General features: G+C 68.9%; 56 protein-coding genes (1 of these 56 only partly in view). 24 read left to right on the top strand and 32 right to left on the bottom strand.

The window, feature by feature from the left end; genetic code table 11:
• On the bottom strand, positions 1-88 hold the start of the coding sequence (gene dalD, locus BT264_RS25310; RefSeq protein ID WP_072442826.1) for a D-arabinitol 4-dehydrogenase. The gene continues 1,307 nt to the left of window position 1, outside the view; the window shows 88 of its 1,395 coding nt (coding positions 1-88); it begins with the start codon at positions 86-88; its stop codon lies off the left edge, out of view.
• Between the two features lie 193 nt (positions 89-281).
• Positions 282-1,193: a LysR family transcriptional regulator gene (locus tag BT264_RS25305; RefSeq protein WP_072442828.1), complete on the bottom strand. Its 912-nt coding sequence runs from the start codon at positions 1,191-1,193 to the stop codon at positions 282-284.
• A gap of 97 nt (positions 1,194-1,290) precedes the next feature.
• On the opposite strand from BT264_RS25305, the gene mdlC reads away from it, so the two are divergent.
• The 4 genes from mdlC (at position 1,291) to BT264_RS25285 (ending at position 6,994) form a co-directional block, all read left to right on the top strand.
• Positions 1,291-2,898: a benzoylformate decarboxylase gene (gene mdlC, locus BT264_RS25300; RefSeq protein WP_072442830.1), complete on the top strand. Its 1,608-nt coding sequence runs from the start codon at positions 1,291-1,293 to the stop codon at positions 2,896-2,898.
• Between the two features lie 29 nt (positions 2,899-2,927).
• On the top strand, positions 2,928-4,379 hold the full coding sequence (locus BT264_RS25295; protein ID WP_072442832.1) for an aldehyde dehydrogenase: 1,452 nt from the start codon (positions 2,928-2,930) through the stop codon (positions 4,377-4,379).
• A 14-nt stretch (positions 4,380-4,393) separates the two neighbouring features.
• On the top strand, positions 4,394-5,338 hold the full coding sequence (locus tag BT264_RS25290) for a ketopantoate reductase family protein (RefSeq protein ID WP_072442833.1): 945 nt from the start codon (positions 4,394-4,396) through the stop codon (positions 5,336-5,338).
• A 258-nt stretch (positions 5,339-5,596) separates the two neighbouring features.
• The gene (locus tag BT264_RS25285) at positions 5,597-6,994 is read left to right on the top strand and encodes an MFS transporter (RefSeq protein WP_072442904.1); all 1,398 of its coding nucleotides are present in this window, start codon (positions 5,597-5,599) and stop codon (positions 6,992-6,994) included.
• Between the two features lie 30 nt (positions 6,995-7,024).
• Here BT264_RS25285 and kynA read toward each other — a convergent pair whose 3' ends face one another.
• The 3 genes from kynA to kynB all read right to left on the bottom strand — a co-directional run bounded on the left by kynA (position 7,025) and on the right by kynB (position 9,982).
• Complete coding sequence (kynA, locus tag BT264_RS25280; protein WP_072442835.1) at positions 7,025-7,969, bottom strand: tryptophan 2,3-dioxygenase; 945 nt, start codon at positions 7,967-7,969, stop codon at positions 7,025-7,027.
• A gap of 92 nt (positions 7,970-8,061) precedes the next feature.
• A complete protein-coding gene (gene kynU, locus BT264_RS25275; RefSeq protein WP_072442837.1) occupies positions 8,062-9,315 on the bottom strand; it encodes a kynureninase in 1,254 nt (417 codons plus the stop codon).
• 25 nt (positions 9,316-9,340) lie between these two features.
• Positions 9,341-9,982: an arylformamidase gene (kynB, locus tag BT264_RS25270; RefSeq protein ID WP_072442839.1), complete on the bottom strand. Its 642-nt coding sequence runs from the start codon at positions 9,980-9,982 to the stop codon at positions 9,341-9,343.
• Between the two features lie 130 nt (positions 9,983-10,112).
• Here kynB and BT264_RS25265 point away from each other — a divergent pair, with 130 nt between their 5' ends.
• Positions 10,113-10,613, top strand: a complete 501-nt coding sequence (locus BT264_RS25265; protein WP_006477992.1) for an Lrp/AsnC family transcriptional regulator — start codon at positions 10,113-10,115, stop codon at positions 10,611-10,613.
• On the opposite strand, the gene BT264_RS25260 is transcribed toward BT264_RS25265, so the two are convergent.
• The 4 genes from BT264_RS25260 to BT264_RS39335 form a co-directional block, all read right to left on the bottom strand.
• On the bottom strand, positions 10,600-11,109 hold the full coding sequence (locus BT264_RS25260; protein ID WP_034178871.1) for a flavin reductase family protein: 510 nt from the start codon (positions 11,107-11,109) through the stop codon (positions 10,600-10,602). The genes BT264_RS25265 and BT264_RS25260 overlap by 14 nt on opposite strands.
• Before the next feature lie 319 nt (positions 11,110-11,428).
• Complete coding sequence (locus tag BT264_RS25255) at positions 11,429-12,094, bottom strand: hypothetical protein (protein WP_072442840.1); 666 nt, start codon at positions 12,092-12,094, stop codon at positions 11,429-11,431.
• A complete protein-coding gene (locus BT264_RS25250; protein ID WP_072442841.1) occupies positions 12,091-13,497 on the bottom strand; it encodes a selenium-binding protein SBP56-related protein in 1,407 nt (468 codons plus the stop codon). The genes BT264_RS25255 and BT264_RS25250 overlap by 4 nt, the downstream gene beginning before the upstream one ends.
• A 393-nt stretch (positions 13,498-13,890) precedes the next feature.
• Complete coding sequence (locus tag BT264_RS39335; protein ID WP_177318414.1) at positions 13,891-14,061, bottom strand: hypothetical protein; 171 nt, start codon at positions 14,059-14,061, stop codon at positions 13,891-13,893.
• Positions 14,062-14,076: 15 nt separating this feature from the next.
• Between BT264_RS39335 and msrA the strand changes: the two genes are divergently transcribed.
• Positions 14,077-14,637, top strand: coding sequence for a peptide-methionine (S)-S-oxide reductase MsrA (gene msrA, locus BT264_RS25240; RefSeq protein WP_072442842.1), 561 nt, complete (start codon positions 14,077-14,079; stop codon positions 14,635-14,637).
• A gap of 24 nt (positions 14,638-14,661) precedes the next feature.
• On the opposite strand, the gene BT264_RS25235 is transcribed toward msrA, so the two are convergent.
• From BT264_RS25235 to pdxH, 3 genes are all read right to left on the bottom strand, one after another.
• Complete coding sequence (locus BT264_RS25235) at positions 14,662-15,960, bottom strand: DUF72 domain-containing protein (RefSeq protein ID WP_072442843.1); 1,299 nt, start codon at positions 15,958-15,960, stop codon at positions 14,662-14,664.
• A 23-nt stretch (positions 15,961-15,983) separates the two neighbouring features.
• Positions 15,984-17,204 (bottom strand): SAM-dependent methyltransferase, encoded by a 1,221-nt coding sequence (locus BT264_RS25230; protein ID WP_072442844.1) that lies wholly within the window; start codon positions 17,202-17,204, stop codon positions 15,984-15,986.
• A 120-nt stretch (positions 17,205-17,324) separates the two neighbouring features.
• Positions 17,325-17,969, bottom strand: a complete 645-nt coding sequence (gene pdxH, locus BT264_RS25225; RefSeq protein ID WP_072442845.1) for a pyridoxamine 5'-phosphate oxidase — start codon at positions 17,967-17,969, stop codon at positions 17,325-17,327.
• Between the two features lie 128 nt (positions 17,970-18,097).
• On the opposite strand from pdxH, the gene tcdA reads away from it, so the two are divergent.
• Positions 18,098-18,955 (top strand): tRNA cyclic N6-threonylcarbamoyladenosine(37) synthase TcdA, encoded by an 858-nt coding sequence (gene tcdA, locus BT264_RS25220; RefSeq protein WP_072442846.1) that lies wholly within the window; start codon positions 18,098-18,100, stop codon positions 18,953-18,955.
• 98 nt (positions 18,956-19,053) lie between these two features.
• Here the strand turns inward: tcdA and trxA are convergent, their stop codons facing one another.
• Together trxA and BT264_RS25210 are read right to left on the bottom strand one after the other, a co-directional pair.
• The gene (gene trxA, locus BT264_RS25215; protein ID WP_072442847.1) at positions 19,054-19,902 is read right to left on the bottom strand and encodes a thioredoxin; all 849 of its coding nucleotides are present in this window, start codon (positions 19,900-19,902) and stop codon (positions 19,054-19,056) included.
• Between the two features lie 52 nt (positions 19,903-19,954).
• Positions 19,955-20,836, bottom strand: coding sequence for a pirin family protein (locus BT264_RS25210; protein ID WP_072442906.1), 882 nt, complete (start codon positions 20,834-20,836; stop codon positions 19,955-19,957).
• A 153-nt stretch (positions 20,837-20,989) separates the two neighbouring features.
• Between BT264_RS25210 and BT264_RS25205 the strand changes: the two genes are divergently transcribed.
• Positions 20,990-21,868 carry an EamA family transporter gene (locus tag BT264_RS25205; protein WP_177318416.1) on the top strand — a complete coding sequence of 293 codons (879 nt, stop codon included), beginning with the start codon at positions 20,990-20,992 and terminating at the stop codon, positions 21,866-21,868.
• A gap of 54 nt (positions 21,869-21,922) precedes the next feature.
• On the opposite strand, the gene BT264_RS25200 is transcribed toward BT264_RS25205, so the two are convergent.
• A complete protein-coding gene (locus BT264_RS25200) occupies positions 21,923-23,449 on the bottom strand; it encodes an N-acetylmuramoyl-L-alanine amidase (protein WP_072442851.1) in 1,527 nt (508 codons plus the stop codon).
• On the bottom strand, positions 23,431-23,982 hold the full coding sequence (gene tsaE, locus BT264_RS25195; RefSeq protein WP_072442853.1) for a tRNA (adenosine(37)-N6)-threonylcarbamoyltransferase complex ATPase subunit type 1 TsaE: 552 nt from the start codon (positions 23,980-23,982) through the stop codon (positions 23,431-23,433). The genes BT264_RS25200 and tsaE overlap by 19 nt, the downstream gene beginning before the upstream one ends.
• Before the next feature lie 17 nt (positions 23,983-23,999).
• Between tsaE and queG the strand changes: the two genes are divergently transcribed.
• From queG to xerD, 3 genes are all read left to right on the top strand, one after another.
• The gene (gene queG / locus BT264_RS25190) at positions 24,000-25,235 is read left to right on the top strand and encodes a tRNA epoxyqueuosine(34) reductase QueG (RefSeq protein WP_072442855.1); all 1,236 of its coding nucleotides are present in this window, start codon (positions 24,000-24,002) and stop codon (positions 25,233-25,235) included.
• A 64-nt stretch (positions 25,236-25,299) separates the two neighbouring features.
• Positions 25,300-25,770, top strand: a complete 471-nt coding sequence (locus tag BT264_RS25185) for a methylated-DNA--[protein]-cysteine S-methyltransferase (RefSeq protein WP_072442857.1) — start codon at positions 25,300-25,302, stop codon at positions 25,768-25,770.
• Positions 25,767-26,717: a site-specific tyrosine recombinase XerD gene (gene xerD, locus BT264_RS25180; RefSeq protein ID WP_072442859.1), complete on the top strand. Its 951-nt coding sequence runs from the start codon at positions 25,767-25,769 to the stop codon at positions 26,715-26,717. The genes BT264_RS25185 and xerD overlap by 4 nt, the downstream gene beginning before the upstream one ends.
• A 59-nt stretch (positions 26,718-26,776) precedes the next feature.
• On the opposite strand, the gene BT264_RS25175 is transcribed toward xerD, so the two are convergent.
• The gene (locus tag BT264_RS25175; protein WP_072442861.1) at positions 26,777-28,339 is read right to left on the bottom strand and encodes a class I adenylate-forming enzyme family protein; all 1,563 of its coding nucleotides are present in this window, start codon (positions 28,337-28,339) and stop codon (positions 26,777-26,779) included.
• 238 nt (positions 28,340-28,577) lie between these two features.
• Between BT264_RS25175 and ybaK the strand changes: the two genes are divergently transcribed.
• Together ybaK and plsY are read left to right on the top strand one after the other, a co-directional pair.
• Positions 28,578-29,069, top strand: a complete 492-nt coding sequence (gene ybaK, locus BT264_RS25170; RefSeq protein ID WP_072442863.1) for a Cys-tRNA(Pro) deacylase — start codon at positions 28,578-28,580, stop codon at positions 29,067-29,069.
• 110 nt (positions 29,070-29,179) lie between these two features.
• Positions 29,180-29,818 carry a glycerol-3-phosphate 1-O-acyltransferase PlsY gene (gene plsY / locus BT264_RS25165; RefSeq protein ID WP_034178855.1) on the top strand — a complete coding sequence of 213 codons (639 nt, stop codon included), beginning with the start codon at positions 29,180-29,182 and terminating at the stop codon, positions 29,816-29,818.
• Between the two features lie 77 nt (positions 29,819-29,895).
• Here plsY and BT264_RS25160 read toward each other — a convergent pair whose 3' ends face one another.
• Positions 29,896-30,381 (bottom strand): YajQ family cyclic di-GMP-binding protein, encoded by a 486-nt coding sequence (locus BT264_RS25160; protein WP_011885818.1) that lies wholly within the window; start codon positions 30,379-30,381, stop codon positions 29,896-29,898.
• Positions 30,382-30,518: 137 nt separating this feature from the next.
• Here BT264_RS25160 and murB point away from each other — a divergent pair, with 137 nt between their 5' ends.
• Positions 30,519-31,568, top strand: a complete 1,050-nt coding sequence (murB, locus tag BT264_RS25155) for a UDP-N-acetylmuramate dehydrogenase (protein WP_072442865.1) — start codon at positions 30,519-30,521, stop codon at positions 31,566-31,568.
• A 92-nt stretch (positions 31,569-31,660) separates the two neighbouring features.
• Here the strand turns inward: murB and argF are convergent, their stop codons facing one another.
• Positions 31,661-32,590: an ornithine carbamoyltransferase gene (argF, locus tag BT264_RS25150; protein ID WP_072442867.1), complete on the bottom strand. Its 930-nt coding sequence runs from the start codon at positions 32,588-32,590 to the stop codon at positions 31,661-31,663.
• 412 nt (positions 32,591-33,002) lie between these two features.
• Here argF and BT264_RS25140 point away from each other — a divergent pair, with 412 nt between their 5' ends.
• Positions 33,003-33,323, top strand: coding sequence for a DUF3579 domain-containing protein (locus tag BT264_RS25140; RefSeq protein ID WP_072442869.1), 321 nt, complete (start codon positions 33,003-33,005; stop codon positions 33,321-33,323).
• 178 nt (positions 33,324-33,501) lie between these two features.
• Here BT264_RS25140 and rpsT read toward each other — a convergent pair whose 3' ends face one another.
• Positions 33,502-33,774 carry a 30S ribosomal protein S20 gene (rpsT, locus tag BT264_RS25135; RefSeq protein WP_006482211.1) on the bottom strand — a complete coding sequence of 91 codons (273 nt, stop codon included), beginning with the start codon at positions 33,772-33,774 and terminating at the stop codon, positions 33,502-33,504.
• A gap of 304 nt (positions 33,775-34,078) precedes the next feature.
• Between rpsT and murJ the strand changes: the two genes are divergently transcribed.
• Both murJ and BT264_RS25125 read left to right on the top strand, forming a co-directional pair.
• Positions 34,079-35,629 carry a murein biosynthesis integral membrane protein MurJ gene (gene murJ / locus BT264_RS25130; RefSeq protein WP_072442870.1) on the top strand — a complete coding sequence of 517 codons (1,551 nt, stop codon included), beginning with the start codon at positions 34,079-34,081 and terminating at the stop codon, positions 35,627-35,629.
• Between the two features lie 8 nt (positions 35,630-35,637).
• Positions 35,638-36,480: a SirB1 family protein gene (locus tag BT264_RS25125; protein WP_072442872.1), complete on the top strand. Its 843-nt coding sequence runs from the start codon at positions 35,638-35,640 to the stop codon at positions 36,478-36,480.
• A 67-nt stretch (positions 36,481-36,547) separates the two neighbouring features.
• On the opposite strand, the gene BT264_RS25120 is transcribed toward BT264_RS25125, so the two are convergent.
• From BT264_RS25120 to lpxK, 5 genes are all read right to left on the bottom strand, one after another.
• Positions 36,548-37,306, bottom strand: a complete 759-nt coding sequence (locus tag BT264_RS25120; RefSeq protein ID WP_072442874.1) for a 3-hydroxyacyl-CoA dehydrogenase — start codon at positions 37,304-37,306, stop codon at positions 36,548-36,550.
• Positions 37,307-37,649: 343 nt separating this feature from the next.
• Positions 37,650-38,312 carry an adenylate kinase gene (gene adk, locus BT264_RS25115; protein WP_034178848.1) on the bottom strand — a complete coding sequence of 221 codons (663 nt, stop codon included), beginning with the start codon at positions 38,310-38,312 and terminating at the stop codon, positions 37,650-37,652.
• Positions 38,313-38,520: 208 nt separating this feature from the next.
• The gene (kdsB, locus tag BT264_RS25110) at positions 38,521-39,312 is read right to left on the bottom strand and encodes a 3-deoxy-manno-octulosonate cytidylyltransferase (RefSeq protein WP_072442876.1); all 792 of its coding nucleotides are present in this window, start codon (positions 39,310-39,312) and stop codon (positions 38,521-38,523) included.
• Positions 39,313-39,436: 124 nt separating this feature from the next.
• Positions 39,437-39,631, bottom strand: coding sequence for a Trm112 family protein (locus tag BT264_RS25105; RefSeq protein WP_010090898.1), 195 nt, complete (start codon positions 39,629-39,631; stop codon positions 39,437-39,439).
• Positions 39,612-40,640, bottom strand: a complete 1,029-nt coding sequence (gene lpxK / locus BT264_RS25100) for a tetraacyldisaccharide 4'-kinase (protein WP_072442877.1) — start codon at positions 40,638-40,640, stop codon at positions 39,612-39,614. The genes BT264_RS25105 and lpxK overlap by 20 nt, the downstream gene beginning before the upstream one ends.
• A 450-nt stretch (positions 40,641-41,090) precedes the next feature.
• Here lpxK and xseA point away from each other — a divergent pair, with 450 nt between their 5' ends.
• Positions 41,091-42,473 carry an exodeoxyribonuclease VII large subunit gene (gene xseA, locus BT264_RS25095; protein ID WP_072442879.1) on the top strand — a complete coding sequence of 461 codons (1,383 nt, stop codon included), beginning with the start codon at positions 41,091-41,093 and terminating at the stop codon, positions 42,471-42,473.
• A gap of 226 nt (positions 42,474-42,699) precedes the next feature.
• A complete protein-coding gene (gene sodB / locus BT264_RS25090; RefSeq protein ID WP_011352986.1) occupies positions 42,700-43,278 on the top strand; it encodes a superoxide dismutase [Fe] in 579 nt (192 codons plus the stop codon).
• Between the two features lie 108 nt (positions 43,279-43,386).
• On the opposite strand, the gene chrA is transcribed toward sodB, so the two are convergent.
• Together chrA and BT264_RS25080 are read right to left on the bottom strand one after the other, a co-directional pair.
• Positions 43,387-44,598, bottom strand: coding sequence for a chromate efflux transporter (gene chrA, locus BT264_RS25085; RefSeq protein ID WP_072442880.1), 1,212 nt, complete (start codon positions 44,596-44,598; stop codon positions 43,387-43,389).
• An 87-nt stretch (positions 44,599-44,685) separates the two neighbouring features.
• Positions 44,686-45,393: a Crp/Fnr family transcriptional regulator gene (locus BT264_RS25080; protein WP_072442882.1), complete on the bottom strand. Its 708-nt coding sequence runs from the start codon at positions 45,391-45,393 to the stop codon at positions 44,686-44,688.
• Positions 45,394-45,474: 81 nt separating this feature from the next.
• On the opposite strand from BT264_RS25080, the gene BT264_RS25075 reads away from it, so the two are divergent.
• Positions 45,475-45,999, top strand: a complete 525-nt coding sequence (locus BT264_RS25075) for an Mpo1 family 2-hydroxy fatty acid dioxygenase (protein WP_072442884.1) — start codon at positions 45,475-45,477, stop codon at positions 45,997-45,999.
• Between the two features lie 141 nt (positions 46,000-46,140).
• Complete coding sequence (locus BT264_RS25070) at positions 46,141-46,746, top strand: class I SAM-dependent methyltransferase (RefSeq protein ID WP_072442885.1); 606 nt, start codon at positions 46,141-46,143, stop codon at positions 46,744-46,746.
• 19 nt (positions 46,747-46,765) lie between these two features.
• On the opposite strand, the gene BT264_RS25065 is transcribed toward BT264_RS25070, so the two are convergent.
• Complete coding sequence (locus BT264_RS25065) at positions 46,766-48,040, bottom strand: EAL domain-containing protein (RefSeq protein ID WP_072442887.1); 1,275 nt, start codon at positions 48,038-48,040, stop codon at positions 46,766-46,768.
• 199 nt (positions 48,041-48,239) lie between these two features.
• The gene (mdtD, locus tag BT264_RS25060; protein ID WP_072442908.1) at positions 48,240-49,676 is read right to left on the bottom strand and encodes a multidrug transporter subunit MdtD; all 1,437 of its coding nucleotides are present in this window, start codon (positions 49,674-49,676) and stop codon (positions 48,240-48,242) included.
• A 212-nt stretch (positions 49,677-49,888) separates the two neighbouring features.
• Here mdtD and BT264_RS25050 point away from each other — a divergent pair, with 212 nt between their 5' ends.
• Positions 49,889-50,212, top strand: a complete 324-nt coding sequence (locus tag BT264_RS25050; RefSeq protein WP_072442888.1) for a DUF2917 domain-containing protein — start codon at positions 49,889-49,891, stop codon at positions 50,210-50,212.
• On the opposite strand, the gene BT264_RS25045 is transcribed toward BT264_RS25050, so the two are convergent.
• Positions 50,185-51,417, bottom strand: coding sequence for a citrate/2-methylcitrate synthase (locus BT264_RS25045; RefSeq protein ID WP_072442889.1), 1,233 nt, complete (start codon positions 51,415-51,417; stop codon positions 50,185-50,187). The genes BT264_RS25050 and BT264_RS25045 overlap by 28 nt on opposite strands.
• 148 nt (positions 51,418-51,565) lie before the next feature.
• Here BT264_RS25045 and BT264_RS25040 point away from each other — a divergent pair, with 148 nt between their 5' ends.
• The gene (locus BT264_RS25040) at positions 51,566-52,957 is read left to right on the top strand and encodes a CoA transferase (RefSeq protein WP_072442891.1); all 1,392 of its coding nucleotides are present in this window, start codon (positions 51,566-51,568) and stop codon (positions 52,955-52,957) included.
• Positions 52,958-52,978: 21 nt separating this feature from the next.
• On the opposite strand, the gene BT264_RS25035 is transcribed toward BT264_RS25040, so the two are convergent.
• Positions 52,979-53,725, bottom strand: coding sequence for a GntR family transcriptional regulator (locus BT264_RS25035; RefSeq protein WP_072442893.1), 747 nt, complete (start codon positions 53,723-53,725; stop codon positions 52,979-52,981).
• A gap of 166 nt (positions 53,726-53,891) precedes the next feature.
• Between BT264_RS25035 and BT264_RS25030 the strand changes: the two genes are divergently transcribed.
• Complete coding sequence (locus BT264_RS25030) at positions 53,892-54,737, top strand: aldo/keto reductase (RefSeq protein ID WP_072442895.1); 846 nt, start codon at positions 53,892-53,894, stop codon at positions 54,735-54,737.
• A gap of 27 nt (positions 54,738-54,764) precedes the next feature.
• Here BT264_RS25030 and BT264_RS38560 read toward each other — a convergent pair.
• Positions 54,765-54,968: hypothetical protein (locus BT264_RS38560; protein WP_177318415.1), on the bottom strand; the 204-nt coding region annotated here is incomplete at its 5' end.

Here is a 54,968-nt window from a genome sequence, read left to right as displayed (position 1 = left end):
GCAGATACCACGCCTGGTGCGCGCGGTGAAACGAGCCCGCGCCGATGTGCAGCAGCACGGGCGCGCGGGCGGTGGGCGATTCGCTCATCCGGTGTCTCCTGTTCGTGCCAGTCTTTCCTGTCGACTAGATCATTTGCTCTTCATGTGAGCGAATGATCGTATTCGGGCGAGCGAAAGTCAAGGCGGGGAGACGGCATTTCGATGGTGCGCTGCGGCGGCGCGCGGGTGGCGCGGGAACGGAGGCGAAGGGGCGCGAACAGGCGGCCGGTAGGGAACGGGTGTCAGCGCCCTTCGCGCGTGAGCGCGACGAGTTCGTCGAGCAGCTTGCCGGCCGGACCCGGCAGGATCCCGTGGCGACGCCGGAACGCGGTGAGCGTGCGTACTGCGACGACCTCCTGCACCGGCAGCGTGTCGATCGTGCCGGCCGCCTGCTCGGCGCCGTACATCGGCTCGGCCATCCAGCTCAGGAAACCGGCATGCGCGACGAGGCTCTTCAGCGTCGTGACCGAGCGCGTTTCGACCGCGATGTCGGGCAGCGCGAGCCCGTGTGCGTCGAAGGTCGCGCGCATGTGGTCGAACGGTGCGGTGCCGCGCGGCGGAATCGCCCAGCGCGCGTGCAGCGTGTCGACGAGCGTCGGCGCGCGGCCGAGCGCGCGCAGCGGATGGTGCGGCGCCGCAACGATATGGCTGCGATCTTCCCAGCGGCACTCCGGAATCGCGACGATCTCGTCGGTGTCGGGCCCGTGCGCGGACAGCGCGAGATCGATCTCGTGCTTGTTCAATCCGTCGGCGAGGCGGTCCCACACGCCTTCGAGAATCTCGACGCGCAGGTTCGGCCAGCGGTCGAGCACGCGGCCGACCGCGACCGGCAGCACGAGGCTCGCGATGCTGCCCACCGTGCCGACCTTGATCGTGCCCTTCGCGAACCCGCGCATCGCGTCGAGTTCCTCGCGAGCATGCTCGGCCTCGTGCTGCAGCAGCGTCGCATGCGGCAGCAGCGCGTCGCCGAACGCGGTGAGCTGCACGCCCTTCGAATGGCGCTCGAACAACGGCGCGCCGACCTGGTCCTCGAGCCGCTTCAGGATCCGGCTCAGCGCCGGCTGCGTGACATGCAGCGCATCGGCCGCGCGGCCGAGGCTGCCGCAGGCGACGATCGTCGTGAAGGCGCGCAATTGTCGGAGATCGAAAGTCATGCCGGAATGTAATGGCTTATCGCAAAAAATACAGTATCCGAGAATGGCTTGCGCTTCGATACTGTGGAAACCGCCAAGCCATCGAGGAGCGCCGAGCATGTCCGGCCATTTGCCCCCATCCGCCGCATCGATCACCGTTCGCGATGCGGTTATCGACCTGCTTCGCCAGTTCGGCATCGACCGCGTGTTCGGCAATCCCGGTTCGACCGAACTGCCGATGTTCCGCGACTTCCCGGCCGATTTCCGCTACGTGCTCGGCTTGCACGAGGCCGTCGTGGTCGGGATGGCCGATGGCCATGCGCAGGCCACCGGCAATGCGGCGGTCGTCAACCTGCATTCGGCGGCGGGTGTCGGCAACGCGATGGGCAATCTCTTTACCGCGTTCAGGAACCGTACGCCCATGGTCGTCACCGCGGGCCAGCAGGCGCGCGCGATCTTGCCGTTCGATCCGTTCCTCGGCGCGACGCAGGCCGCCGAGCTGCCGAAGCCGTACGTGAAATGGAGCATCGAGCCCGCGCGTGCGCAGGACGTGCCGGCCGCGATCGCGCGTGCTTACCGCATCGCGATGCAGGAGCCGCGCGGGCCCGTGTTCGTGTCGATCCCGGTCGACGACTGGGACCAGCCGGCCGAGCTGCTGCCGCGGCGCGACGTGAGCAGCGTCGTGCGGCCCGATCCCGACGCGCTCGCGCGGCTCGGCGACGCGCTCGACGCCGCGCGGCGCCCCGCGTTCGTGGTCGGCGCGGCCGTCGATCGTGCCGGTGCGTGGGACGACGTCGTGCGGCTGGCCGAGCGGCACCGTGCGCGCGTGTACGTCGCGCCGATGTCGGGGCGCTGCAGCTTCCCCGAGGATCATCCGCTGTTCGCCGGCTTCCTGCCCGCGATCCGCGAGAAGATCGTCGCGCGGCTCGACGGGCACGATCTCGTGTTCGCGTTCGGCGCGCCCGCGTTCACCTATCACATCGAGGGCTTCGGCCCGCACGTGCCGACGGGTGCGGCGCTCGTGCAGCTCGTCGACGATCCGGGCGTTGCCGCGTGGACGCCGTCGGGCGACGCGGTCGTCGGCAACCTGCGGCTCGCGGCGCGCGACCTGCTGGCACGGCCGGCGCCGCCCGAGCGGCCGATGCCCGCGCCGCGCCCGCCGCGCGCACGCGTCGACGCACCGGCCGCCGGCGAGCGCATGTCGGCCGCGTTCGCGCTGCAGACGCTCGCCGACGTGCGCGACGCACAGGACATCGTCGTCGAGGAAGCGCCGAGCGCGCGGCCCGTGATGCAGGAACACCTGCCGTTCACGCGCAGCGGCACGTTCTACACGATGGACAGCGGCGGGCTCGGCTACGGGATGCCGGCGGCCGTCGGCGTCGCGCTCGCGCAGCCGGGCCGGCGCGTGATCGGGCTGATCGGCGACGGGTCGAGCCTGTATTCGATCCAGGCACTGTGGAGCGCCGCGCAGCTGAAATTGCCGATTACGTTCGTGATCCTGAACAACCGGCGCTACGCGGCGCTGCAGGATTTCGCGCCGGTATTCGGCTTTGGCCCCGGCGATCCCGTGCAGGGCACCGATCTGCCCGACCTGGATTTCGTCGCGCTCGCCGAAGGGATGGGCTGCCGCGGCGTGCGCGTCGCCGATGCGGCGCGCCTGCGCGACACGCTGACCGACGCGCTGCATGCCGCGACGCCGGTCGTCGTCGAAGTCGAGATTGCCTGACGCGCGACGCGCGTCTTTCCGGAGACTCCATGCAAACCGTATCGATGCTGATCGGCGGCGAACGCCGCCACTCATCCAGCGGCGCGACCTTCGTGCGCCGCAACCCGCTCGACGGCGAAATCGCGTCCGAGGCGCCCGCGTGCACCGTCGACGATGCGCGTGCGGCGGCCGACGCGGCCGCGCGCGCCTTTCCCGAATGGGCCGCGCGCGGCCCCGGCGCGCGCCGCGCGCTGCTGCTGAAGGCGGCCGCCGCGCTCGAAGCGAAGCATGAACAGTTCGTCGCCGCGATGGCGGCCGAGACGGGCGCATCCGCGCTGTGGGCCTGCTTCAACGTGCACCTTGCCGCGAGCGGGCTAGTCGAGGCCGCATCGCTGACCACACAGGTCGGCGGCGAACTGATTCCGTCCGACGTGCCCGGGTCGCTCGCGATGGGCGTGCGGCAACCGGCCGGCGTGGTGCTCGGCATCGCGCCGTGGAACGCGCCGGTGATCCTCGCGACGCGCGCGCTCGCGCTGCCGCTCGCGTGCGGCAACACGGTCGTGCTGAAGGGCTCGGAGCTGTGTCCCGTCACGCACGGGCTGATCGTCGAGGCGCTGCAGGAGGCTGGATTGCCGCCGGGCGTCGTCAACTTCGTGACGAATGCGCCCGACGATGCGGGCGCCGTCGTCGACGCATTGATCGCGCATCCGGCCGTGCGCCGCGTGAATTTCACCGGCTCGACGCGCGTCGGCAGGATCGTCGCCGAAGCATGCGCGCGCCACCTGAAGCCGTCGGTGCTGGAGCTTGGCGGCAAGGCGCCGTTCGTCGTGCTCGACGATGCCGATCTCGACGCGGCGGTCGCGGCCGCCGCGTTCGGCGCGTTCGCGAATTCCGGGCAGATCTGCATGTCGACCGAGCGGATCGTCGTCGACGCGTCGATCGCCGATGCGTTCGTTGCGAAGCTTGCCGACAAGGCCGCGTCGCTGCCGCTCGGCGACCCGCGCAACGGCCCCGTCGTGCTCGGCTCGCTGATCGACATGAAGGCCGTCGAGCGCTGCAACGCGCTGATCGACGATGCACTCGCGCTCGGCGCGACACTGCTGTGCGGCGGCAAGGCCGACAGCACGCTGTTCCCGGCGACGCTGCTCGATCGCGTGACGCCGGCGATGCGCATCTATGCGGAAGAATCGTTCGGCCCCGTGAAGGGCATCGTGCGCGTCGACGGCGAGGCTGCGGCAATCCGCTGCGCGAACGACAACGCGTTCGGGCTGTCGTCGGCCGTGTTCAGCCGCGACGTCGCGCGTGCGCTGCGCGTCGCGGCACGCATCGAATCGGGCATCTGCCACGTGAACGGCCCGACCGTGCACGACGAGGCGCAGATGCCGTTCGGCGGCGTGAAGGACAGCGGCTTCGGCCATTTTGGCGGCAAGGCCGGCATCGCGGCGTTCACGGATCTGCGCTGGATCACCGTGCAGACCGCGCCGCGCCACTATCCGTTCTGACGAGGCCACCGACGATGAGAATCGCAATTCTGGGCGCGGGCGCGATGGGCTCGCTGTTCGGCGGTCTACTGGCCGAAAGCGGCGAGGCCGTCACGCTGATCGACGTGAACGACGCGCATCTCGATGCGATCCGTCGCGACGGGCTGCGCATCGACGACGATCGCGGCGAACGCCGCATCCGCGCATTGCAGGCCGTGCGGCCGGAAGCCGCGAATGCGGACGCGGCCGCATCGCCCGATGCATCGTTCGACCTGCTGATCGTTTTCACGAAATCGCTGCATACGCGCGCGGCGCTCGACGGCGTGCGCGCGCTGCTGACGTCGCATACGCACGTGCTGACATTGCAGAACGGGCTCGGCAACGTCGAGACGCTGAATGCGTTCGTGCCGCTCGATCGAATCCTGGTCGGCGTGACGACGTGGCCGGCCGATGCCGCGGGGCCCGCGCACGTTCGCTCGCACGGCGCGGGCGCGATCCGCATGATGACGGCCGACGGCCACGCACACCCGTTCGCGACGGCCGTGGCCGATGCGCTGTCGCGCGCGGGGCTCGCATGCACGCTCGACGCCGACGTGTGGGCCGCGATCTGGGAGAAGGTCGCGTTCAACGCTGCGCTCAACACGCTGTGCGCGGTGACCGGTTGCACGGTCGACCAGCTCGGCAACCATCACGACGGGCCGCGGCTCGCGCTCGCGATCGCAGCCGAGACGGCCGCCGTCGCCCTCGCGAACGGAATCGCCGTCGACGGTGAACGCATCGCGCGCAACGTCGAACACGCGATCAGCGAGCATCGCGGCCATCGCCCGTCGATGCTGCAGGACGTGCTCGCGGGCCGCCGCACGGAAATCGACGCGATCAACGGCAAGGTCGTCGCGGCCGCGCGCGACGCGGGCGTCGCGGTGCCGCATACCGAGACGCTGCTCGCGCTAGTCCGGCTGATCGACGCACGGGTGAACTGAACATCGGGCCGGCGGCGCGGCTTGCGCCGCACGACGATACGAGCCGTCGCGCGCAGGCGATGGCGCCGGATCGAGAAGGGTTGAAAAGACACCGGCGCCGACGTATTGACGCCGGCCGACCGCGCAGTACGAGATCCGGGCACGCGTCGACGCGCCAGCCCGGACAACAGGAGACGCCATGAAAGCCATCGAATGCCGTTGTCTTGCCGCGCGCCGTTCGCGCACGTTGCCACCGACGCGCGGCGCACGGGAGGTCGCATGAGCACGCGCGACGGATTGCCGCCGCCGTCGGTCGACATCGGCACGACGCTCGACGACGGGCCGTTCACGACGATGCAGCGCTGCGTGGTGCTGCTCGCCGCGCTCGCGATCGTGCTCGACGGCTTCGACGGCCAGTTGATCGGTTTCGCGATTCCGGTGCTGATCCGCGAATGGGGTATCACGCGCGGCGCGTTCGCGCCGGCCGTCGCGGCCGGGCTGATCGGGATGGGCATCGGCAGCGCGTGCGCGGGGATCGTCGCGGACCGCTTCGGCCGCCGCCAGGCCGTGATCGGCAGCGTGTTCCTGTTCGGCGTCGCGACCTGCGCGATCGGCTTCGCGCCCGACGTCGCGGCGATCGCGATGCTGCGCTTCTGCGCGGGGCTCGGGATCGGCGGCGCGCTGCCGACCGCCACGACGATGACGGCCGAATACACGCCCGCGCGGCGCCGCACGATGATGGTGACCGCGACGATCGTCTGCGTGCCGCTCGGCGGGATGCTGGCCGGCCTGTTCGCGCACGAGGTGCTGCCGCGCTACGGCTGGCGCGGGCTGTTCTTTGCAGGCGGCGCGCTGCCGCTTGTGCTCGGCTTCGTGCTCGTGCGCGCGCTGCCCGAATCGCCGCGCTATCTCGCGCGGCGTCCCGCGCGCTGGCCGGAACTCGGCGCGCTGCTCGCGCGGATGCAGCGGCCGGTCGCGCCGGACACCGTGTTCACCGATACGAAAGACGCACGCGCACCCGGTGGCCGCGGCGGCTTCGGCGCGCTGTTCGCGAGCGGCCAGGCGCGCGACACGATCGCGCTGTGGTGCGCGTTCTTCATGTGTCTGCTTGCTGTCTACGCGGCGTTCAGCTGGCTGCCGACGATGCTGGCCGCGAGCGGGCTGAGCGTGTCGGTCGCGGGCGCGGGGCTCACCGCGTACAACCTCGGCGGCGTGATCGGCGCGCTGCTGTGCGCATGGGCGATCGCGCATGCCGGGTCGCGCTGGCCGCTCGCGCTGTGCAGCATCGGCGGCGCGGCGAGCGCAGTGTGGCTGATGGGAGTCGATGCGAGCCGCCACACGAACTGGCTGATCGTCGGGCTCGGCCTGCACGGGCTGTTCGTCAACGCGGTGCAGTCGACGATGTATGCGCTTTGTGCGTACATCTACCCGACGGCGGTGCGCGCGACGGGCACCGCGAGCGCGCTCGCGTTCGGCCGGCTCGGCGCGATCCTCAGCGCGTTCGCGGGCGCGATCGTGATCACGGCGGGCGGTGCGGGTGCGTACCTGACGATGCTGGCCGCGGCGATGGGCGTCGTGTGCATCGCGCTGCTCGCGGTGCGGCGGCACATTCCGCGGCTGTCGCGCGCGCAGTCGGTGCCGCGCGACGGGGAGGAACTGGCCCACACGTCGTCGTGACGTGCGGGCGCATCGCGTGCATCGTGTGCGTTAGAGCGTGGTGCGCACGTGCCAGAGCTCGGGGAACAGCACGACGTCGAGCATCTTGCGCAGATACGGCGCGCCGCTGGTGCCGCCCGTGCCCTGCTTGAAGCCGATGATGCGCTCGACCGTCGTCACGTGACGGAAGCGCCACTGGCGGAACGCGTCCTCGAGATCGACCAGTTCCTCGGCCATCTCGTACAGCTCCCAGTGCTGCTGCGGGTGTCGGTACACCTCGAGCCACGCGGTTTCGACCGTCTCGTCGTGACGCGTCGGCTGCGTCCAGTCGCGCTCGAGTCGCTCCGGTGCGATCGGGAACCCGCGCCGCGCGAGCAGGCGCACGACCTCGTCGTAGAACGACGGCGCTTCGAGCGTCGCGCGCACCTGTTCGAGGATGTCGGGCCGATGCGCATGCGGCTGCAGCATCTGCACGTTCTTGTTGCCGAGCAGGAATTCGAGCTGACGATACTGGTAGGACTGGAAGCCCGACGACTGCCCGAGATACGGCCGCATCGCCGAATACTCGGACGGCGTCATCGTCGACAGCACGTTCCACGCCTGCACGAGCTGCTCGAGGATGCGCGACACGCGCGCGAGCATCTTGAATGCGGGCGGCAACGCATCGGAGCGCACCGCGTCGAGTGCGCCGCGCAGCTCGAACAGCGCGAGCTTCATCCACAGCTCGCTCGTCTGATGCTGGATGATGAACAGCATCTCGTTGTGGTCGGGCGACAGTGGGTGCTGCGCGTCGAGGATCGAATTCAGCGACAGGTAGTCGCCGTAGCTCATCGACTTCGAGAAATCGAGCTGCGCGTTGTGCCAGCCGGCTTGGCCCGAGGCATCGCCCGGCACGTGCGGCGCTTCGTGTGCCGCTTGCGCCGAATGTACCGGTTGCGCGGCGCGTGCGCCCGAGAACGGGCAGCCCGCCGGCGCTTCGTCGCCGGGCGGCTGCATATGACCAGAATTCACGACTTTCTCCAGGGTTGAATGACGGGGGCGCGGCGCGTTATCCGCACGTCACTGCGGCGCGCGCCGGGCAAAACCGGTCAGGTCACCGCGCCGCGTTCGGCGAACTCGGGCGCCTTCCACGCGTCGGTGGCCAGGATGTCGCGCAGCGTCTCGACGGCATCCCACACGTCGGCGAAGCGCACATAGAGCGGCGTGAAGCCGAAGCGCAGCACGTACGGCTCGCGGTAGTCGCCGATCACGCCGCGCGCGATCAGCGCCTGCATCACTTCATAGCCGTGCGGATGCTCGAAGCTCGCCTGCGAGCCGCGCTGGTGATGCGAGCGCGGCGTGACGAGCTTCAGCGACAGGCCCGCGCAGCGCGCTTCGACGAGCGCGATGAACGCATCGGTCAGCGCGAGCGACTTGCGGCGGATCGCCTGCATGTCGGTCTGCAGGAACACGTCGAGCCCGCATTCGACCATCGACATCGACACGATCGGCTGCGTGCCGCACAGGAAGCGCGCGATGCCCGGATCGGGCGCGAAGCCCGGCTGCATCGCGAACGGCGCGCGGTGGCCCCACCAGCCGGACAGCGGCTGCGAGAAGTGCGCGTGATGGCGCTGCGGCACCCACACGAACGCGGGCGAACCGGGGCCGCCGTTCAGGTACTTGTACGTGCAGCCGACCGCGCCGTCCGCGCGCGCGCCGTTCAGGTCGACCGGCACCGCGCCGGCCGAGTGCGCGAGATCCCACAGCATCAGCGCGCCCGCGTCGTGCACGAGCTGCGTGACGGCCGGCATGTCGTGCATGTAGCCGGTGCGGTAGTTCACGTGCGTGACCATCGCGACGGCCGTGTCCGCGCCGAGCGCGTCGGGCAGGTCGGCCGGATCGTCGATCAGGCGCAGCTCGTAGCCGCCGCCGAGCTGCTCGATCAGCCCCTGCGCGATATACAGGTCGGTCGGGAAGTTCGAGCGTTCCGACACGATCACGCGGCGCTCGGGCGCGCGCTCGGCCTGATGACGCAGCATCGCCGACAGCAGCTTGAACAGGTTGATCGAGATGGTGTCGGTCACGACCGTTTCGCCGGGCGCGCCGCCGATCAGCGTCGCGAGCTTGTCGCCGAGACGGCGCGGCAGCGCGAACCAGCCGGCCGTGTTCCAGCTGCGGATCAGCCCTTCGCCCCATTCGGCGCCGATCACCTGCTGCGCGCGGGCGGCCGACGCGCGCGGCTGCGCGCCGAGCGAGTTGCCGTCGAGGTAGATCACGCCGTCGGGCAGCGCGAACTGGTCGCGCAGCGGGGCGAGCGGGTCGTCGCGGTCGAGCGCGAGCGCGTCTTCACGGGTCTTGATCATGATGTGGGGTCGTAGGTCGGGGTAATCAGGAAGCATGCGCGGGCAGCGCGCGCAGCACCGCGCGCACAGGGCTCGCGTCGAGCGTCGCGAACTTCAGCGGCAGTGCGATCAGCTCGTAGTCGCCGGGCGGCACGTCGTCGAGCACGATGCCTTCGAGGATCGCCATCCGGTGCGCACGCACGCGGTGATGCGCATCCATCGTCTTCGATTCCTGCGGGTCGAGCGACGGTGTATCGATGCCGATCAGCTTCACGCCATGTGCGGCGAGCAGGTCGATCGTTTCAGGCGCGACTGCGCAGAAGCCGGGGTCCCATTGCGTGACCGGCGCTTGCGCACAGGTGCGCAGCAGCACGCGCGGCGGCACGCCGTCGAGCGCGGTCGCGATATCGGCCGGCTGCACGACGGGCGATGCGCCGATGCAATGGATCACGCGGCACGGGCCGAGATAGGTGTCGAGCGGCACGGCGCCGATCGGCGCGCCGTCGGCGTCGTAGTGCAGCGGCGCGTCGCAGTGCGCGCCCGTATGCGGCGACAGCGTCAGGCGCGCGACGTTGACCGGCGAGCCGGCCTCCATTCGCCACACGCGTTCGACGGAAACCGGCGTATCGCCCGGCCACACGGGGGTGGCGGGGCTGACAGGCGGCGAGATGTCCCAGAGTGTGTCCATGGCATGACGAATCGGTGAGTCGATGCTTCGAATGATAGGTGGACGCTCGCAGAAAGTGCTTGCGAAATAAACATGGACAATCCGCCGGATTGGCAGATAATTCGACTGAGAGGGAAAACGGGGACCAAAAATGCACGCGATCACGCTCGATGCCACCGACTGCCGGATTCTGGCGGTACTGCAGGAGGAGGGCAGAATCAGCAATCTCGATCTGGCGGAACGGATTTCGCTTTCGCCGTCCGCCTGCCTGCGCCGCATGCGCCTGCTCGAGGAGCAGGGCGTGATCGAGCACTATCGCGCGTGCCTGAGCCGCGAGAAGCTCGGCTTCGAGCTCGAGGCGTTCGTGCAGGTATCGATGCGCAACGAGGAGAATCAATGGCACGAGCGCTTCGCGGAAGCGCTGCGCGAATGGCCGGAGGTGGTCGGCGCGTTCGTCGTGACGGGCGAGAGCCACTATCTGCTGCGCGTGCTCGCGCACAACCTCAAGCACTATTCGGATTTCGTGCTGAACCGGCTCTACAAGGCGCCCGGCGTGATGGACATCCGTTCGAACATCGTGCTGCAGACGTTGAAGGACGAAGCCGGCGCGCCGGTCGGGCTGGCGCGCACGGGTGCGATCAAAGCGGTGTAAGGCCGTGGAAGCCGCCGCCGTGGAACACGAGCGGCGGTGTCTCGTCCGACGCGGCGCGCACGCCGCAGCGTTCCACTTCGCCGACGAAGATCACGTGGTCGCCTTCGTCATAGCGGCTGCGGTTGTGGCATTCGAACCACGCAAGCGCGCCGTCGAGCACGGGCATCCCCGAATTGCCGGCCACATGCGCGATCCCTTCGAAGCGGTCGCCCTTGTAGGTCGAGAAGCGCTTGCACAGGTCGAGCTGCGACGCCGCAAGCACGTTCACCACGTAATGACTGTTGCCGCGGAATACGGGCGTCGACGCCGATTTGTGCGCGAGGCTCCACAGCACGAGCGGCGGATCGAGCGATACCGAGTTGAACGAGCTGGCGGTGATGCCGATCAGTTGCCCGGACGGCGCGCGCGTCGTGATCACCGTCACGCCCGTCGCGAACTGGCCGAGCGCCTGGCGGAAGGCGGCCGCGTCGAAATCCGGCGGATTGGCGCGGCTCATCGGGCGGCCATCCGGAACGAAACGGGCGGGCGCGGCGCGACGCAGGTGTGACGGGCGCGGCGGACGAAAGGCGACAAGGCGGTCGGTTGGGAAGTGGTGCGCATGGCCCGATTTTAGCGGAATCGGGGCCGCCGGGCCCGGCCGGACGGCGCATCGCGGGGATAGGGTGACGTAGCGAACACTGCGGCGCGCTGCCGGGATCACGATGGCGCGCGGTCGGCATGGCCGTTCTGTCGCGTTTTTGTGCGGTGCCGCCGGCCTGTCCACCTGCCGATCCGCCGATCCACCCCATCCGCCACGCGCACTATCGATGCCCGTGCTATCGCGTCGCCGCCAGCCCGAGCGACAGCGCGCCCGTCACGATCAGGCTCGACGCCCACACCGCATCGAGATTGAACCAGCTCCGCGACACGAACTTCAGCCCGAGATAGCGGTACACGAGCCACGCGAGCCCGCCGCCGGCGGCGATCATCGCGGCCGCATGCACGGCCGCGACGACGAGCGCCATCCCGAGATGCGCATCGACGAGCGTGGCCGCCGCGCGGTGGCCGGCGTCCATGTCGAGCCCGCAAAGCCCGAGGTAGATCGGCACCAGCATCAGCCCCGCGCCGTGCGCGATCGCGACCGCGAACGACCACAGGCCGAGCCGCGCCGGCGGGATCCGCGCGAGCGCACGCGGATGCCGGCGCCGGATCAGCAGCACGGCGCCGAAGCCGATCACGAGCGCGCTCGCGCCGATCCGGATCGCCGACTGCCACGCGAGCAGCGCGGCGAGCAGCCCGAATGGCAGCATCACCGCGAATACCGCGAGCGCATGGCCGAGCGCGAGATAGCCGAGCGCCGCGACGAGCGCGCCGCCGCGGCGCGTCATCAGCGCGTTCGACACCGCGAGCGGCCAGCCCATCGCGGGATTGAGCCCGTGATACACGCCGCTCGCGAGCACGGCCGCCCACAGCGCGAACTGCGCGTGAAGTCCGGTGTTCAACGCTTGACCGACGGGTAGCAGAACGAGTCGGTCGAGCAGTCGCCGCCTTCGAGCCGGATCTGGTGCGCGCGATAGCCGTCGGGGAACTCGACCCAGTAATCGTCGGCGAGCGTCAGCCCGCCGTCCGGCCCTGCGTGCGCGAGCACCTGCGCGGCCGGCACGCCGTCCGGGTAGAACTGGTCGTCCCACGTCGAATAGAGCGAGTTGGTCCAGTACACGCGCCGGCCGTCGCGGCTGATCTCCACCATCTGCGGGCCGCCCGCGAACGCGCGGCCGTTCGTGTGCGGCGCGCGGCGCACGATGCCGCCGATCCGCACCGCCCCCGCGAGCACCGGGTTATGCGGATCCGACACGTCGTACTGGCGCATCTCGCCGGTGCCCCAGCACGATACGTAGAGGAAGCGGTCGTCGAGCGACAGGTCGATGTCGGTCACGAGCGGCGGCACCGCGCCGAACGCTTTCAGCAGCGGCGGCAGTTCGTCGGCCGCGGCCGGCTCGGCCGGGATCGTCGCGGTCTTCTTCACATGGAACTTGCCGTCCTCGCGCCACCAGGTCCAGATCGAGCCTTCGAGGTTCGTCGTATCGACCACCACGCCGACGAATCCGTATTCGCGCACCGGGTCGTGCGCGGGCCGCACTTCGAGCGCCATCTGGTGCTGCGCGCCGAGATCGATCGTCTGCACGTTGCGCCGCGCGCGCAGGTCCCAGAAATGCAGCCGGTGCCCGTATTTGTTCGCGAGCAGATCCTCGGGCACGATGCCGTTCTCGAATTGCGGCGGCAGCGCCCATTCGCTCGACACCATGTAGTCGCGCGGCAGGTTCCACCAGAAATCGTAGTGCTTGTCCTGCGGGCCGCGATCGATCTCCCAGCGGCCGAGCACGTCGAAGGTTTCGCAATCCATGATGAAGATGCCGGGCGCGCCGTCGGTGCCGTCCTTGCCCGCGCCGCCGAGCGTGCTCACGTAGATGCCCTCGGGGCCGCAGTGAACGGTGTGCGGCCGCGAATAACCGGTCTTCGCGAAGATCTCGTCGGGCTCGATGATCTTGTGGATGCGCGCCTGCGTCGGGTGCGGCTTCGTGTCGATCACGTAGATGCGCGACGAGCGCAGGCCGGGGATGATCAGGAAGCGGCGCTCGAGGAACGCATGGCCGGTCAGCGGCGACAGCGCCGACGAGCACGCATTCCAGCCGAAGTGGTGAAACTCGTCGCCGGTGTTCGGCATCGTCACCGTGTGCACGATCTTTCCGTAGGTCGGCGAGCCGGGCTTCACGTCGATCACGGCGAGCGCGTCGGGTCTGGAAAAATCGGGGCTCAGCAACAACGTATAGGCAAACTCTTCCGCCGGCGCCTGCATCGCAAGCTCGGGCGAAGCGTGAAACGTCGGGTCAGGCCGCATGCTCATGGTGATGCCCTCTCGGTGGTATCGGACTACTGACGCACGGCCGTGCGCTGCGGACGTACGGGTCGAGGTGGCCGCACGGCGCGCATCTCGCCGGCGGGCGCGATCGGCAGGCGGATGCACGCGTCGGCGACACGCGCGGCGCCGTGCATCAGATCGTGAAAGCGGGTGAAGACGATGAACCGGATCGCGACGCCCTGAGTGACACGGGCGCACGATATCGCGAAGGTGAAGTTGAAGCGTCGGCTCGCGACGTGGCGGCGACCGGGCCCGCGACGCGGACGATGTCTGTCAAGACGTGCATATCGATGTTCCGGCAGATGATGGGTGCATCAGGGTCGGGCGTGCATCGGACGCTTTGCGTGGCCGGACGGTTTGCGCCGCGGTCACGCGTGCCTAAGTGTAGTCGAGAAACGTGCGGTCGGTCGCGCGCGGCACCTGTGCGATCTGCCAGGTTCGCGCGCGAGTGAGATACTTGCCGAAGTGCCGCTGCGTCGCGTACCACGGATGCGCAGCGGCGAGATGCAACGGTGGCGCCGGCACCTGCGTGCCGGCTGCTGTCATCAACGAGGGTCTGATTTCATGGGGAACGAAATGCTTGGAACCGCGACGTTGGGAGGCGGGTGTTTCTGGTGCACGGAGGCCGTGTTTCTCGACGTCGATGGCGTGACGGCCGTCCAGTCGGGCTACGCGGGCGGCCACACGCGCAATCCCGGTTATCGCGACATCTGCGAAGGCGACACGGGCCACGCGGAAGTCGTCAACGTGACATTCGATCCGGCGCGCATCGGCTATCGCGAGATCCTCGAGATCTTCTTCGCGACGCACGATCCGACCCAGTTGAACCGGCAGGGCAACGACGTCGGCACGCAGTACCGGTCGGTCGTGTTCACGCATTCCGATGCGCAGCGCGACACCGCGCTCGACGTGATCCGCGAACTGGAGCGCGAGCAGGTGTTCGGGCAGCCGATCGTCACGCAGGTCGTGCCGCTCGACGGCAACTACTGGCCGGCCGAGGACTATCACCAGAACTATTATGCGCGTAACCCGGGGCAGGGCTACTGTTCGGTCGTGATCGGGCCGAAGCTCGCGAAATTCCGGCAGAAGTTCTCGCACCGGCTGAAGTCGCTGCGCGGCGCGTAAGCGAGCGAACGGCGGAAACCGGCGTCAAGCCGCCTCGCCGCGCCACTGCGCGCACGCGGCGGCGATCTCGCGCGCGAGCGCGATGCACGACAGCGGCGCGGAGCCTTCCGCCTTGTTGTTGATCGTGATGATCACCGGCTGACCGGCCAGCGCGTAGCGCGCGGCCAGTTCGGCGAGCGCCGAGCGCGTGGCCGGATCCTCGTCGACGAGCTTGTCGAACGGCTCGTACTTCGCTTTCGCCTGTTCGTACTTGAAGCCGCCGCGCAGGCTCCAGCGCACGATCAGCGGGCCCGGCGCGTCGCCGTCGAGCAGCGCGAGCGCGGCGGCCTGGCGCAGCGGGTCGGGCATCCGCGCGTGCAGGCCGACGCAGTAGCGCACGCCGAGCGCGGCGAGCGCGCGGATGAAGCGCGGCGTGAGCAGGCTCGCGTCGCGAATCTCGATCGCGTAGCGCGGGCCGTCGGCTTCCGGCGGCAGCGGCGGCAGCGCCGTGAAGAACGCGGCGAGCCGATCGATCAGCGCGGCCGGTTCGGCGAGCAGATGATCGGGCAACGGCGAGAACTGGAACACGAGTACGCCGGCCTTCCGGCCGAGCCCTTCGAGGCACGGCTGCACGAATTCCCGGGTGGCGAGCTGCGCGTCGAGGAAGGTCGGGTTCGGTCCCGACGGCTCGCCGCGCCGGCCGCGCACGACCGCGTCGGTCACGGCGGCCGGCGCCTTCACGACGAAGCGGAAATCGTCGGGCACCTGCTGCGCGTAGCGCAGGTAGTCGGCCACCGACAGCGGGCCGTAGAACGACCGGTCGAGGCTCACGCTCTTCAATAGCGGATGCGCGCCGTACGCTTCGAGCCCTTCGCGCGACAGCTTCGTCTGCGCGAAATCGCCGTCGTAGACGATGCCGTTCCAGCCGGGGAAATACCACGACGACGTGCCGAGCCGGACATTCGGCGGCAGGCCGGCTGCTGCGTCGGCGACGTCCGCCGCGATCGGCGCGGACGGCACGCCGCGCCGGCGCTGGCTTTTCTTCGGCGGCGCGGCCGGCGGCGACGGGTCGTCCCACAGCAGGCCGGGGGCGGGCGGCGTTGGTTCGTCGGAAGGGCGGGAGGCTGCGCGGGCGGGCGGCGCCTGCCGCGCATCGTCATGCGGGTTCGAAGTCACGCGTTCATCGGCGTTTGCAGGGTGCGTGTCGTCCGCGGGCGACGACGCGCGTGCAGCGTCCGCCGGCACGCCGAACAGGTCGAATTGTCCGTCGGCGTGCGACTCGTCCGTGTCGTCGCGCTGCTGTCGTTCCGGCGGCGCCTTGCGCCGCGTCCTGCCGTCACCCATGCATGCCCAGCGTGAAGCGCCGCCTAGCGCGGCAGCGCGTGTTCGTACATATAGCGCCGCGACCACGGCAGCGTTTTCGCGCTGCGTCCGGCCTTGCGGCACACGATCTGGAAGATCGACACGTCGTCGTGTTCGAACGCATACGCGCAGCCGGCGAGATACACGCGCCAGATGCGGAATTTTTCGTCGTCGACGAGTTTTCGCGCTTCCTCCGCCTTCGCCTCGAAGTTTTCCGTCCAGATGTCGAGCGTGCGCGCATAGTGCCGCCGCAGGCTTTCGACGTCAACCGCTTCCAGTCCGCCACGCTGCGCCGCTTCGAGCGCGAGGCTGATGTGCGGCAGCTCGCCGTCCGGGAACACGTAGCGGTCGATGAACTCGCCGCCGCCGAGTGCCGTTTCGCCGCTTTCCGCGTCGGTCGACGTGATGCCGTGGTTCATCGCGATGCCGTCGTCGGCGAGTAGTTCGCGCACCCGCGAGAAGTACAGCGGCAGGTTCTTGCGGCCGACGTGCTCGAACATCCCGACGCTCGTGATGCGGTCGAACTGGCCGTCGATCTCGCGGTAGTCCTGCAGGCGGATCTCGATCTTGTCCTCGAGTCCGGCGGCCTTCACGCGCGCGGTCGCGAGGTCGAACTGGTTCTGCGACAGCGTCACGCCGAGACACGTCGCGCCGAACTTCTGCGCGGCGCGCAGCACGAGCGCGCCCCAGCCGCAGCCGATGTCGAGCAGGCGCTGGCCCGGCTGCAACTGGATTTTCGTGAGGATGTGGTCGATCTTCTTGATCTGCGCGGTGGCGAGATTCTCGTCGCCGTTCTCGAAGTACGCGCACGAGTACACCATGTTCTCGTCGAGCCACAGCTTGTAGAACTCGTTCGAGACGTCGTAGTGGTACTGGATCGCCTTCTTGTCGGTGTTCTTCGTGTGGTTGAAGTAGCGCTTCACGCGCGCGAGCTTGCTCGCGCTCGTCACCGTGCTGCGCGCGAGCGAGTAGCCGATGTTGATGATGTCCGACAGCTTGCCCTCGATGTCGATCTTGCCCTTCACGTACGCCTCGCCGAGATTGTCGAGGCTCGGTTCGAGCAAGAGCGGCAACGCCGACGCGCTGTTCACCTTCAGCGTGACCTGCGGCGCGCTGAAGGTGCCGAAATCGAGTTGTTCGCCGTTCCACAGCACGAGGCGTGCCGGTATGTTCGCTTTCGCCCGTACTTCATCCGCCCACTGTGCCAGCTTCTTTTCCCAGAACATTTGGATTCTCCGTTTGTTCGTTGAATCGAATACAGCCAAGTATCTTGACGGCGCCCGCCGCTTGCGGCGCGGGCGCCCGGATGCAACACGAGACACGACCGGCATGTGCCGGCGCCGCGCTTACGGCGACAGGCGCGAAATCGTCCAGCCCGGCGACGTGTCGGCGTCGCGCGTATAGAGCAGACGGTCGTGCAGCCGCGACGGGCGCCCCTGCCAGAACTCGATCGCGTCGGGCACGAGGCGGTAGCCGCCCCAGTGCGGCGGGCGCGGCGGGGTGTCGCCGTAGCGTTCGCTGACGGCCTTTTCGCGCGCTTCGAGCGTCGCGCGGCTGTCGATCACCGCGCTCTGGTCGGACGCCCATGCGCCGATGCGCGAGCCGAGCGGGCGCGACGCGAAATAGCGGTCGCTTTCTTCGGCGCTGGTTTTCTCGATCCGGCCTTCGATGCGCACCTGGCGCTCGAGCTCGATCCAGTAGAACAGCAGCGCCGCTTGCGGATGCGCGGCGAGATCGTGCCCCTTGCGGCTTTCGTAATTGGTAAAGAAGACGAACCCGCGTTCGTCGACGCCCTTGATGAGCACGATCCGGGCAGACGGCCGGCCGTCGGCGCCGACGGTCGCGAGCGTCATCGTGTTCGGCTCGGGCAGTTTGGCGGCGAGCGCCTCCTTGAACCAGCGGTCGAACTGGACGAAGGGGTCGGGGGCGGCATCGGCTTCGTCGAGCGAAGCACGCGAATAGTTGATGCGGAGATCGGCGAGAGTCGTCATGTTATGCAAACGCTTCAATCTGGGGCCAGTATAGCGAACGCGCAAGAATCGTGCGTGCACAGTGGCGCGTGGGAGCGGGGAGTTCAGGCAAAATAGAGGGCTGCTCGACTTACGTTTTCCTTGCTGCCATGTCCGCTGCCGACACTGCCCCGCCCAGTTCTTCTGATCTTACCCCGACCCCGGCAATCCAGCTTGACGTGGATCGCGAACGGCGTTTCGGCGGCGTCGCGCGGCTGTATGGTGCGCCGGCGGCCGCCGCTTTCGAGCGTGCGCATGTCGCGGTGATCGGGATCGGCGGCGTCGGCTCGTGGACGGCCGAGGCGCTCGCGCGCAGCGCGATCGGTACATTGACGCTGATCGATCTCGACAACGTCGCGGAAAGCAATACGAACCGGCAGATCCATGCGCTCGACGGCAATTACGGCAAGCCGAAGGTCGACGCGATGGCCGAGCGGATCGCGCTGATCGATCCCGCGTGCCGCGTGAACCGGATCGAGGATTTCGCGGAGCCCGACAACTTCGACGCGCTGCTCGGCGGCGGTTTCGACTACGTGATCGACGCGATCGACAGCGTGCGCACGAAGGTCGCGCTGATCGCATGGTGCGTCGCGAAGCGGCAGCCGCTCGTCACGGTCGGCGGCGCGGGCGGGCAACTCGACCCGACGCGCATCCGGATCGACGATCTCGCGCTGACGATCCAGGATCCATTGCTGTCGAAGGTGCGCGCGCAGTTGCGCAAGCAGCACGGCTTTCCGCGCGGGCCGAAGGCGCGTTTCAAGATCAGCGCCGTGTATTCGGACGAGCCGCTGATCTACCCGGAAGCGGCCGCATGCGACATCGAGGACGGCGCCGAGCCGTCCGCGGTCGCGCACGTCGCGGGGCTCAACTGTGCGGGATTCGGTTCGAGCGTGTGCGTGACCGCGAGCTTCGGCTTCGCGGCCGCCGCGCATGCGCTGCGCGCGATCGCGGCGCAGGCCGCGGGCTGATCGGCGACGCGCGGGCGTTGCTTCATGCTGCGGCGCGGGACACGCGCTGCCAGCGATACGGCGACCGGCCGGGCCGTTGCGGCCCTGCCGGTCGTTCGTCAGTTGAGCGCCATGCTCAGCTTGCGCCGCCATCCGGCGACGATATCGGGGCGGTCGCCCGCCAGCTCGAACACCGAAATCATCGTCTTGCGGCCGAGATCGTCGCCATACGCGCGGTCGCGCAGCACGATTTCCAGCAACTGCTCCAGCGCGCCTTCATACTCGCGCCGCGCGATCAGGCTCTGCGCGAGGTCGAAGCGCGCGTCGAGATCGCCCGGGTTCGCTGCGATACGGGCTTCGAGCGCGTCGGTCGGCGGCAGGTCGGCCGTTGCGTCGAGCGCGTCGAAACGGGTCTTGATCGCCTGGTAGCGCGGATCGCCGCCTTCCACGATCTGCGGCGACAGGCGCTCGGCCTCGGCGCGCGCGACTTCGACCTGGTTGTTCGCGAGCAGCAGTTCGATCAGGTCGAGGCGCGCGTCGTCGAAACCGGGGTTCAGCGCGAGCGCCGCTTCGAGGTGCGTGAGCGCGTCGTCGTGGCGCGATTCGGCCACCGCGTACTGCGCGGCGCGGCGTTCGGCTTCCTCGGGCGCCGGCAGCAGCCGGTCGAGGAACGCGCGCAACTGCCCTTCGGGTAGCACGCCGACGAACTGGTCGACCGGGCGCCCGTCCGCGAACGCGATCACGTGCGGGATGCTGCGCGTCTGGAAGTGCGCGGCGAGTTCCTGGTTCTCGTCGACGTTGACCTTCACGAGCTTCCAGCGGCCTTCGTAATCGGCTTCGAGTTTTTCGAGCAGCGGGCCGAGCGTCTTGCAGGGGCCGCACCACGGCGCCCAGAAGTCGACCAGCACGGGCGTGTCCAGCGACGCCTCGATGACGTCTTTCTCGAATGTGGCAAGCGTGGTGTCCATGTCGTTCTCTTCCGTTCGAATATCGTCAGGATGGGGGCGGCGCGCCCGTTTTTCAACGCGGCTTCGACTTGGGCAGTGGAATCCACTCGGTCTCGCCCGGCACCTTGCCCATTTCCTGGCGCGTCCAGGCTTCCTTCGCGCGCGCGATCGCGTCGCGGCTGCTGGCGACGAAATTCCATTCGATGAAGCGCTCGCCGTCGATCCTGTCGCCGCCGAGCAGCATCGCGCGCGCGCCGCCGGCGCTCGTCAGCGTGACCGCCGCGCCCGGCGCGAGCACGGCCATCTGCTCGGCCGGAACCGGCGTGCCGTCGATCGCGAGATCGCCGTCGACCACGTAGACCGCGCGCTCCTCGTGCGACGCGTCGAGTTCGATGCGGCCGCCGGCCGCGAATTCGGCCGCGACGTACAGCGTGCGCGAGAACGTCGTGACCGGCGAGCGCAGCCCGAACGCATCGCCGGCGATCACCGTCAGCGACACGCCGTCTTCGTCGCGCTTCGGCAGCGTGTCGGCCGCATGGTGCTCGAACGACGGCTCGGTGGTTTCGTGCGCGCGCGGCAGCGCCACCCAGGTCTGGATTCCGTGCACGGTGTGGCCGTTTGCGCGCTGCGCGTCGGGCGTGCGCTCGGAGTGGACGATCCCGCGGCCGGCCGTCATCCAGTTCACGTCGCCCGGCACGATTTCCTGCCGCGAGCCGAGGCTGTCGCGGTGCAGGATCGCGCCGTCGAACAGGTAGGTGACGGTCGCGAGCCCGATATGCGGATGCGGGCGCACGTCGAGCCCGGTGCCGGCCGGCAGCGTGGCGGGCCCCATGTGATCGAAGAAGATGAACGGGCCGACGAGGCGCGCGGCGAGCGCGGGCAGCGTGCGGCGCACCTGCAGGTTGCCGATGTCGCGCACGTGCGGCTTCAGCAGGGCTTTGATCGAGTCGGTCATGGCGGGTCCGGTGATGCAATGGGGATGCAGGTCATTGTAATAGCCGCCCGCCGACGATTCCATGCGCGCCGCGCGGGTATCGGGCCGGGCGGCGAAACCCGGTAGACTGACGCGCTTCGGAACAACGATTCGACAATCGAGGAGACGCCGATGATGGCCCCGAAGGACTTGCTGCTCGCGCTGGTCGTGATTCTGGCGTGGGGCGTTAACTTCGTCGTGATCAAGGTCGGCCTGCACGGGATGCCGCCGATGCTGCTCGGCGCGCTGCGCTTCACGCTCGCGGCCGTGCCCGCGGTGTTCTTCGTGCGCCGGCCGCAGATTCCGTGGCGCCTGCTGGTGCTGTACGGCGCGACGATCCAGCTCGGCCAGTTCGTGTTCCTGTTCACCGGCATGTACGTCGGCATGCCGGCCGGCCTCGCGTCGCTCGTGCTGCAGTCGCAGGCGTTTTTCACGCTGGTGTTCGCGATGCTGTTCCTCGGCGAGCGGCTGCACGTGCAGAACCTGGTCGGGCTCGCGATCGCCGCGGGCGGGCTCGTCGTGATCGCGGCGCAGGGCGGCCGTGCGATGACGCTCGCGGGTTTCCTGCTGACGATCTGCTCGGCTGCGATGTGGGCGTTCGGCAACATCGTCACGAAGAAGGTCGGGAAAGCGAACCTCGTGTCGCTCGTCGTATGGGCGAGCCTCGTGCCGCCCGTGCCGTTCTTCCTGCTGTCGCTGTGGTTCGAAGGGCCGCAGCGGATCGCGACCGCGCTCGCCGGGCTCGACGGTGCGTCGATCTTCGCGGTCGTCTATCTCGCGTTCGTCGCGACGCTGCTCGGCTACGGGCTGTGGAGCCGCCTGCTGTCGCGCTACCCGGCCGCGCAGGTCGCGCAATTTTCGCTGCTGGTGCCGATCGTCGGGCTCGCGTCGTCGGCGCTGCTGCTCGACGAGCACCTGACGCGCGCGCAACTGCTCGGCGCGGCGCTCGTGATGGGCGGGCTCGCGGTGAACGTGTTCGGCGGGAAACTGATGCGCCGCTTCGCGGCGTCGTGACGCGCCGGCACGCGCTGCGTGCCGGCGGCGGGGCGGGGTGGCCGGGTACGGCCGTCAGGCCATCCGGTTCTTCGCGAGCGGCGGATTCGCGGCGAAATAACGCTTGATGCCGCGGAAGATCGCGTCGGCCATCTCGTCGCGATAGCTGTCGTCGTTGAGCCTGCGCTCTTCGTCCGGGTTGCTGATGAACGCGGTCTCGACGAGGATCGACGGAATGTCGGGCGCCTTCAGCACCGCGAACCCGGCCTGTTCGACCGAGCCCTTGTGCAGCTTGTTGATGCCGCCGACTTCCTTCAGCACGTAGTTGCCGTAGCGCATCGAATCGCGGATCTGAGCGGTCGTCGACATGTCGAACAGCGCGCGGCTCACGGCCGCGTCCTGCGTCTTGATGTTGATGCCGCCGATCAGGTCCGACGAATTCTCCTTGTTCGCGAGCCAGCGCGCCGCGGCGCTCGACGCGCCGTGATCGGATAGCGCGAACACCGACGAGCCGCGCGCGGACGGCGTCGTGAACGCATCCGCGTGGATCGACACGAAGAGATCGGCGCCCACGCGGCGCGCCTTCTGCACGCGCACGTTCAACGGCACGAAGAAGTCGGCGTCGCGCGTCATCATCGCGCGCATGTTCGGCGCGCCGTCGATCTTCGCGCGCAGCTTCTTCGCGATGTCGAGCGCGATGTGCTTCTCGTACGTGCCGCCGCCGCCGATCGCGCCCGGATCCTCGCCGCCGTGGCCCGGATCGATCGCGACCGTCAGCAGGCGCACGGTGCCGCCCTTGCCGGATTTCGGTGCGGTGAACTTGTAGGTGTCGCCGTCGTCGTCGCTGTCGTCGCGGCGCGCGATGACGGGCGGCGGCTTGACGGCCGGCTTCGCGGGCGTCGCAGGCGTGCCGGCAGCCGGCGGCGTGTGCGGCGTGGCCGGCGTGTTCTGCGCGAAGCGCTGGAAGAACGCGTCGCTGTTGTCGTTGCCCGCGACGGGCGGCGTCGCCGGCCCGTTCAGCGCGCTCGGCGGCTGCATCTGCTGCGCGCGCGCCGTGTCGTTGAGCGCCTGTTCCTTGCGTTCCGTCTGCGCGATCAGGTCGGTCAGCGGATCGGGCGCGACGGCCGGATACAGGTCGAACACGAGCCGGTACTTGTAGGTGCCGACCGGCGGCAGCGTGAACACCTGCGGCTTCACCGAGCCTTTCAGGTCGAACACCATCCGCACGACGTGCGGCTGGTACTGGCCAACGCGCACCGACTGGATCTGCGGATCGTTCGGTGCGATCTTCGACACGAGGTCGCGCAGCGCCTGGTCGAGATCGAGGCCGCTCAGGTCGACGACGAGACGGTCGGGACCCTGCAGCAGTTGTTGGCTATTCTGCAGCGGCTGGTCGGATTCGATCGTGACGCGCGTGTAATCGCGCGCGGGCCACACGCGCACGCCGAGCACCGACGACGCGTGCGCGAGCCGCGGGGCGACGAGGCCGAGCACCAGCGTCGACGCGCCCGCGCGCAGAATCTGGCGGCGCCGCCAGTTATGCGTCGCGGTGGCCGCCGATTCGATCGAGCGGAACGGTTTGATCAACATCTTTCGAGACATGCCTTTCCTGAAGCGCTGTACGCCCGGACGGTGAGGGCGCGGCCGTCGCCATCCACGTCGAGCGAGAAAACCAGATCGGGCACGCCGAGCAGCACGCCCGCCTGTTGCGGCCATTCGACGAGGCAGATCGCGCTGGAATTGAAATATTCGCGAAAGCCTGCGTCGGACCATTCGGCCGGATCGTTGAATCGATACAGATCGAAGTGATAGACCTCGAGTTCCCCATCGCTGCGTTCGAGCGCGTACGGCTCGACGAGCGTATAGGTCGGGCTGCGCACGCGTCCCTGGTGGCCGAGGCCGCGCAGGATCGCGCGCACGAGGCTCGTCTTGCCCGCGCCGAGATCGCCGACCAGCTGGATCTGCAGCCCGTCGAACGCATGCGCACGGGCGAGATCGATGCGCGCCGCGTCGAGCGCATGCGCGAAGCGCGTGCCGAAGGCCTCGGTCGCCGCTTCGTCGGCGAGCGCGGTCACGCGCTCCGCGAGCGGGGCCGGCAGCGTGGCGGCATGAGGCGTATGGGACGTGGCTGGCATTCTCGTAAAATAGTGCGATGAACCGATTACCGGAACTCGCCGCATCCGACAGGCCTTCGACTCATGCCGAAGGCGCGGCGCCGTGCGCGCTCGACGATGCGGCCTTGACTGCGCTCGCCGCTCGCATCAGGACGTGGGGGCGCGAATTGGGTTTCGGGGCGATCGGCATCAGCGATACCGATCTCTCGGATGCCGAAGCAGGCCTCGCCGCCTGGCTGGAAGCCGGATACCACGGCGAAATGGATTATATGGCGAAACATGGGATGAAACGCGCGCGGCCGGCCGAACTTGTGGCCGGTACGCGACGCGTGATTTCCGTGCGGCTCGCCTACCTGCCGGCCGAAACGCTCGCCGCCGGCGCACCCGACGGCGAGCCCGGCGCGCTCGCGCCGCACGACTGGCGCGCACGCGAACGGGCGCGGCTCGACGATCCGCAGGCGGCCGTCGTGTCGATCTATGCGCGCGGCCGCGACTATCACAAGGTGCTGCGCAACCGGCTGCAGACGCTCGCGGAGCGCATCGAGCGCGAGATCGGCGCGTTCGGCTACCGCGTGTTCACCGACTCGGCGCCCGTGCTCGAGGTCGAGCTCGCGCAGAAGGCCGGCGTCGGCTGGCGCGGCAAGCACACGCTGCTGCTGCAGCGCGACGCGGGTTCGCTGTTCTTCCTCGGCGAGATCTACGTCGATATTCCGCTGCCGACCGACGCGCACACGTCGCCCGATACCGCACCCGAGGCTCCCGGCGCGCACTGCGGCAATTGCACGCGCTGCATCGACGCATGCCCGACCGGCGCGATCGTCGAGCCGTACCGCGTCGATGCGCGCCGCTGCATCTCGTACCTGACGATCGAACTGAAAGGCAGCATCCCCGAGCCGCTGCGGCCGATGATCGGCAATCGCGTGTACGGCTGCGACGACTGCCAGCTCGTGTGCCCGTGGAACAAGTTCGCGCAGGCCGCGCCCGTCGCCGATTTCGACGTGCGGCACGGCCTCGACCGCGCGACGCTCGTCGAGCTGTTCGGGTGGGACGCGGAAGCGTTCGATACGCGGATGCAGGGCAGCGCGATCCGGCGCATCGGCTACGAAAGCTGGCTGCGCAATCTCGCGGTCGGGCTCGGCAATGCGCTGCGCGCGAGCGCGGACCGGCTTTCGCCGCAGGCGCGCGACGCGATCGTCGCCGCGTTGCGCGCGCGGGCCGACGATCCGTCGCCGGTCGTGCGCGAGCATGTCGAATGGGCGCTGCGCGCCGCGTGAAGGCGGCGTAAAGTGTCGTCGGCGCGCGGTGGTGCCGCGCGCATCCATCGCTCAGGAGAGGGCAATGTTCAATGCAGTCATCGACGCGCCGTTCGGCAAGGTCGGCATCCGCACGGACGCCGCGGTGGTGCGCGAGATCGTCTATCTGCCCGAATCGGTGAAGTCGGTCGATCCGGATTCGCCGCTCGCGAAGCGCGCGGTCCAGCAGATCGAACGTTATTTCGAGCGTGCGTCGGCGCGCTTCGACCTGCCGCTCGCCGAAGTCGGCAGCGCGTTCCAGCACCGCGTGTGGGACGTGATCAGCGATATCCCGCCCGGCACGGTGCTGACCTACGGGCAGGTCGCGAAGCGGATCGGCAGCGCGCCGCGCGCGGTCGGTCAGGCGTGCGGCGCGAACTACTTTCCGCTCGTGATCCCGTGCCATCGCGTCGTCGCGGCAGGCGGCCTCGGCGGCTTCGCGAACCACGATGACAACGGTTATTACCAGAAAGTGAAGCGCTGGCTGCTGGCGCACGAGGGCGTGCCGTACCGATGAGCGAACCGCTGATTTCCCCCGAAGCCGACGACGATGCCGCCGCGGCATCGCCCGCGCTGCTCGCGAGCCGCGCGTCGATCGACGTGTTCTGCGATGCGCTGTGGCTCGAGCACGGGCTCTCGCGCAACACGCTCGACGCGTACCGGCGCGATCTGGTGCTGTTTTCCCGATGGCTGGCCGCGACGCACGACGCGCCGCTCGATTCGGCCGACGAGGCGATGGTGACGGGTTATATCGCCGCGCGTAGCGACGGCAAGGCGACGTCGTCGAACCGGCGGCTGTCGGTGTTCCGTCGCTATTACGGCTGGGCCGTGCGCGAACATCGCGCGAGCGCGGACCCGACGCTGCGGATCACGTCCGCGAAACAGGCGGCCCGGTTTCCGTCGACGCTGTCCGAGGCGCAGGTCGAGGCGCTGCTCGGTGCGCCCGACATCGGCACGCCGCTCGGCCTGCGCGATCGCACGATGCTCGAGCTGATGTACGCGAGCGGGCTGCGCGTGAGCGAGCTCGTGACGCTGAAGACCGTCGAGGTCGGCCTCAACGAGGGCGTCGTGCGCGTGATGGGCAAGGGCTCGAAGGAGCGGCTCGTGCCGTTCGGCGAAGTCGCGCACGGCTGGATCGAGCGCTACCTGCGCAATGCGCGGCCGGCGCTGCTCGGCGCACGCGCGGCCGATGCGCTGTTCGTGACCGCGCGCGGCGACGGAATGACGCGCCAGCAGTTCTGGAACATCATCAAGCGCCACGCGCAGCAGGCCGACGTGCGCGCGCACCTGTCGCCGCACACGCTGCGGCATGCGTTCGCGACACACCTGCTGAACCACGGCGCCGACCTGCGCGTCGTGCAGTTGCTGCTCGGCCACAGCGACATCTCGACCACGCAGATCTATACGCACGTCGCGCGCGAGCGGCTGAGGACGCTGCACGCGCAACACCATCCGCGCGGCTAGCGCACGGGGGGCGCGCGATTCCGGCACGGCGCGTTCTTCGCTGCGCGCGCCGGCAGGCGTCAGGCCAGCTCGCGCAGCTTGTGCTTCAGCACCTTGCCGGTCGATGCGGCCGGCAATGCGTCGAGCACGCGGATGCGAGCAGGGCGTTTGTAAGGCGCCAATCGCTCCGCGCACCATGCGTGCAATGCCGCTTCGTCCGCCGCCGCGCCGGGCACCAGCTCGACGAACGCGAGCACTTCCTCGTTGTCTTCGACCGCGCGGCCGATGACGGCCGCCTGCACGACGTCCGGATGCGCATTCAGCACCTGTTCGACTTCGACCGGATACACGTTGAAGCCGGACCGGATGATCAGTTCCTTGCTGCGGCCCGCGATCGTCACCGCGCCGTCGGCTTCCTGCCGCGCGAGATCGCCGGTGCTCAGCCAGCCGTCCGGCGACACGGCTGCGCGCGTGGCGTCCGCGTTGCGGTAGTAGCCGAGCATCACGTTCGGCCCGCGCACGCGGATCTCGCCGACCTCGCCTTGCGGCACGTCGGTGCCGTCCGGCGCGACGATCCGCATGTCGACGCCCGGAATCGGCACGCCGACCGAGCTGTCGGCGCGCGGCGCGTCGAGCGGCGTCTGCGTGATCGTCGGGCTGCTTTCGGTCATCCCGTAGCCGTTGTGCAGCGGCACGCCGTACAAGCCCTCGACGCGCGCCTTCAGGTTCGCATCGAGCGGCGAGCCGCCCGAATACGCGAAGCGCAGGCGCGGCGCGTGCCACGCGTGGCCGTGCGTGTGCAGGTGTTCGAGCAGCTTCGCGTGCATCGCGGGCACGCCCTGGAAGATCGTGACGCCTTCGTCGGCGAGCGCGATGCGCACGGCCTCCGGCGCGAAGCGCGGCGCGAGCCGCAGCGTCGCGCCCGCGTACAGGCTGCCGAGGCAGACCGACGCGAGCCCGTACACGTGCGACACGGGCAGCACCGTGTAGACGACGTCGTCCGGCGACACGCGGCGCAACGTGCTCGACGTCGCCGCGATGAACAGCAGGTTGCGGTGCGACAGCATCACGCCTTTCGGCGCGCCGGTCGTGCCGGTCGTGTAGATCAGCGCCGCGCATTGCGCGGCACCGTCGGCGGCCACCGGTTCGGCAGGCGCGCTCGCATCGACGCGATACGACCATGCGCCGATGTCGACCGGCAGCGCGCCGGCGGGTGTCGTGCCGAGCCGCGCCGCGTGCGCACGTGCGTCGGGCGATGCGTCCGTCGCGAACGCGATCAGCTTCGGACGCGCATGCGTGGCGATCGCATCGAGTTCGCCGGCCGACAGCCGCGCGTTCGACACGAGCGCCCACGCATCGACGCGGGCGGCCGCGAACAGCAGCACGATCTGCGCGACGCAGTTTTCCGCGACGATCATCACTCGGTCGCCACCTTGCACGCCGAGGCTCGCGAGCCGTGCGGCCGCCGCATCGACGGCCTGCGACAAGTCGCCGTACGACAGGCGGCGCGCGTCCTCGATCAGCGCCGGGTGCGCGGGCGCCCGCGTTGCCCAGCGCGCGGGCACGTCGGCGATGCGGCCGGGCAGCGCGGCGAGCAGCGCATCGACGGCGAGCGACTCGGATGAACGGATGGGCGAGGGCATGGCGTCTCCAGAAAAGGGGCGGGCGGCGGCGTGACGATGTTTGCGAACGATCGTGCCATGACGATGCACGCGCCACAATCGGCCAATCGGGCAATAGCGTTTCGCGATGTCTGCAATGATGATGGGCGGAATCGCCACGGCGACGCCGCGGGCCGCCCCGCGGAAAACGGGCCGCGAGTATACCGCCGGCGCGGGCACGCCATCGCGCGCGCCGGTCGTTCGCCATTAGAATGCCGCCATGAGCAAATCCAGACACGTGTCCGAAACCCCTGCGACCCAGCTGTTGCGCCGCCACGGCGTCACGTTCGGCGAGCATCCGTACGAATACGTCGAACACGGCGGCACCGGCGAATCGGCGCGCCAGCTCGGCGTCGACGAGCACAGCGTCGTGAAGACGCTCGTGATGGAAGACGAACACGCGAAGCCGCTGATCGTGCTGATGCACGGCGACCGCACCGTGTCGACGAAGAACCTCGCGCGGCAGATCGGCGCGAAGCGCGTCGAGCCGTGCAAGCCCGACGTCGCGAACCGTCACTCGGGTTATCTCGTCGGCGGCACGTCGCCGTTCGGCACGCGCAAGACGATGCCCGTCTACGTCGAGGCGACGATCCTCGAATTGCCGACGATCTACCTGAACGGCGGCCGTCGCGGCTACCTCGTCAGCCTCGCGCCGGCGGTGCTCAAGTCGCTGCTCGGCGCGCAGCCCGTGCAGTGCGCGAGCGTCGACTGAGGGTTTCACCTTCGTGGCAGGCCGCGCTCGTTCGGTAGAATGGGCGCCGTTTCGGCTTGCCGCGCACAGAGCCGTCCCTTTACCGATACGTTGAAAGAAGAGTCCTCCGCATGCAGATCCTGCTCGCCGCCCTCGTTGCCTACCTGATCGGTTCGGTGTCGTTCGCCGTCGTCGTCAGCGCCGCGATGGGCCTGGCCGACCCGCGTTCGTACGGGTCGAAGAATCCCGGCGCGACCAACGTGCTGCGCAGCGGCAACAAGAAAGCCGCGATCCTGACGCTCGTCGGCGACGCATTCAAGGGCTGGATTGCCGTCTGGCTCGCGCGGCGCTTCGGCCTGCCCGACGTCGCGGTCGCATGGGTCGCGATCGCCGTGTTCATCGGCCACCTGTATCCGGTGTTCTTCCGCTTCCAGGGCGGCAAGGGCGTCGCGACCGCGGCCGGCGTGCTGCTCGCCGTACACCCGGTGCTCGGGCTCGCGACCGCGCTGACCTGGCTGATCGTCGCATTCTTCTTCCGCTATTCGTCGCTCGCGGCGCTGGTGGCGGCGGTGTTCGCGCCGGTGTTCGACGTGTTCCTGTTCGGCACGAGCCACAACCCGGTCGCATGGGCCGTGCTCGCGATGAGCGTGCTGCTCGTGTGGCGTCACCGCGGCAACATTTCGAAGCTGCTCGCAGGGCAGGAAAGCCGGATCGGCGACAAGAAGAAGGCGGCCGCGGACGGCGGCGCGCAGGACGGCGGAAAAGCCTGACGAAGCGGCGCTTGCCGCGCGCCGGGCGCGCCGCGTGTGCGGGGCCCGGCGTGATGACGGGACGGATCGGCCGGCGATCAGTCGCGGAAGTTGTTGAAGTCGAGCGGCGTATCGGTCACGTCCTTGCGCAGCATCGCGATCACGCTCTGCAGGTCGTCGCGCTTCGTGCCCGCCACGCGCACCGCGTCGCCCTGGATGCTCGCCTGCACCTTGATCTTGCTGTCCTTCACGAGCCGCACGATCTTCTTCGCGAGATCGCCCGTCACGCCTTTCTTCACGGTGACGATCTGCTTGACCTTGTCGCCGCCGATCTTCTCGACCTTGCCGTAGTCGAGGAAGCGCACGTCGACGTTGCGCTTGGCCAGCTTGCCGATCAGCACGTCCTTGACCTGGCCGAGCTTGAAATCGTCGTCGGCGAACAGCGTCAGCTCGCGTTCCTTCTGCTCGACGCGCGCGTCGGAGCCCTTGAAGTCGAAGCGCGTCGAAATTTCCTTGTTCGACTGCTCGATGGCGTTCTTCACTTCGATCATGTTCGCTTCGGAAACGACGTCGAACGATGGCATGGCATTCTCCCTTGAAATGCGGGCACCCGGCTCGCGCGCGGGCACTCGCTATAATTGCGGACTGTTTGCCATTTTACCGATGCCCCTCCGTTTGCCCAAGGCCGGCCATTCGCCGCCCCGGGCCGACGTGATCGCGAATACCGATGCCTCCTGACGATTCCGCCCTGTCGCTGCTTCCCGACCATCCGCTCGCCGCGCACAACACGTTCGGCATCGCCGCGACCGCGCGCTTCGCCGCGCGCATCACGCACGCGTCGCAGTTCGAGGCGCTGCATCGCGACCCGCGCGTCGCGAACCTGCCGCAGCTCGTGCTCGGCGGCGGCAGCAATGTCGTGTTCACGCGCGATTTCGACGGCGTCGTGCTGCTCGACGAGATCGCGGGCCGCCGCGTCGTGCGCGAGGACGACGACGCGTGGTACGTCGAGGCCGGCGGCGGAGAGAACTGGCACGACTTCGTCGCGTGGACGCTCGAGCACGGGATGCCGGGCCTCGAGAACCTCGCGCTGATCCCGGGCACCGTCGGCGCTGCGCCGATCCAGAACATCGGCGCGTACGGCCTCGAGATGAAGGTGTATTTCGATTCGCTGGTCGCCGTCGAGCTGTCTACGGGGCGCAGCGAGCGCTTCGACGCCGCGCGCTGCGCGTTCGGCTATCGCGACAGCTTCTTCAAGCGGGAAGGGCGCGGCCGGTTCGCGATCGTGTCGGTGACGTTCCGGCTGCCCAGGCAATGGACGCCGCGGCTCGGCTACGCGGACGTCACGCGCGAGCTCGACGCGCGCGGCATCGCGCCCGATGCGGCGACGCCGCGCGACGTGTTCGACGCAGTCGTCGCGATCCGCCGCGCGAAGCTGCCCGATCCGCTCGTTCTCGGCAACGCGGGCAGCTTCTTCAAGAATCCGGTGATCGACGCCGCGCAGTTCGATGCGCTGCGCGCCCGCGCGCCCGATGTCGTATCGTATCCGCAGCCGGACGGGCAGGTGAAGCTCGCGGCCGGCTGGCTGATCGATCGCTGCGGCTGGAAGGGGCGGGCGCTGGGCGCGGCGGCCGTGCACGACCGCCAGGCGCTCGTGCTCGTCAATCGCGGCGGCGCGACGGGCGCCGACGTGCTCGCGCTGGCACGGGCGATCCAGGCCGACGTGCGCGAGCAATTCGGCGTCGAGCTCGAGGCCGAACCGGTCTGCCTGTAGCGCGGGGCCGCGCCGGTTTTCACGTACCCAAACAAAAAGCGCCGATCGTCGATCGGCGCTTTTTCCGTCTGCTGCCGGATTCCGGCGGCGCGTCAGTGCTTGAGGCGGCCGAGCAGCAGGAACTCCATCAGCGCCTTCTGCACGTGCAGGCGGTTTTCCGCCTCGTCCCACACGACGCTCTGCGGGCCGTCGATCACGCCGGCCGTGACTTCCTCGCCGCGGTGCGCGGGCAGGCAGTGCATGAACAGCGCGTCCGGGTTCGCGTGGCCCATCATTTCCTCGTCGACGCACCAGTCGGCGAACGCCTTCATCCGCGCTTCGTTCTCGGCTTCGAAACCCATGCTCGTCCATACGTCGGTCGTCACGAGATTGGCGCCCTTGCATGCTTCGTTCGGATCGTCGAACACTTCGTAGAACGGCGCGCTGTCGGGCGACACGAGCTTCATGTCGAGCGCATAGCCGGGCGGCGTCGACAGGCGCAGCTTGAAGCCGAGGATCTGCGCGGCTTCGATCCACGTGTAGAGCATGTTGTTCGCATCGCCGACCCACGCGACGGTCTTGCCGGCGATCGGGCCGCGGTGCTCGTAGTACGTGAAGATGTCGGCGAGCACCTGGCACGGGTGATATTCGTTCGTCAGGCCGTTGATCACCGGCACGCGGGAGTTCTCCGCGAAGCGCTGGATGACCTCCTGCTCGAACGTGCGGATCATGATGATGTCGACCATCCGCGAGATGACCTGCGCGGAATCCTCGACGGGCTCGCCGCGGCCGAGCTGCGTGTCGCGCGTGCTCATGAAGACGGCGTGGCCGCCGAGCTGGAAGATTCCGGCCTCGAACGACAGGCGCGTGCGCGTCGAGCTCTTCTCGAAGATCATCGCGAGCGTGCGGTCGTGCAGCGGGTGATAGGTCTCGTAGTTCTTGAACTTGCGCTTCAGGATACCCGTGCGTTCGAGCACGTACTCGTAGTCTTCCAGCGAGAAATCCTTGAACTGCAGGTAGTGACGAATGGTTTTGGCGGTCATGAAGCGAAATACGGCGGGTTTCACCCGGCAGCGAGGCCGGACGGCGCCGCCGTCGGGTGTGGATAACTCAAAGCAGCATAAAGGATTTTCTGTGCTTTGACGAGCCGCGAAGAGAAGCGGGGCACGATCGCGGCGCGCGGCCGGCGGTACGGGGAGGGGGCGTCGGGACGACGCACGATGGCGCGCTGCGGTATAATCGAAAAGTTTTCTCCAGCCCGGCAGGCAAGCCTCTTCGCGCTCTGCCGGACACAAGCTGTGCGCTGCACAAATCCGGTGCGGCACACCGGCAGCGCGCATCGGCGTCCTGTTTTCGGGATATCGGAATGCTTGTGCCGCCGTCGATTCCAGCTTTGTGTTCGCGTATCCAGGCGCTGTCGCCTGGGCATCGCCGGGCCGTCACTTGGGTAACCACATGGCTGAAACCCCTCCGACCGAATTCTTTATCCAGGGCATTACGAAAGACGGGAAAAAGTTTCGCCCGAGCGACTGGTCGGAACGTCTGGCCGGTGTGATGGCCTGCTTCGGGCCGGGGGCGAGCGGGCCGAATGCGCGTCTCAAGTATTCGCTGTACGTGCGTCCGACGATGCTCGGCGACCTGAAATGCGTGATCCTCGATTCGCGGCTGCGCGATGTCGAACCGATGGCTTTCGATTTCGTGCTGAATTTCGCGAAGGACAACAACCTCGTCGTCACCGAGGCGTGCGAGCTGCCGGACTACGGCGAGAAGAAGTGATGCGGTGATGCCGGCGGGCGAGGGCGTCTGGTGCGCCCGCCCCGACTGTCGTCGGTCGGCGCGATGCCCCGATGTCCGGATCCGATGCCCGGACGACAGGCAGCAAAAAAGCCCGCCTAGGCGGGCTTTTTTGCGATCGCAGGAAACAGGAACGCCCGCGTGAGCGGGCGCACCGGATTTACGCTGCTGCCTGCAGGCCCTTGACGGCTGCGGCGAGGCGGCTCTTGCTGCGAGCGGCCTTGTTCTTGTGAACGATCTTCTTGTCGGCGATCGTGTCGATCGTCTTCACGGCAGCCTTGAACAGCTCGGCAGCCTTTGCCTGGTCGCCAGCTTCAACAGCCTTGCGAACCGACTTGATCGCGGTACGGAATTTCGAGCGCAGCGCCGAGTTGTGCGAGTTTGCCTTCGCGGCCTGGCGGGCGCGCTTGCGTGCTTGTGCGGAGTTAGCCATGACGGTTCCTTATCCTGTCCTGTTTCCAGAGCTTGGAGCCTGACGGCCAAGCGCTGCTTTTCGATCCGTCCCCTGAGAACGATTGCCCAGGGGCGCATAAAAAAACGGTGATTTTAACCGAGGCCGGAACATGGAAACGGCAGTTGCCGTACATGTACAGGCCTAGAAACGGGCGATTATAGCAACAAAATCAAGCGAGTGGCAAGATCGATGTGACACCCGCCGGGCGGGGCGCCGCCGGCGGGCGCGCTTTTCGGCATCGGGCGGTGGCCGGGCCACGCAACGTCCGTATAATAAGCGCCCCATGAATCTATTCCGAGCCCTGCTGACGGTCAGCGGCTTCACGCTGCTGTCGCGCGTGACCGGACTGGCCCGCGAGACGCTGATCGCCCGTGCGTTCGGCGCCAGTCAATACACCGACGCGTTCTACGTCGCCTTCCGCATCCCGAACCTGCTGCGCCGCCTTTCTGCGGAAGGTGCGTTTTCGCAGGCGTTCGTGCCGATCCTCGCCGAGTTCAAGAACCAGCAGGGGCACGATGCGACGAAGGCGCTCGTCGACGCGATGTCGACCGTGCTTGCGTGGGCGCTTGCCGTGCTGTCGGTCCTCGGGATCGCCGGCGCGTCGTGGGTCGTGTTCGCGGTCGCGTCCGGCCTGCACACCGACGGCCACGCGTTCCCGCTCGCGGTCACGATGACGCAGATCATGTTCCCGTACATCGTGTTCATCTCGCTGACGACGCTCGCGTCCGGCGTGCTGAACACGTACAAGAGCTTCTCGCTGCCTGCGTTCGCGCCGGTGCTGCTCAACGTCGCATTCATCGCCGCGGCCGTGTTCGTCGCGCCGCACCTGAAGGTGCCGGTGTTCGCGCTCGCGTGGGCCGTCATCGTGGGTGGCGTGCTGCAGTTCCTCGTGCAGCTGCCGGGCCTGAAGAAGATCGACATGGTGCCGCTGATCGGCCTCAACCCGCTGCGCGCGCTGCGGCACCCCGGCGTGAAGCGCGTGCTCGCGAAGATGGTGCCCGCGACGTTCGCGGTGTCGGTCGCGCAGCTGTCGCTGATCATCAACACCAACATCGCATCGCGGCTCGGGCAGGGCGCCGTGTCGTGGATCAACTACGCCGATCGTCTGATGGAATTCCCGACGGCGCTGCTCGGCGTCGCGCTCGGCACGATCCTGCTGCCGAGCCTGTCGAAGGCGCACGTCGACGCCGATTCGACCGAGTATTCGGCGCTGCTCGACTGGGGGCTGCGCGTCACGTTCCTGCTCGCGGCGCCGAGCGCGCTCGCGCTGTTCTTCTTCGCGACGCCGCTCACCGCGACGCTCTTCAACTACGGCAAGTTCGACGCGCATACCGTCACGATGGTCGCGCGCGCGCTCGCGACCTACGGGATCGGCCTGGTCGGCATCATCCTGATCAAGATCCTCGCGCCGGGCTTCTATGCGAAGCAGGACATCAAGACGCCCGTGAAGATCGCGATCGGCGTGCTGATCGTCACGCAGATCTCGAACTACGTGTTCGTGCCGCTGATCGGCCATGCGGGCCTCACGCTGAGCATCGGCGTCGGCGCGTGCCTGAATTCGCTGCTGCTGTTCCTCGGGCTGCGCAAGCGCGGCATCTACCAGCCGTCGCCAGGCTGGCTGCGCTTCTTCATGCAGCTCGTCGGCGCGACGCTCGTGCTCGCGGGCGTGATGCACTGGTTCTCGATCAGCTTCGACTGGACCGGGATGCGCTCGCAGCCGCTCGATCGCATCGCGCTGATGGCCGCGTGCCTCGTGCTGTTCGCTGCACTATATTTCGGTATGTTGTGGGTGATGGGCTTCAAATACGCTTACTTCAGAAGGCGCGCCAAGTGACGACCGCTATGACCCGCGTCCTCGACTACTTCAGCACGCTCGTGGCGGACGACGACAGCCTGCCCGTCACGGAAACCGCGCTGTCGCTGGCGCAGGACGCATATCCCGACCTCGACCTGCAGGGCACGCTGGCCGAACTCGACATGCTTGCGGCGCGGCTGCGCCGGCGGCTCGCCGACGATGCGGACCTGAAAGGCCGCGTCGCCGCGCTGAACGACTTCTTCTTCCGTGAACTCGGCTTCACGTGCAATCACAACGATTACTACGACCCCGATAACAGCCACCTGAACGCCGTGCTGAAACGGCGGCGCGGGATCCCGATCTCGCTGTCGGTGCTGTATCTGGAGCTCGCCGAGCAGGTCGGCGTGCCGGCGCGCGGCGTATCGTTCCCCGGCCATTTCCTGCTGCGCGTCACGCTGCCGGACGGCGACCTGATCATCGATCCGACCAACGGCCATTCGCTGTCGGAAGCCGAGATGGTCGAGATGCTCGAGCCGTATGTCGCGCGCGCGGCCGGTGCGGTCGACAGCGCGTTGCGCGCGCTGCTGCAGCCCGCGACGAGCCGCGAGATCATCGCGCGGATGCTGCGCAACCTGAAGACGATCTATCTGCAGACGGAACGCTGGCAGCGGCTGCTCGCGGTGCAGCAGCGGCTCGTGATCCTGTTGCCCGAGCAGCTCGACGAGGTGCGTGACCGTGGTTTCGCGTATGCGCGGCTCGACTACCTGCGCCCCGCGCTCGAGGATCTCGAGCAGTATCTCGGCGAGCGGCCGGAGGCGGACGATGCGACCGTCGTCGAGTCGCAGGTGACCGAATTGCGGCAGCGGATGCAGCGCGACGACGAGGACTGAGCCGGTCGCGCGACGGCCGGAACCCGGCATGAAAAACGCCCGCATCGCGGGCGTTTTTCATTCGCGCTTACTTCGGCTGCATCCGGATCGCGCCGTCGAGGCGGATCACTTCACCGTTGAGCATCGGATTCTCGACGATCTGGCGCACCAGCATCGCGTATTCGGCCGGTTTGCCGAGCCGCGGCGGGAACGGCACCATCGCGCCGAGCGCGTCCTGCACGTCCTGCGGCATGCCGAGCAGCATCGGCGTCTCGAACAGGCCGGGCGCGATCGTCATCACCCGGATGCCACTGCGCGCCAGGTCGCGCGCGATCGGCAGCGTCATGCCCGCGACGCCGGCCTTCGAGGCCGCGTACGCAGCCTGGCCGATCTGCCCGTCGAACGCGGCGACCGATGCGGTACTGACGATCACGCCGCGCTCGCCGTCCGCGGTCGGCGCGGTTGCGGCCATCGCGGCCGCCGCGAGCCGGATCATGTTGAACGTGCCGACGAGGTTCACGTTGATCGTCTTCGCGAACACGTCGAGCGGATGCGCGCCGTCCTTGCCGACGGTCTTCGCGGCGGGCGCGATGCCCGCGCAGTTGACGAGGCCGCGCAGTGTGCCCGCGCGCGTTGCCGCGTCGACGGCCGTCTGCGCGTCGGCTTCGCTCGACACGTCGCAGCGCACGAATTCACCGCCCAGCTCGGTCGCGAGCGCGACGCCCGCCGCCTCGTTCAGGTCGGCGAGCACGACCTTGCCGCCGGCCTGCGCGAGCATCCGCGCCGTTCCGGCGCCGAGGCCCGACGCGCCGCCCGTGATCAGAAAGACGTTGCCGCGAATCTCCATGACTGTCTCCTTTGTCGACCGCCCTTAGCGCTTTAGCGCTTAGGGAGGTCCCATGCAAGGCGGTCGACCGCCCTTAGCGCTTTAGCGCTTGGGGAGGTCCCATGCAAGGCGGTCGACCGCCCTTGGCGCTTTAGCGCTTGGGGAGGTCCCATGCAAGGCGGTTGTGCTGTCCGATGCGAAGCGATCGGTTGAAAAAACGTGTGCCGGTTGTCAGCGCGCATGCATCCGACCGATTGTACGGGGGGGCCATCGCGTGGCGGCGAAACAAGCGCGGTCGTGCGAAGCTCGGCCGGGCGAAAAAAAACCGCCCGGAAAGGGCGGCTTGCGGTGCGCGATGCGGTGCTTACTTCAGTGCGTCGAACGCGCGCTCGCGGATTTCCTCGACGCTGCCGAGGCCCGAGATCTTGCGATACTGCGGCGCCTTCAGGCCGTTTTCCTCGCCGCGCTGCGCCCAGTCGCCGTAGTACTTGATCAGCGGCTTGGTCTGCGCTTCGTACACTTCGAGACGCTTCTTGACGGTTTCTTCCTTGTCGTCGTCGCGCTGGATCAGCGGTTCGCCCGTCACGTCGTCGTGGCCCTCGACCTTCGGCGGGTTGAACTTGACGTGATACGTGCGGCCCGATGCCGGGTGCGTGCGGCGGCCGCTCATGCGCTCGATGATTTCCGAGAACGGCACGTCGATCTCGAGCACGTAGTCGATCGCGACACCGGCGTCCTTCATCGCATCGGCCTGCGCGATCGTGCGCGGGAAGCCGTCGAACAGATAGCCGTTCGCGCAATCGGATTCCTTCAAGCGCTCCTTGACGAGGCCGATGATCAGGTCGTCCGTCACGAGCTTGCCTTCATCCATGAAGCGCTTCGCTTCGATGCCGAGCGGCGTGCCGGCCTTCACGGCCGCGCGCAGCATGTCGCCCGTCGAGATTTGCGGGATGCCGAATTTTTCCTTGATGAAGTTTGCCTGGGTGCCCTTTCCCGCGCCGGGCGCGCCCAACAGGATCAAACGCATGGTGATATCTCCAAGTATGTAGATTCGTGTGGCGAGACGCAAAGGCGCCGGCGACATCGTGCGCGGGGCTTGCCTGGCGCGCGGCGGACCGGTCTGATGCGGCGCGTCGGCTTCGGCGACGCGCGGCTGCCGGCAGGGCCGCGGGCGGGGTCAAGCGAGGACGCGCTGGTCGCGGACGGCTCGCACAATCGCCTGATTATGCCACGGGTTATTTTGAACCCGGCTGAAAAAGGGCCTGCACGCGCGCGAGATCGGCGGGCGTGTCGATACCGGCTTCGGGCGCGGACCCGGTGATCAGTACTGCGATGCGCTCGCCGTGCCACAGCGCGCGCAGCTGTTCGAGCTGCTCGGCCTGTTCGATCGGCGCCTGCGCGAGCGTCGGATACGTGCGCAGGAAACGCGCGCGATATGCATAGAGGCCGATGTGCCGGTAGACCGGAAATGCAGGGGCCGGCATCGCCGCGACGTCCGGCCAGTGCGGCTGGTATGCGTCGCGGCTCCACGGAATCGGCGCGCGCGAGAAGTACAGCGCGACGCTCTGCGCGTCGAGCGCGACCTTCACGACGTTCGGGTTGAACACGTCGGCTGCATCGTGGATCGGGTGGGCCGCGGTCGCGATCGCGCAGGCCGGATGCGCGGCCAGGTGCGACGCTACGTCGCACACGAGCACGGGGTCGATCAGTGGCTCGTCGCCCTGCACGTTGACGACGACGGTGTCGTCGCTCCACCCGAACGTCGCCGCGACTTCCGCGAGCCGGTCGGTGCCGGATGGATGGTCGGCACGCGTCAGCACCGCCTCGAAGCCGTGATCGCGCGCCGCGTCGAGCACGCTTTGCGCGTCGGACGCGACGAGCACCTGCTGCGCGCCCGCTTCGCGCGCACGCTCGGCGACGCGCACGACCATCGGCTTGCCGCCGAGATCGGCGAGCGGCTTGTTCGGGAGGCGCGTCGACGCGAGCCGGGCGGGAATGACGGCGATGAAGGGTTGCGGGTGAGTCATCGGGGGGAACGGTGAGAGGGACGGGGCGGGTGGCGCGTCCGGCGCCGGTCGCCCGGCGGCGTTCGGCGACCGGCCGGGGCCGGGGCGCCTTCAAGCGATTGCGGCGGTCGAGCGGCCTGACGGTTTAGCGGCCGGCCGGGTCGACCGGCGTGCCTTCGACGGTCTGGCGCGCTTCGTCGACGAGCATCACGGGGATGCCGTCGCGGATCGGGTAGGCGAGCTTGTCCGCGTTGCAGATCAGCTCCTGCGCGGCGCGGTCATAGTGGAGCGGGCCTTTGCAGATAGGGCACACAAGGATTTCAAGCAGGCGAGCGTCCACGGAGTTTCTCCACAACGATGGCAATGAGGCGAGGGTCGAGCGCGGCTTCGACAGGGACGACCCAGAGTCGAGCGTCGCGCCAGGAAGCGCCCAATTTTACTGCATCCTTCTCGGTGATCAGGATCGCATCGACGGCATCGTCGACGAACGGATTGTCGGCGAACGCGTAGTGGTCGGGCAGCGCGCGCGTCGCCGGCGCCAGACCGGCCGCGCGCAGCGTCGCGAAGAAGCGTTCCGGCGCGCCGATGCCGGCCGCGGCGAGCACGCGCTCGTTCGCGAACTGCGACAGCGGGCGGCGCAGCGCGGGCTGGTCGAGGTGCCATGCGGCGCCCGGCGTGAGCGCGAGCGCGTAGGTGTCGGCCCACGGCGGTAGCGTGCCGCTGTACGGGTCGTTGACGAGCGTTGCATCGCGGTGCCGCGACAGCGGCTCGCGCAGCGGGCCGGCCGGCAGCAGGAAGCCGTTGCCGCCGAGCCGGTGGTCGAACACGACGAGCTCGACCGTGCGTGCGAGGCGGTAGTGCTGCAGGCCGTCGTCGCTGACGATCACGTCGACGTCCGGATGCGCGGCGCGCAGCGCCTGCGCGGCCGCCACGCGATCGGGACACACCCAGACGGGCGCGCCGGTGCGGCGCGCGATCAGCAGCGGCTCGTCGCCGCCCACGCTCGCGCTCGACGCGGGCGTGACGGCGGTCGGCGCTTTCACGTTCGCGCCGTAGCCGCGCGACACGACGCCGGGCGTGAAGCCGGCCGCGCGCAACGCGTCGACGAGTGCGATCACGGTCGGCGTCTTGCCGGTACCGCCGACGGTCACGTTGCCGATCACGACGACGGGCACGCCGACGTCGACCGGCTGCTTCCAGCCTTGTGCGTAAGCGGTGCGCCGCAGCGCCGCGCACAGGCCGAACACGCATGCGAACGGCGTGAGCGCCCACGCGAGCGCGCCGCGCCGCTGCCATTCGCGTGTCAGGCGCGCTTCGAGCCGGGCGAGCGGGCCGCCGGGCGCGCTCATCGGACCGGGCGCGGCGCGTCGTGCGCCGCGGCGTGGGACGGATTCGTCAAGGCGGATTCTCCGTTGGGCGGCGCATGCCGCGGGGTCTGCGGAAGGCGGCACTCTAGCGCGCCGCATGCGGACGCGGCAAGCGCGACCGGCCGACGCAGCTCGCGGGGCCGCATCGCGGCGGGCTGTGGATAACTCTGTGAAGAACTCCCCGGTCGATGGCCTCAAACGCCCGCCCGGTGGGCATCGAATCGGATGAGAATCATTCCGAAAGGTTTAAAAGTATATAAAAATCAAAGTGTTATCGGGAATTGTCTGGCTTTTTCCGCGGTTTCCAAGCGTTTTAGGCGGACGATTGCCGGAATGTGGACACCTTTCGAGCGCCGCGACGCATGCGCTCAGTGCTGGACGCCGCGCGTGTGTCGGACTATCGTGTCGCCGCCAGCATTCATCCGACCGTCCATGCCTTCCGACTCCCCTTTTGTTGCACCCGGCGCGACCCGCGGCGGCGACGAAGTGATTCCCGTTTCGGCGCTCAATCGCGCGATTTCGACGATGCTGGAGCGTTCGTTTCCGCTGCTGTGGATTTCGGGCGAAGTATCGAATTTCACGCGCGCCGCGAGCGGCCACTGGTATTTCTCGATCAAGGACCAGCAGGCGCAGATGCGCTGCGTGATGTTCCGCGGCCGCGCCCAATACGCGGAATTCACGCCGCGCGAAGGCGACCGGATCGAGGTTCGCGCGGTCGTCACGATGTACGAGCCGCGCGGCGAAGTGCAGCTCAACGTCGAGGCCGTGCGGCGCACCGGGCAGGGGCGCCTGTACGAGGCATTCCTCCGGCTGAAGGCGCAGCTCGAAGGCGAAGGGCTGTTCGCGCCCGAGCGCAAGCGGCCGCTGCCGGCCCACCCGCGCGCGATCGGCATCGTGACGTCGCTGCAGGCAGCCGCGCTGCGCGATGTGCTGACCACGCTCGCACGCCGTGCGCCGCACATTCCGGTGATCGTCTATCCGGCGCCCGTGCAGGGTGCCGGTTCCGCCGAAAAGCTCGTCGCGGCCGTCGAGGCCGCGAATGCGCGGCGCGAGGTCGACGTGCTGCTGGTCTGCCGCGGCGGCGGCTCGATCGAGGATCTGTGGTCGTTCAACGACGAGGCGCTGGCGCGCGCGATCGCGGCGAGCGAGCTGCCGATCGTCAGCGGCGTCGGGCACGAAACCGATTTCACGATCGCGGACTTCGCGGCCGACGTGCGCGCGCCGACGCCGACCGGCGCGGCCGAACTCGCGAGCCCGCAGCGCGCGCTGCTGCTGCGCGAGGTCGGCGATCGCCAACGCGCGCTCGCGCGCGGCATGGAACGCCGGCTCGAACAGCGCGCGCAGCAGCTCGACTGGCTCGCTCGCCGGCTCGTGAGCCCGGCCGAGCGGCTGCAGCGGCAGCGCACGCACGTCGAGCAGCTCGCGGCGCGGCTCGCGTCGGCGGCATCGCGGCCGGTGCGCGACGCGCGCGCGCGCTTCGCGCTCGCGCAGTTGCGCTGGCAGCGTGCGCGGCCCGATCCGTCACAGGCGCGCCAGGCGCTCGCAGGGCTGTCGCAACGTCTCGCGCTCGCATTGCAGCGTCGTCACGAGCGCGACACGGCGCGTGTGTCAGCCTGTGCGGCGCGGCTCGAGGTGCTGAGCCCGAAGCGTACGCTCGAGCGCGGCTATGCGGCGCTCATCGATGCGCAGACGGGCCGCGCGGTGCGCGCGCCGAGCGCGCTGAAGCCGCAGCGGCGCCTGACCGTGCATCTCGCCGAAGGCTCGGCCGACGTGTCGCTCGCCGACGTGCAGCCGCGGTTGACCGATACGATCTGACGTAACCGGCGCAAGCGAAACGAAGGTCCCGCAACGGATGCGTCCCGCGCGGGAACGGATACTGCGCACCGCCGGTTCGTCCTGCCGGACGTTGCGCAAACGTCGCTTTTCCGCATACCGCGGATAAATGGCCCGTGAGTTTGCGGGGTTATTCGTCCTCGCCTACAATCGGACGCTCGGCAGCATTCAACACAAGCCCCCCTACATACTCAACGAAGGAATCGCCATGGCTCATACGCTCCCGCCGCTCCCGTACGCTGAAGACGCACTCGCGCCGACCATCTCGCTCGAGACGATCCAGTACCACTACGGCAAGCACCATCAGGCTTATGTGACGAACCTGAACAATCTGATCCCGGGCACGGAATTCGAAAACCTGTCGCTGGAAGAGATCGTGAAGAAGTCGTCGGGCGGCATCTTCAACAACGCCGCGCAAATCTGGAACCACACGTTCTTCTGGAACAGCCTGTCGCCGAACGGCGGCGGCGCACCGACGGGCGCGCTGGGCGATGCGATCAACGCGAAGTGGGGTTCGTACGACGCATTCAAGGAAGCGTTCACGAAGGCTGCAGTCGGCACGTTCGGTTCGGGCTGGGCATGGCTGGTGAAGAAGGCCGACGGTTCGCTCGACATCGTGTCGACGAGCAACGCAGCGACGCCGCTGACGACCGCCGACAAGGCGCTGCTGACGATCGACGTGTGGGAACACGCGTACTACATCGACTACCGCAACGCACGTCCGAAGTTCGTCGAAGCGTTCTGGAACATCGTGAACTGGGACTTCGCAGCGAAGAACTTCGCGTAAGGTCCGGTGCGTCGCGCGCGGTAGCGGCGCGCAGCACCCCGTAGTAAAGCCCTCGTTGCGAGGGCTTTTTTGTTTTTTGCCCGGCAGGATCGTGCCGCGCTTGCCGGATCAGCCGACGACGCCGAGCACCCAGCCGAGCGCCGCGCTCGCGATCACGACAGCCCACGGCGGCACGCGCCAGAACGTCAGCGCGACGAACGCGACGAGCGCGGCGGCCAGGTCGCGCGGCGCCACGATCGTGTCGGTCCAGACCGGGTGATAGAGCGCGGCGAGCAGCAGCCCGACGACGGCCGCGTTCACGCCCGCGAGCGCGGCCTGCATGCGCGTGCTGCGGCGCAGGCGTTCCCAGAACGGTGCGGTGCCGGCAACGAGCAGGAACGACGGCGCGAAGATCGAGACGAGCGCGATCGTGCCGCCGAGCCAGCCGTTCGGTGCATCGCGCAGCGACGCGCCGAGGAATGCCGCGAACGTGAACAGCGGCCCCGGCACGGCCTGCGCGAGCCCATAGCCGGCGAGGAACGCCGAATCGCCGACCCAGCCGGGCGCGACCACGGCCGCCTGCAGCAGCGGCAGCACCACGTGCCCGCCGCCGAACACGAGTGCGCCCGTGCGGAAGAATGCATCGACGACGGCAAGCGTATCGGAGCGGAGCACGCGTGCCGCGAACGGCAGCGCGACGAGCAGCGCCGCGAACAGCGCGAGCCACAGCACGCCCGCGCGGTGCGATACGTGCAGCGGCAACGGCTCGTGGGCGTCGCGCGCCGGCTGCGGCAGCAGGACGAGACCGGCCGCACCGGCCGCGACGATCACCGCAATCTGCGTCCACGCGGCCGGCGCGAGTAGCGCGACGCACGCGGCCGCGGCCATCAGCGTGACGCGGCGCGCATCCGGGCACAGCGTGCGCGCCATGCCCCAGACGGCTTGCGCGATCACCGCGACCGACACGATGCGCAGCCCGTGCAGCGCGCCGGCTTCGATCGGCGCGCCCGTCGCGTGAACGCCGAGCGCAAACAGCATCATCAGCAGCGCCGACGGCAGCGTGAAGCCGAGCCACGCGGCGAACATTCCCGCATGGCCGGCGCGCGCGAGGCCGATCGCCATCCCGACCTGGCTGCTCGCGGGCCCCGGCAGGAACTGGCACAGCCCGACGAGATCCGCATACGTGCGCTCGGTGAGCCAGCCGCGCCGCGTGACGAATTCGGCGCGGAAGTAGCCGAGATGCGCGACCGGGCCGCCGAACGACGTGAGGCCGAGCCGCAGGAATGCGGCGAACACGGGCCATGGATGGCGGGAGGGGGCGGCGGCGGTCGATGTGTTCAAGGCGGGGCGAGGGATGGGCGGAGCGAGCCGACACGATAGCGCAACGCGGCGACGGCGGGGTGTCGCGTGGCGGCCGTTGCGCGACGTTCAGGGTGTATCGCCGGCCAACCCGCTCGCGCGACGCAGCGCGTCGATGTCGACGAGCTCGATCTCGCCGACATGCAGCCGCACGACACCGTCGGCCTGCAGCGCCTTCAGCAGCTGGTTGGTGGTCTGCCGCGTCAGCGACAGCATCGACGCGAGCGTTTCCTGCGACAGCCGCACGCGCGTACGCCTGGCGCTGATGCCGCCGTAGCCTTCGGCGATCATCAGCAGGCGCGCGGCGAGCCGTTGCGCGGCCGGCATCACGCTCATCGATTCGACGGTGAGGAAGCTCAGGCGCAGCTTCTGCGCCATCAGCAGCGCGAACTGCCGCCAGTATTGCGGCGTCGCGTCGAGCATCGCGAGCAGCGCGGCCTGCGGCACGTGCAGCAGCAGCGCGTCGTCGAGCGCGATCGCGTCGTGCGTGCGCGGCTGGCCGTCGAACAGCGCGATTTCGCCGAACCACGTGACGGGCTCGGCGACCGTCAGCAGCGCTTCCTTGCCCTGCGGGTCGACCGCACCTATCGTGAGTGAACCGGCCAGTACCGCGTACAGCCCGCACGGCGGGTCGCCGCGCCGGAACAGCGCGTGGCCGGCCGGCAGGCGGCGCAGCACCGCACGGGCGAGCAGGTCCGCGCGCAACGCGGGCGGCAGCGCGGCGAACCACGGGTTCGCTTCGATCTGCGGCACGTAGGGGGCGAGCGACGAAGGCATGGGCACGCGATGTCGGGTAGCTGACAGAGGTTCTCGGGCGTGACGCGCATCATAGCGCTCAACGACCGGCCAGGAGACGCGATGAAGACGCTCGAAGACCATCTTTCCCAGTATGCGGCCTACCATCGCGACGCGCGCAACATCGCGACGCATCTGGTCGGCATTCCGATGATCGTGTTCGCGGTCGAGGTGCTGCTGTCGCGGCCGGCGATCGGCATGCTGGCCGGCATCGCGCTGTCGCCGGCGCTGCTGCTCGCCGTCGCGTTCGCGGTGTTCTACCTGCGTCTCGACCTGCGGTTCGGGATCGTGATGACGGCGTTGTTCGCGCTCGGCCTGTGGGCCGCGCAGGCGCTCGCGCGATTGCCGACCGTGCAATGGCTCGGCATCGGCATCGGTGCGTTCGTCGTCGGCTGGATCGTGCAGTTCGTCGGGCACTGGTTCGAAGGGCGCAAGCCCGCGTTCGTCGACGATCTGGTCGGCCTGATGGTCGGGCCGCTGTTCGTCGTCGCCGAAGTCGCGTTCTTCGCGGGGCTGCGCGGCGACGTGCGCCGCGAAGTCGAGCGGCGGGCCGGACCCGTGCACGGCGGCGCACATTCGCATGTCTGACTCGATCCGCGCGCGGGCGAAGTGCGGGCCGCACCGGCCGGCTTTGCGCCATCGTTGCGTGGGCCGCGCGCGACGCCACAGGCGGGGCGCAACGGCTAAGATGCGGGGTGCGTCATACGACGCCTATGCGGAGCAATCGCCATGGTGGATCGCCCGACTCTCGACGCCTACGATGCCCATGCCGCGCAATATGCGCAGGACTGGCTCGACCAGGCCGCGCCCGACGACATGTACGCGCTGCTCGAACAGCATTTCTCGCCGGGGCCGACCGCGGACGTCGGCTGCGGAGCGGGGCGCGACACGGCCTGGCTCGCTTCGCGCGGCTTCGACGTGCGCGGCTTCGACGCGAGTGCCGCGCTGCTCGACGAGGCGCGGCGGCGCCATCCCGACCTGAGCTTCGAGCTGGCCACACTGCCGGCGCTGGCCGGCGTGCCGTCCGGCGCGTTTCGCAACGTGCTGTGCGAGACGGTCGTCATGCACCTCGAACAGGCGGACGCGGCGGCGGCCGCCGCACGGCTGGCCGATCTCCTGATGCCGGGCGGCACGTTGTACCTGAGCTGGCGGGTGGCCGGAAACGGCGCGCTGCGCGACGAGCGCGGCCGCCTCTATACGCCGCTCGATTCGGCGCGGATGCACGCGGCGCTCGGCGCCGGCATACACGTGATCGACGAGCACGAGGTCGTCAGCGCGTCGTCCGGCAAACGCGTACACCGGCTGATCGTGCGCAAGGCGGCCGCCGCCGCGTGAAGGCGGCGCGCGGTCGCGTTCACTCGCGGTTGAGCGCCGCTTCCCAGTTGATGTCGACGCAGAGCACCTGCATGCCGGCCGCGGCGGGTGCGGCGACCGATGCGGTCACGCACAGGTGCGCCTCGTTGATCGACAGGTAGGGCGGCGTCAGATGCACACGGCCCGGCGCGCGCATCGCGTCGATGAAGTACGGGCGGCGCTCCCAGCTCGCGCCTTCGGAATGCAGCAGTGGCCGGAAGCGCTTGGCGCGCTGCGACACGCTGCCGCGCGCGAGCACGTTGTCGCCGATCTGGCGCCCCGATGCGTCGAGCAGGAAGCAGCGCGCGGTCTCGGGCAGCCCGAGCACGGCGGCGGCGGCATCGGTGAGCGATTCGCCCGCAGCGAGCTTCCGGCTCGCTTCCTCGAGCGCGGCGACATACGGTGCGAGCCGTTCTGCCTGCGTACGCTCGCGCTGCGCGACGCGCAGCCGCAGCGCGGCCGACAGCGTATCCATGCAGCCCGCCGCAGCCTGCGGTTGCACGGGGTCGACGCTCGGTCCCGCGAAGTACTGGCCCTGCACGAAATCGACGTTGCACTCGAGTGCGATCAGCGCGTCGCGCTCGGTCGCGAGGCCGCCCATCAGCACGAGCTGGCCGGATTCGTGCAGCAGCGACACGAGCCCCGGCAGCACGCGTTCGAGATGCGAGTGCTCGCTCGCCTGCGCGAGGATGCCGCGGTCGAGCGTGACGATATCGGGATGCAGGTGCCACACGCGGTCGATGTTCGAATGCTTCGCGCCGAACCCGCCGAGCGCGATCAGGAAGCCGGCCTTGCGCAGCCCGTCGACGATCGCCGCGTAGCGCGGCGTCTCGCCGCCCGCCTGCTCGGGCACCTCGAGCACCACGCGGTGCGGCGGCAGCCCGAGCGCCTTCAGGTTCGCGAGCAGCGCGTCGCCGTAGACGGTGTCCATCAGCGCGGCCGGATGCAGGCTCAGGAAAAGCCATTCGTCGTGACTGTCAAACGCGTGGAAATTGCCGAGATGCAGCGATTCGGCGAGCCGGCCGAGTTCGAGCAGGTCGCCGCGCCGTGCCGCCTGCGTGAACACCTCGTGCGATGCCACCTGGCGGCTTTCCTCGTCGTGCGCGCGTAGCGATGCGTGATAGCCGATCGCGCGGCGGTGCGACACCGAGAAAACGGGCTGGAACACGCTGAACACGGTGTAGCCGCCGTACAGCACGGTGCGCCGGTTCCCGTCGTCGCCGGCGACGGGGCGGGGCGGCTGAAAGCCGGGGGGATCGATTTCGATCATGCTCATGATGTCGGCCGAAGGAAGACTGCCAGTTTACCTAGAGAATAGGCGAGCAAGAAGCGTGCACGGCATCGTGCCTCATGCGGCGGCCCGTCGCGGCCGGTGGACGGGATATCGCAGCGCGCATCGCAGGGGCGAGCTGCACCGCGATGGTGCGCGCGGTGGCGTTGCGGTGCCCGAAACGGCGCGCGCCGCGCGTCACGCGTCACGCTCGCTCGGACGGGTCGGTCTTGCGCGCGGTGCTGCGGATCTCGGGCGCGAGCTGCGCGAAGATCCACGCGGACGCGGCCGTGATGATCCCGACGCATATGAACGTCGCATGGAACGCCGGCAGCGTGTTGCTCGGCGTCACGGTGCGCAGCATGCCGGTGAACGTTGCGAGCAACGCGCCGGCGACCGTGACGCCGAGGCTCATCGACAGCATCTGCACGAGCGAGAACAGGCTGTTGCCGCTGCTCGCGCCGCCCGTGCCGAGATCCTTCAGCGTCAGCGTGTTCATCGCGGTGAACTGCATCGAGTTGAAGCCGCCGAACAGCGCGAGATGCACGACCTTCACCCATACGGGCACCGTGTCGCGCATCAGCGCGAAGCTCGCCATCATCACGCCGACCATGATCGTGTTCGCAAGCAGGACCTTGCGGTAGCCGTGCTGCGTGATCAGGCGCGTGATGATCCGCTTCGAGAACATCCCGGCCGCCGCGACCGGCAGCATCATCAGCCCGGCCTCGAACGCCGAGTAGCCGAGGCTCACCTGCAGCAGCAGCGGGATCAGGTACGGCATCGCGCCGCTGCCGATCCGCGCGAACAGGTTGCCGAGCAGCCCGACGCTGAACGTGTGGATCCTGAACAGTTCGAGCGAGAAGATCGGTTGCGGCGCGCGCACCGCGTACAGCCCGTACGCGACGAAGCACGCGAGGCTCAGGATCAGCAGCACGAGCACGGCTGCGTGCTGCATGCCGAGATCGGCGAGCCCGTCGAGCGACAGCGAGATCGCGACCATGCCGATCGTCAGCAGCAGATAGCCCTTCAGGTCGAAGCGGCCGACGGCCGGGTTGCGCGAATCGGGCATCGAATAGAAGGTCGCGATGCAGCCCGCGGCGCCGACCGGCACGTTGATCAGGAAGATCCAGTGCCACGACGCGATCTTCACGAGCCAGCCGCCGAGCGTCGGCCCGATCAGCGGGCCGATCAGGCCGGGAATCGCGACGAACGACAGCGCGGACAGGTAGCGTTCGGCCGGAAAGGTGCGCAGCACCGCGAGCCGCCCGACCGGCAGCAGCATCGCGCCGCCGACCCCCTGCACGACGCGGAACGCGACGAGCTGCGTCAGCGTATGCGCGTTCGCGCACAGCAGCGAGCCGAGCGAGAACACCAGGATCGCGCTGAAGAACACGCGCCGCGTGCCGAACGTGTCGGCGAGCCAGCCCGACACGGGGATCATCACCGCCATCGTCAGCGAGTACGCGATCACGACCGACTGCATCCGCAGCGGCGATTCGCCGAGGCTCGCGGCCATCGACGGCAGCGCCGTGTTGACGATCGTCGCATCGAGCGTCTGCATGAAGAAGCCCGTCGCAACGAGCCACAGCATCACGGTGAGGTTCTTTTCGCCGGGAGCGGCGGCGGGCGGGCTTTGGAACATGAAGGCATGGCGGTGGCGCGGGACAGCCGCCATTGTAGGGAAAGCCGCCGTGCCGTGCAGGTTCGGTGCAACGCGAAGTCCGGCTGGCGGATGCCCGTCCCCGTCGATTGACCAGTACAGTTCAGCCGAAAGTGTCTGCCGCCGTATCTGTCCGTGTGCTGTCACTGTCCGAAATACTGGTGCCATCGAACCCGTGCGACCAGGAGGCTGCCATGCGCGAACTGCGACTCTACGTGATGGACGGTGACGAGCCGGCCGGACGGTGGCGGATCGTCGATCGCACCGTACTCGAGGTGGCCGAAGGCGACGTCTGGGTGACCGTCGAGGGCCGCCCCGACGACCACTGGCTCGCTGCCGGCGATTCGCTGACGTTGATGTCCGGCATGCGCGTATGGGTCAGCGCGGGGCCGCACGGCGCGACGTTCGCGTTCGGTCCGCTCGCGGTGCCGGCCGTGCGCGCCGCGCAGGCGTGGTGGCGGCCGCTCGTCGCGTGGCGCGACGGCCGTCGTCACGCGGCCGCGTCGCTGCCGACGTAGCGCGCCCGGGGCCGGATCAGCTTGCCGTCCGCATATTGTTCGAGCGCATGGGCGATCCAGCCGGCCGTGCGGCCGGCCGCGAACAGCGTGAACGCCGCGCCGTCCGGCAGCGCGAGCGTGCGCTCCAGCACCGCGAGCGCGAAATCGATCGCCGGCCGCAGGCCCGTCGCCGCTTCGACGCGCGCGGCGAGCGCGCGCGCCATGTGCAGCGCCGGTCGGTCGGGTACCGCCGCGTGCAGTGCGTCGAGCAGCGCCAGCGCACGCGGATCGCCGTCGGGATAGAGCGGGTGCGCGAAACCGGACAGTGCCGTGCGGCCGCCGTCCGCGCGTTCGTCGTGCGTCAGCCGCAGCGCAAGGTAGCGATCGAGGTCGGCGGCGCGGGCTGCTTCGTCGAGCAGCGCGCCCGCGCGGAACGTCTCGCCGCCGTGACGCGGGCCCGACAGCGCCGCGAGCCCGCCCGCGATCGCGCCGAACAGGTGAGTGCCGGTCGACGCGATGCAGCGCACCGCAAAGGTCGACGGATTCAGTTCGTGATCGGCGCACAGCACGAGCGCGCGGCGCAGCAGGTCGGCTTCGTCGCGCCGTCGCACGCGCCATGCGGCAGCGAGCTGCCGGTGCACGGGCGCGTCGCCCGGCGCGATGCCGGCGAGCGCGGCCGTCGCGACGCGCAGCAGCAGCGCGGCCGAATCGAGCTGCGCGTCGCGCCCCTGCGCCCACAGGCGCGGCAGCGTCGCCGCCGCGGCAGGCAGCAGCACCAGCGTGCGTTCGAGTGGCGCGAGATGCGCCCAGCGGCGCGCCCAGTCGTCCCACTGCGCGGCGTCGAAACCGGTCGACGTGAGCGATGCTGCGGCAAGCCGCGCGGGCGAACACTCCCAGAGCCTGGCGGCCGTCTGTTCCAGCGTCGCCTCGTCGGCAAGCGCGATCGCATCGGCGCCGCGGTAGCGCAGGCGGCCGTCGGCGATCTGCGTGATCCGCGATTCGAGCACCGGCACGCCCCAGTCGAGCGACCGCTCGGCGACGCCGCCCGCGCGTTTCGCGTCGGCGCGGCGGCGCGCGAGCAGGCGCACCTCGTCCGCGTCGTAGCGACGGCGCTTGGTCGCGCCGTCGGGCAGCGAGCGCAGCAGCCCGCGGCTCACATACGCATAGAGCGTGCTCACGCTGACACCGAGGGTGCCGGCGGCTTCCTGCGCGCTGAGGGATGTCATGCCGGTCGCTCCTGTCGGGGCGCATGAAGCGCTGCCCGGCTACAACTATTCGTTATGTATTGATTCGTGCAATCAAGATTGATTGCGCCTGTCGCGAATTCTAGACTCGATTCCGTCTCCCCTCCGACGCTGAGGCGCTCACTTCACCATGACACCCGAACTCGCATTGACCCATCTGTGGCAACTCGCGCACGGCGACCGCGACGCGCTGGCTCGCGCGACCGTGACGGGCCGGGACCCGACGCTGCCGTCGACGTTCCATGTCGGCACGCTCGCCGCGGCGACGATCGCGGCCGCCGGGCTCGCGGCGGCCGAATGCCACCGGCTTCGCACCGGCGTCGCGCAATCCGTCGACGTGTCGGTGCGCGACGCGCTGGTCGCGTTCCGCAGCGAACGCTACCTGCGCGTGGACGATGGCCCGCCGCCGGAGCTGCGTCACCCGGTGACGGGCTTCTTCGAGACGCGCGACGGGCGCTGGATCCAGTTGCACGCGAATTTTCCGCATCACCTGCACGGAATCCTCGACGTGCTCGGTTGCGGCGCGCATCCGGCCGACGTCGCCGCGGCGATCCGCACGTGGGATGGCGCGGCGCTCGATACCGCGCTGGGCGAGGCCGGCCTGTGTGCGGCATTGATCAGAACACCTGATGAATGGGCGGCGCACGAGCAGGCGCGCGCGATTGCGTCGCTGCCGCTGTTCGAGATCGAGCGGATCGGCGACGCGCCGGTCGAGCCGATCGGCCGCGGCGAAGCCGGCCAGCCGCTCGCCGGCGTGCGCGTGCTCGATCTCACGCGCATCATCGCGGGGCCGGTCGCGGGCCGTACGTTGGCGTCGCACGGCGCGCAGACGCTGCTCGTCAACGGCCCGCACCTGCCGAACATCGCGCCGCTCGTGATCGACAACGGGCGCGGCAAGCGTTCGACGTGGATCGACCTGCGCGATGCGGCTGGCGTCGATGCGCTGCACGCACTCGTGCGCGACGCGGATGTGTTCCTGCAGTCGTATCGGCCCGGCGCGCTCGCGGCGCGCGGTTTCGCACCGCAGGCGCTGGCGGAGTTGCGGCCCGGCATCGTGTGCGTGTCGGTGTCCGCATACGGGCACGCGGGGCCGTGGGCGAAGCGGCGCGGCTTCGACAGCCTCGTGCAGTCGGCGAGCGGGATCGCGTGGCAGGAGCAGCAGGCCGCGCACGCGAACCAACCGCGCCATCTGCCGTGCCAGGCGCTCGATCATGCGACGGGTTATCTCGCGGCGTTCGGCGCGATGATCGCGCTTGCGCGCCGGGCGCGCGAAGGGGGAAGCTGGCACGTGCGGCTGTCGCTCGCGCAGACGGGGAGCTGGCTGCAGTCGTTCGGCGCCGTGCCGGACGGCCTGCAGGCGCCCGATCTCGCGGCTGCCGACGTGCGTGACCGGATCGATCGCATCGCATCGCCGTTCGGCACGATCGATGCCGTGCGGCCGGCCGAGCGGTTGTCGGCGACGCCGCCGTCGTTCACGCGGCCGCCCGTGCCGCTCGGCACCGACGATGCGAGCTGGCTGTGAGCGCCGGCGGCGCGGCTTGCGTTACTTGCGCAGCTCGACGACGAAGTCGTAGTAGTCGTTGCGGCAGTAGGTATCGGTCAACTCGATCGCGCGCTGGTCCGACGTATAGCCGATCCGCGTGATCAGCAGCAGCGCGTCGTGCGGCGCGATGCCCATCTGTTCGGCGATCTCGTCGGTCGCGTTGACCGCGCGGAAATGCTGCAGCGCGCGCACGATCGGCGTGCCGCGCGCTTCGAGATAGCTGTACAGCGAACCGCCGATCGCCTGCGGATCGGGAATCAGCGTCGCGGGGAACGTCGAGTTCTCGACGGCCATCACGATACCGTCGGCGAGGCGCAGGCGTTTCAGGCGCGTAACCGACGCGGCTGGCGACAGTCCGAGCTGGATCACCTCGTCGCGGTTCGCGGGCTGGATCTCGCGGGCGATCCATTGCGAGCTCGGCTTGAAGCCGCGACGCTCGAGCATTTCGCTGAAGCTCGACAGCCGCAACAGCGGATCCTCGTAGCGCGGCTGGATGAAATTGCCCGCGCCCTGCGTGCGGCGGATCAGGCCTTGCTCGACGAGCAGCGCGATCGCCTTGCGCGCGGTGATGCGCGACACGCCGAGTGCGTCGGACAGCACGCGCTCGGACGGCAGCGCCTCGCCGGCCGTCCAGCGATTGTCATGGATTGCGTCGCCGAGCTTGCGGGCGAGCTGCAGGTAGAGCGGCGTGTCGTTGTCGGGGTCGGGGCGCAGGTCCTGCCAGCGGTCGTCCGTGGGTGACTTCATGGAGTGGGTATCGATCAGGTTGCGGCCATTCTAAGTCATCATGCGGCGCCGTTATAACCGGTTTTTGCCGTGCGATAGGCCGGTGTCGCGCCGATTGACTACACTGATGCGTCGTATTCCATGCTTCGGCCGCGGTGCGCGGCCATGAATTCGCAGCGAGGAGCGCATGACAGACACGATCTCCACGGTCGTCCTGCCCGACGGCGAGACGATTCCGAAGCTCGGCCAGGGCACCTGGGAAATGGGCGAGCGGCCGGCCCGCCGCGCGGACGAGATCGCCGCGCTGCGCGAAGGCGTCGAACTCGGGATGACGCTGGTCGACACCGCCGAGATGTACGGCGAAGGCGCGACCGAGTCGCTCGTCGGCGAGGCGCTCGCCGGCCTGCGCGACGACGTGTTCCTCGTGAGCAAGGTCTACCCGCACCGTGCGAGCCGGCGCGGCGTCGTCGCCGCGTGCGATGCGAGCCTCAAGCGCCTGCGTACCGATCGCCTCGACCTGTACCTGCTGCACTGGCGTGGCTCGGTGCCGCTCGAGGAGACGGTCGAGGGATTCGAGGCGCTGCGACGCGCGGGCAAGATCCGTCACTGGGGGGTGAGCAACTTTGATACCGCCGACATGGCCGAGCTCGTCGACGACGCGGGCGGCGACGCGTGCGCGACCAACCAGATCCTCTACAACATCGCGCGGCGCGGCCCGGAATTCGACCTGCTGCCGTGGCTTGCCGAACACCGGATGCCGGCGATGGCGTACAGCCCGGTCGATCACGGACGGTTGCCGAAGCGCTCGCCGCTCGACGAGATCGCGCGGCAGCGCGGCGTGTCGGTGATGCGCGTCGCGCTGGCATGGGTGCTCGCGCAGCCGGGCGTATTCGCGATTCCGAAGGCGTCGCGGATCGAACATGTGCGCGACAACCGTGCCGCGCTCGATTTCGTGTTGAGCGATGACGAGCGCGCGCAGCTTGACGCGTACTTCCGTGCGCCGCGTACCAAGCGCGCGCTCGAGATGCTCTGACGGCACCCGGCCGGGCAACGCTTCCGGTCAGTGGTTGCCTCCGGACGATCCGCCGCTGCCGTGGCCGCCATTGCCGACACCGTTGGCACCGCCATTGCCGGCGCCACCACTGCCGTTGCCGTTGCCATTGCCTCCGCCATTGCCGTGACCGCCGTTGCCGCCGGCGCCACTGCCGTTGCCGCCACCGTTACCCGAGCCGCCACTGCCGGTGCCCCCGCCATTGCCGTGGCC

The sequence above is a fragment of the Burkholderia sp. NFPP32 genome (genome assembly GCF_900119325.1).
Classification (GTDB): Bacteria; Pseudomonadota; Gammaproteobacteria; order Burkholderiales; family Burkholderiaceae; genus Burkholderia; species Burkholderia pyrrocinia_C.
Note: the sequence above shows the minus strand (reverse complement) of the source record. Positions and strands in the feature narration are given on the sequence as shown.

Bases quoted from the DNA above. Each gene is read 5' to 3' on its own strand.
- BT264_RS25305 (WP_072442828.1), bottom strand. From the start codon at position 1,193: ATGACTTTCGATCTCCGACAATTGCGCGCCTTCACGACGATCGTCGCC.
- mdlC (WP_072442830.1), top strand. From the start codon at position 1,291: ATGTCCGGCCATTTGCCCCCATCCGCCGCATCGATCACCGTTCGCGAT.
- BT264_RS25295 (WP_072442832.1), top strand. From the start codon at position 2,928: ATGCAAACCGTATCGATGCTGATCGGCGGCGAACGCCGCCACTCATCC.
- BT264_RS25290 (WP_072442833.1), top strand. From the start codon at position 4,394: ATGAGAATCGCAATTCTGGGCGCGGGCGCGATGGGCTCGCTGTTCGGC.
- BT264_RS25285 (WP_072442904.1), top strand. From the start codon at position 5,597: ATGAGCACGCGCGACGGATTGCCGCCGCCGTCGGTCGACATCGGCACG.
- kynA (WP_072442835.1), bottom strand. From the start codon at position 7,969: ATGCAGCCGCCCGGCGACGAAGCGCCGGCGGGCTGCCCGTTCTCGGGC.
- kynU (WP_072442837.1), bottom strand. From the start codon at position 9,315: ATGATCAAGACCCGTGAAGACGCGCTCGCGCTCGACCGCGACGACCCG.
- kynB (WP_072442839.1), bottom strand. From the start codon at position 9,982: ATGGACACACTCTGGGACATCTCGCCGCCTGTCAGCCCCGCCACCCCC.
- BT264_RS25265 (WP_006477992.1), top strand. From the start codon at position 10,113: ATGCACGCGATCACGCTCGATGCCACCGACTGCCGGATTCTGGCGGTA.
- BT264_RS25260 (WP_034178871.1), bottom strand. From the start codon at position 11,109: ATGAGCCGCGCCAATCCGCCGGATTTCGACGCGGCCGCCTTCCGCCAG.
- BT264_RS25250 (WP_072442841.1), bottom strand. From the start codon at position 13,497: ATGAGCATGCGGCCTGACCCGACGTTTCACGCTTCGCCCGAGCTTGCG.
- msrA (WP_072442842.1), top strand. From the start codon at position 14,077: ATGGGGAACGAAATGCTTGGAACCGCGACGTTGGGAGGCGGGTGTTTC.
- BT264_RS25235 (WP_072442843.1), bottom strand. From the start codon at position 15,960: ATGGGTGACGGCAGGACGCGGCGCAAGGCGCCGCCGGAACGACAGCAG.
- BT264_RS25230 (WP_072442844.1), bottom strand. From the start codon at position 17,204: ATGTTCTGGGAAAAGAAGCTGGCACAGTGGGCGGATGAAGTACGGGCG.
- pdxH (WP_072442845.1), bottom strand. From the start codon at position 17,969: ATGACGACTCTCGCCGATCTCCGCATCAACTATTCGCGTGCTTCGCTC.
- tcdA (WP_072442846.1), top strand. From the start codon at position 18,098: ATGTCCGCTGCCGACACTGCCCCGCCCAGTTCTTCTGATCTTACCCCG.
- trxA (WP_072442847.1), bottom strand. From the start codon at position 19,902: ATGGACACCACGCTTGCCACATTCGAGAAAGACGTCATCGAGGCGTCG.
- BT264_RS25210 (WP_072442906.1), bottom strand. From the start codon at position 20,836: ATGACCGACTCGATCAAAGCCCTGCTGAAGCCGCACGTGCGCGACATC.
- BT264_RS25205 (WP_177318416.1), top strand. From the start codon at position 20,990: ATGGCCCCGAAGGACTTGCTGCTCGCGCTGGTCGTGATTCTGGCGTGG.
- BT264_RS25200 (WP_072442851.1), bottom strand. From the start codon at position 23,449: ATGTCTCGAAAGATGTTGATCAAACCGTTCCGCTCGATCGAATCGGCG.
- tsaE (WP_072442853.1), bottom strand. From the start codon at position 23,982: ATGCCAGCCACGTCCCATACGCCTCATGCCGCCACGCTGCCGGCCCCG.
- queG (WP_072442855.1), top strand. From the start codon at position 24,000: ATGAACCGATTACCGGAACTCGCCGCATCCGACAGGCCTTCGACTCAT.
- BT264_RS25185 (WP_072442857.1), top strand. From the start codon at position 25,300: ATGTTCAATGCAGTCATCGACGCGCCGTTCGGCAAGGTCGGCATCCGC.
- xerD (WP_072442859.1), top strand. From the start codon at position 25,767: ATGAGCGAACCGCTGATTTCCCCCGAAGCCGACGACGATGCCGCCGCG.
- BT264_RS25175 (WP_072442861.1), bottom strand. From the start codon at position 28,339: ATGCCCTCGCCCATCCGTTCATCCGAGTCGCTCGCCGTCGATGCGCTG.
- ybaK (WP_072442863.1), top strand. From the start codon at position 28,578: ATGAGCAAATCCAGACACGTGTCCGAAACCCCTGCGACCCAGCTGTTG.
- plsY (WP_034178855.1), top strand. From the start codon at position 29,180: ATGCAGATCCTGCTCGCCGCCCTCGTTGCCTACCTGATCGGTTCGGTG.
- BT264_RS25160 (WP_011885818.1), bottom strand. From the start codon at position 30,381: ATGCCATCGTTCGACGTCGTTTCCGAAGCGAACATGATCGAAGTGAAG.
- argF (WP_072442867.1), bottom strand. From the start codon at position 32,590: ATGACCGCCAAAACCATTCGTCACTACCTGCAGTTCAAGGATTTCTCG.
- BT264_RS25140 (WP_072442869.1), top strand. From the start codon at position 33,003: ATGGCTGAAACCCCTCCGACCGAATTCTTTATCCAGGGCATTACGAAA.
- rpsT (WP_006482211.1), bottom strand. From the start codon at position 33,774: ATGGCTAACTCCGCACAAGCACGCAAGCGCGCCCGCCAGGCCGCGAAG.
- murJ (WP_072442870.1), top strand. From the start codon at position 34,079: ATGAATCTATTCCGAGCCCTGCTGACGGTCAGCGGCTTCACGCTGCTG.
- BT264_RS25125 (WP_072442872.1), top strand. From the start codon at position 35,638: ATGACCCGCGTCCTCGACTACTTCAGCACGCTCGTGGCGGACGACGAC.
- BT264_RS25120 (WP_072442874.1), bottom strand. From the start codon at position 37,306: ATGGAGATTCGCGGCAACGTCTTTCTGATCACGGGCGGCGCGTCGGGC.
- adk (WP_034178848.1), bottom strand. From the start codon at position 38,312: ATGCGTTTGATCCTGTTGGGCGCGCCCGGCGCGGGAAAGGGCACCCAG.
- kdsB (WP_072442876.1), bottom strand. From the start codon at position 39,312: ATGACTCACCCGCAACCCTTCATCGCCGTCATTCCCGCCCGGCTCGCG.
- lpxK (WP_072442877.1), bottom strand. From the start codon at position 40,640: ATGAGCGCGCCCGGCGGCCCGCTCGCCCGGCTCGAAGCGCGCCTGACA.
- xseA (WP_072442879.1), top strand. From the start codon at position 41,091: ATGCCTTCCGACTCCCCTTTTGTTGCACCCGGCGCGACCCGCGGCGGC.
- sodB (WP_011352986.1), top strand. From the start codon at position 42,700: ATGGCTCATACGCTCCCGCCGCTCCCGTACGCTGAAGACGCACTCGCG.
- BT264_RS25080 (WP_072442882.1), bottom strand. From the start codon at position 45,393: ATGCCTTCGTCGCTCGCCCCCTACGTGCCGCAGATCGAAGCGAACCCG.
- BT264_RS25075 (WP_072442884.1), top strand. From the start codon at position 45,475: ATGAAGACGCTCGAAGACCATCTTTCCCAGTATGCGGCCTACCATCGC.
- BT264_RS25070 (WP_072442885.1), top strand. From the start codon at position 46,141: ATGGTGGATCGCCCGACTCTCGACGCCTACGATGCCCATGCCGCGCAA.
- BT264_RS25065 (WP_072442887.1), bottom strand. From the start codon at position 48,040: ATGAGCATGATCGAAATCGATCCCCCCGGCTTTCAGCCGCCCCGCCCC.
- mdtD (WP_072442908.1), bottom strand. From the start codon at position 49,676: ATGTTCCAAAGCCCGCCCGCCGCCGCTCCCGGCGAAAAGAACCTCACC.
- BT264_RS25050 (WP_072442888.1), top strand. From the start codon at position 49,889: ATGCGCGAACTGCGACTCTACGTGATGGACGGTGACGAGCCGGCCGGA.
- BT264_RS25045 (WP_072442889.1), bottom strand. From the start codon at position 51,417: ATGACATCCCTCAGCGCGCAGGAAGCCGCCGGCACCCTCGGTGTCAGC.
- BT264_RS25040 (WP_072442891.1), top strand. From the start codon at position 51,566: ATGACACCCGAACTCGCATTGACCCATCTGTGGCAACTCGCGCACGGC.
- BT264_RS25035 (WP_072442893.1), bottom strand. From the start codon at position 53,725: ATGAAGTCACCCACGGACGACCGCTGGCAGGACCTGCGCCCCGACCCC.
- BT264_RS25030 (WP_072442895.1), top strand. From the start codon at position 53,892: ATGACAGACACGATCTCCACGGTCGTCCTGCCCGACGGCGAGACGATT.